Source organism: Bacillus paranthracis (assembly GCF_001883995.1).
GTDB lineage: Bacteria > Bacillota > Bacilli > Bacillales > Bacillaceae_G > Bacillus_A > Bacillus_A paranthracis.
The window spans coordinates 1-57,671 of sequence record NZ_MACE01000005.1; the positions used below are offsets into that span (position 1 = coordinate 1).

The window sequence follows — 57,671 nt, forward strand, 5'->3', positions numbered from 1 at the left end:
ACCATCCATTAACCCTATAAAATACTCCATTCCCCCGATCCCCTTCAAAAACTTCGGATCCACTCTAGAAGTGAACGTCACAAGATCAATCGGTTGCCCCTCATCTTCCATCTTTCGCATTAACTGAAATATAGACTTATGCACCGGCATAGAAAAATACTGCTCCGTCAAACGGCACTCCTTAATAAGCTCTCCATCAAGTAATAGAGAGCCTAACACCGTCTTTTCCGCCTCCACATTTTGAATACTCATGGACGCCACCCGCGCTCCGCTAAAAAGCGCTGCAACTCTTCCTCAGACGGCGTATTCTTCTCCCACTCCTCACACCTCGCCAAAAACTCCTCCGTCTCCCCCGTACTAACAGACGACCCCTTCTTCCGGAAATTCGCAGCATCCGCCTCAACCTCACACACTTTCGTAAACCCTTTCCCGTACCAACCACGCAAAATCCCCTTCACATAAGCCATCTTCCGATTTTTATTCTCATACGAAATTTGAAGAGCCTTCAGCACCAACTCCTCTGACAAATCATTCATCCATGCATTCAATTCCTCCACCGTAAAAGGAGACAAACTACCAAAATGTTGCTCATAAAACGTGAACACCTTACTTCCCGTCTCTTCCTGAACAACCTCTTCTTCCTCTTCTTCCTCTGCCTCCTCACAAGCCGGCTCTACATCATCCATAGCCAAATCACCAGGCATACCGAAATGCGCTAACAGCATCGGAACATTCAGCTCCTCCTCTACGCACTTCTGAAGAAACATATGTACAAACTCCTTATTCTTCACACCCTTCAGCTCACGAAGCACACACTTCTCCACATTCGTATTCGTCACCGGATTATAACGAAGCCAATTCAAAACGAATAACTCCCGCGTATCCGCATCATAAAGAATCTTTCCATAATCAACAAAGCGTTGCACAAGCTTATCAACAGTCTCCCGATTATAACCCGTCTCCATCTCAGCTAACCGCTTCGGAAAAGGAAAAATCCCGCATTGCGTCGTCTTCGAACAAGTTAATAAGTACACATAAAAATACCGCTCCTCCGGCGTCAAATCCAAAACAAAATCATCCTGCCAAAAATTCACCTGCACAGTACGATACACCGCCATCCTAATTCCTCCCGTCCTAATTCAAAAATGAAAATTTCCTCTTTGTACTATATATAGGAAGGAGGGCTGGGTTTTTGGCGTGTTATTTCAAAAATTTTTTCGACTCCTACTACGGTGTTTGTTGGTGTTTTTGTTTTGTTATGTTTTTTCTTAGTGATTTATTACTTGGTAGGGGCTTGTAAGGGGCTTAGGAGGGGCTAGTTATCGGTTACTTCGATTAGGAAGATTCGATCTGAGAAGCCGCCTCGTTCTTCTGCTTTCTTTTTACGGATGCGGTTGATTTCTTCTAGTGTTGTGCCTTCGTGTTCGGCTAGGGCGTTTAGTAGTTCTAGTAGGTCGGATAGTTCTTCGAGTTTATGTTCTTTTGTATCTGCTTCTAGATATTCGATTAGTTCCTCTTCTGTTTTGTTGCAGATTTCTTTTATGTATTCGTCTTGGGATAGGATTCTTGTTGTGGGTGTTTTTCCGTTAGCTTTTATGATTTGCGGGATTTTATTTCGGATTAGTTTGTTGTAGGTTGGCATGGGATTTTCCTCCGTTTGGTTTTTCTTCTATTATAATGGAAAAGCAGTTTAACTAGGTGTTAAACTGCTGGATTGCTTCTTTTATATAGTTCTCTTCTTCGGTTGTGAAGAGAGTTGGGAATTCGGATAGTGGGAGGTTTGATTTTTGGATTATATCCTCTATATCGCTTTGGGGTGTATCAAGATAATTCTTTACTTCTTCTATTACATTGAAAAATTCCTTCAAGGTAACTTGAACGTCTTGATGACCCGGATCTTTCTCTTCTACCTTATACTTTTTCAACTTCCCTATCACATCCATAAATCGCCGATCAAACTTTTCTTTTAATTCCTTATTACTATAAAACGCTTGAACACACTCATTTGAAAAATGTTCCTCTAACCATTCCTTATTTTCTTTCTCCCATATAAAAGTTTGCAAAAACGAAGAAAACAAGGCGACATCCACTCGTTCTTCCTTTTGAAACTTCTTCGTCATCTCATCCATATGCGAAAGTACCTTCGTAATTCTTTCTTGCTCCGCCAAAAGCAATTCCCTTTGAAAATGCATCTGTCTTAAAAAATCTTTAGTCTCTATATCACGCTGTAATATAATATTTTGAATTTCCCCAAGCGAAAAACCGAGATGCTTAAACGATTGAATTTGCTGTAGCACATACAAATCATCTTTCGTATATAACCGATGCCCACCTTCAGTATAATCGCTCGGCTTTAATAAGTTAATCTTGTCATAATAACGAAGCGTCCGCACCGTAACATCCCCAACACTTGCAAACTCACTAATCATCCACGCCATACCATCACCTACTCCGATAACTTCTCTTTCACATACTGAATCATATGAGAAAAACTCATCTCATTCTGCTGACAATAGTGAAGCAAACCTACAACAAGTAATAAAAAAGGAACATTCCCTCTATACCGATTTTCATACTCGCTAATACCATCATAAAAGTACTCATACTTTCTTTTTCGTAAAACAATATAAATAGCAATAAACAACACTGCAATCATAATAAAAATTCGCTTTCCCCTTATCTCCACTTCTTCTTTCATCACCTATTCTCCTTCCACCGCATACTTATCTTCTTTAAATAACGGTATTCGAATGAAATAGCGATATGGTTCATCGCGTATTACTTTCCACGCAACAATGATCACTTGAACGACCTCAAAAACAAATACGATCCAAAACAAAACATCACTAATACGCGAACTGATATTAAATAGAAGAAAAATTAACAAATGAAAGTTGAACGCCTTTCGGCAATGGTATTTGTACACCTCATTTTTACGTGCCAGCGTGATGTACATGAGTAATGGTGAAAAGATTCCTATTGCGGCTGAAAGTAATAGCATGATGATGGTGTTTCTTTTTTCTTTTGTGGTGGTTTTCATGAGTGGTTTGGTCCCCCCTTTTTGATTTGTCTTCTTTAGGTTAGGGGGTGACGTTGGGGGAGATTCAAGCACCATTAATGGAAAATATTAAATTTTATATAATCGAGTTACTATTCTTGCCGAACACTTGTATCTATTTTATAATAAAAAGTATAAATTACGTACGTAAAGAATGGAGATGTAATGAATGGATTATGGTTTTAGCTATAACTTCCCCGCTTTACGTGGAAAACAAGGTGGTAAAGAGTACTTTGTTGTAATGTGCCCTTTACGCTTAATCCCTAAAATTTTTCTATTTGACGAGGAAGAAATCCCAGCTGAACATCGAGCTCAAAGGATATTAAATAAAATTAGAATCCCAGAAATCACAAATTATATCATTGAAAATCAAAATGATTATGTTTTTTCATCGCTAACAGCATCTATAGATGGTGATATCGAATTCCAGCCATTTAGTTCTGATCAGTCGTTTCAAGATTTAGGACAACTTCGTATCTCACTGGATTCTAAGTTCCTGATTAATGATGGACAACACCGAAGAGCAGCTATCGAAGAGGCGATAAAGCTCTCACCAGAATTAGGACATGAAACGATTTCGGTTGTGTTCTATCATGATCAAGGTTTAAGAAATTCCCAACAAATTTTCTCAGATCTTAACCGCCATGCAGTTAATACAACTTCATCTATCGGTATTTTATATGATCATAGGGATAAGTTAGCATTAGTTACAAAAGAAATTGTCGAGGAAAATGAATTACTATCTCGATATACCGACAAAGAAAAAGTCAATTTATCTAAAAACTCACCGAAGATTCTCGCTTTAAATCACATATTTAATACAAACCTTCGATTACTAGGAAAGACAAAGGGTGACTTAATTACAGAAAAAGAAGAACAATTCTTAAAAGAATTTTGGAACATTCTTTGTGATACAATAGTCGAATGGAATTTAGTTTACAAAAAAGAACTAAACCCTCGTGAACTTCGAATGCATTATATTGTCGGGCATGGAGTATTCATTGAATCTGTTGGTTTAGTAGGAAAATATATTTTTGAAAATCATCCAAAAGATTGGAAAAAATACATTTCTCTTTTAGCAGACATCGACTACAGTCGTTCTAATTCTTCCGATTGGTTAGGACGAGCTTTCAATACAAATGGTCGCATACAAAAGACAAAAGAAACAGTCACTTTAACCGCAAACAAACTAAAAGAAAAATTAGGTCTTCCTTTGACAGAAGGAGAACAAAAGATAGAAGAGAAATTCCAGTTAGGAGCATGATAATGTTAAATAATCTCATTACTGATTTAATAAATAATAAAAATGACTTTGTCTCTGAAGCAAAGGAGCATATAAAAAAAGTTTATCGTGCTGACGACCGCCCTTGGGTCGTTGGTTATAGTGGTGGAAAAGATTCCACAGTTGTCGTTCAGCTTGTTTTTGAAGCTTTAAGTGAATTACCTACAGAGCAATTACACAAGAAAGTATATGTAATCTCATCAGATACACTTGTAGAAACACCGCTAATTATTCAATCTATCAATGTTACTTTACATCGAATCCAAGAAGAAGCTTTAAAACGTGATCTTCCTATTGAAACGCATAAAGTAAAACCAAAATACGAACAATCTTTTTGGGCTAATATTATCGGAAAAGGCTATCCATCACCAAACCAACAATTTCGCTGGTGTACAGATCGCTTAAAAATTGAACCAGCAAATGCGTTTGTAATGGACAAAGTTTCTACGTTCGGTGAAGTAATCATGGTCCTTGGTGTTCGTGAGAATGAAAGTGCTACTCGTGATAACGTTCTTAAATCCCATACCGTTGAAGGTAAAGATTTAATGCGCCATTCCACGTTAACAAATGCATATGTTTTTGCACCGATTAGACAGTTTAGTTTAAATAACGTTTGGGACTACTTACTGGAAAATCCATCTCCATGGGGCAACGATAACCATGAATTAAATAAGCTTTATCAAGATTCAAGTATTGGTGAATGCCCTCTTGTTGTAGATAAAACCATTAAAGAAAGTGCTGGTTCATGTGGAAACAGTCGCTTCGGTTGTTGGGTATGTACAGTAGTAAATGAAGATAAAGCATTAAACGGCTTCATTCTTAGTGGATCAGATTGGATGAAACCTTTATTAGAATTCAGAAATTGGTTAGCTGGGATTCGGGATGATAGAACATTTCGTATGAAATACCGTAAAGGTGGTCAAATTTACTTTAACCCGCTAAAAACTGAAGTAAAAGATGATATTGAATATGTAATCATTCCAAAAAAATCTAGTCGTCCAAAACAAATGATTAAATTAGAAGAATTTACAATTTTAGAAAGGGATGAACTAAAGTCTTATTTAGCATTAAACAATATTGATTTAAGTTCTCCTGAGGATCCAAAAATTTTAGTAAAGCTTGATAATAATCAAATCGGACAACTTGGTTTAGGTCCCTTTACACTGAACGCGCGAAAAGAGATTTTACGCAGACTTCTTATTGTCCAAAGAGATTTACAACATCCTGAAGAAGAGGATTTTGAATTAATTAAAGAAGAAGAATTACGTGTTATTCGTCGTTACTGGTTAGAAAATGGCGATTGGGAAGATGCTTTACCTAGCATTTTTAAAGAGGTAATGGGATATGACCTAAACTGGGAGTATGATGATCGTCCATTATTTGATAATGAACAAATTACAGATTTAGAATCATTATGTAGCAAACACAACGTAGACTTTAAAGCATTAAAAAAACTTATATCACTTGAAAAAGATTTTTCAGGTTATAAAGTTCGTCGTGGATTAATGAACGAAATTGAAAAAGTACTAAAGCAAGACTACTTACATTTGTAGGGTGAGGTTAAATTTATGTTAATTGAACAACTAGAATTAGAAAACATAGGAGCTTATACGGAAAGAAATACCTTCGATCTGTCTATCTCCTCCCCAAAAAAGAAAGTAATTTTAATAGGCGGAGAAAATGGTGCTGGGAAAACAACATTTTTAAATTCCATAAAACTAGGATTATTTGGTTGTTTCGGCTATGGATATAAGACAGAGAATAATGATTACTATAAGCGCGTCCATGGGTATTTAAATGCTTCTGCTCGTAAAGATGAGACAAATCCTTTTAGTATTACAATTACCTTTAGTGAAGTAGAAAATTACAAACGCCATGTTTATACATTCAAAAGATCTTGGAACATTTTAAACAGCGCTATAAAAGAAAAATTCACTGTAAAAAAAGATGGTCATTATTTAAATGATGCTGAAAAAGATATTTTCGAATCAAGACTACGAGAGAATTTCCCGCCTAAATTATTTGATCTATGCTTATTTGATGGCGAAGAAATTTCAAAAATAATAAATGAAAATAAATTATCCTCTTATTTAAAAGAATTATCTACTGTTATATTCAACTTAGATTTATTCCGAAATTTAGAAGGTGATTTGACCAACTATTTACAACAAGAAATTGATCAAGAACATCTTTCTTCTATAGAAAGCGAAATCCTTACCCTTCAGCGTCAAGAGAAAGAACAGTCTTTAAAAATTGAAGATCTTGAAGACACAATTAAAACAGCGCAGCAGCAAATAGAAGAATCAAAAGAATCTTATTCTTTATTGAAAAAGGATTTTGAAACACATGGTGGTTTAATTAAAGAAGAACGTGAAACATTAAATAGACAAGTATTAGAAATTGAAGCACATCGAAAAGCTAATTCTGAAAAAGTTCGAGAATTTATTCAAACGCTTTTACCTTTCTATCTAAACAAAAACTTATTACTATCTACTAAAAATCAATTACAAAATGAAGAAAAACTATCATTAGCAAACCAATTAACTTCAGAGTTAACTGAAGAACGCGCTCTTGAATTAGCTAAAAGTTTACCTGGAGTCTCAGCTCCTAATGATTTAGCAGCTGAATTGAGAAAACAAATTTTCAATATTATTAAGCCTAATGATACAGATGTTGAGTATATCCATAGAGTTTCACCAACACAACGCACACAATTCGAAGTAGTGGCACAACAAGTTGAAAGAGAATCTCATGACACATATATGCAATTACTTCAAGAAAATAGAGAAAACTTACTTCAAGCACAAGAACTAAGAAAGAAAATTTCTACTAATGATTCTACAAATGAGTTTGCACAAATGTTAGAAACTATGACTCAAACACAAGAAAAAATCTTTAAGTTAGAAAAAGAAGTAGAAGAAAACTTAAGTATTTTAGAAACTAGACAAGAGACTTTAGAAGCATTAAAAAATACAATCGACTCAAAACAGAATATTGTACAACAAAGTAACAAAACGAGAAATACATTCTTAATTGCCCAAAGCATTATGAAATTAAGTACAGAGTTTCAAATGTTACAACATCAAAAGAAATTACAACAAGTACAAATCGAAGCTACAAAAATGTTGAATAAATTAATGCGTAAACACCAATATATTTCTTCTTTACGCATTGATTCTAGCACGTTTGAAGTAACTTTATATGATAATAATCGTGACCATGTAGCAAAAGAAACATTATCAGCAGGTGAGAAAGAAATTCTCTTACTATCATTAATTTGGGCAATGTTCAAATGTTCTGGTCGTCGTGTTCCATTCATATTCGATACACTTTTAGGTCGCCTTGATCAAACACATAAACATAATATTTTAGTAGATTTCATCCCTGCATGTGGTGAGCAAGTCTTAATCTTGTCAACTAACTCTGAAGTTGATGAAAAACACTATAATTTACTGAAAAACTTTGTATCCCATGGATACTTATTAGAATTTGATACAGAACTACGAAAAGTGAATGTTACAGATCAATATTTCAACTTTAATAAGGAGCAAGCAAAATGAACTACCGTTTAAAGATTTCTAAAAGAGTATCAGATAAACTAAAAGAATTACAAGCTCCTACTAATTTAACACCAAATATTTTAGCTCGTTTAGCAGTTGGATTATCTTTAACTGATCCAACTTTTCCTGAGGTTTTAACAGATAAAGAAGCCGGTGGATTAGAAATCAATCGCCACACATTAACTGGAGAATATGATTTTATTTATAAATGCTTAATCACTCAGCATGCGGGACGTGAAGTATCTGATAATGAATACTTTCCTACCCTATTCAACGCTCACTTAGAACGCGGAATTAACTTATTAGACAGCGAATATAAACATGCTGGAAACAACGAGAAATTCACAATGAACTTGCTAAAATACGGTAAGGAGTGATCTCTATGCTTTATCTTGATAATAGTGCAACAACACAATTATTACCTGAAGTTAAAGAAGTAATGTTGCCATATTTACTTGAAGAATTCGGAAATCCTTCAAGTAAATATTACGGATTAGCCCAAAATGCTAAAGACGCTGTTGAAACAGCAAGAAAACATGTAGCTCAATTATTAGGCTGTAAAACTGATGAAGTAATCTTTACTAGTGGTGCTACAGAAAGTAACAACTTTATTTTGAAAGGCATCGCTCATTATCATAAAGATAAAGGCAATCACATTATTACTTCTAAAGTAGAACATCCTTCTATCATAGAAACTTGTAAATTTTTAGAAGCAAATGGCTATACGGTCACATATCTTGATGTAGATCAATATGGCAGAATCAATTTGGAAGAACTAACTAAAGCTATTCAACAAGAAAAAACTCTTCTCGTTTCAATTATGTGGGGCAACAACGAACTTGGTTCTCTAAACCAAATCAACGAGATCGCAAAAATCTGCAAAGAGAATGAAGTATTCTTCCATACAGATGCTACACAAGTAGTTGGAAAAATACAATTCTCTCTTTCAGATATAGAAGGTATAAACTTTTTATCCTGCTCTTCTCATAAGTTTCATGGTCCAAAAGGTATTGGGGTAACCATAATAGGTAAAGATAATTTAGGATTACCAATCCAAATTACTCCTCTACTTCACGGTGGCGGACAAGAACGTGATATACGCAGTGGCACACTACCCGTCCATAATATTGTTGGAATGGGAAAAGCTGCAGAAATCGCATATCTTAATTTGGAACAAAACATTTATAAATTAGAGCAACTAGAGAACAAATTAGCTGATATTCTAAAAACCAAATTTCAAAATCATATTGAGTTTAACAATGATATTCAAGATAAAATACCTGGAATATTAAGTGTTATATTTAAAGGTGTAAACAACGAAACTCTTGTGAGAACTCTTTCTCCAGTAGCTGCCGTGTCTACTGGATCGGCTTGTAGCTCAAGTAAACCAAGTCATGTATTACAAGCTATCGGATTATCTATGGATGATTTACGTTCTACTATTAGGTTCTCACTTTCTTCTACTACTAGTTTAGAAGAGTTGGATGTTTTTAATAATCTATAAAGAAAACAGAAAGGCATATCCCTTTCTGTTTTCTTTATTTCCTTGCTAACTACTAATCTAGTAATTTTATATCTACGTTAATAGCTCCTCCCTACTTAAAATCACAAATTTCTCTATTTTTAAACACCCATTAAAATATGGTAATATTATATATAAGATATCCCTATACTTCATGCTCATATTAAAGGTGGTAAAAATGAATAAATTAAAAGAACAAGAGCTAGAATTACTAGCAAAAATTTGTAAAGAAAATGAACTATCAACAAAACTAGCATATGACTTATTACGTTCTGCTGAAAAATTTTCATATGAAAACACGAGTGAAAATCATAGAAAAAAAGATTACCTAGATTTAATTGATTTTTATGCAAAATAAAGTAAAGGTGACTACATAATGTTATTTAAAAAACTTATTTTTGATAATTATAAAACGTATTATGGGCATCAAGAAGTTGACTTCTATATCCCAAAAGAGGTACGTGAAGAAGGCGAAAAAAATATTATCTTGTTAGGCGGCCTAAATGGAGCTGGAAAGACTACAATTTTAAAAGCAATTTTATATGTTTTATTCGGAAAAAGAGGATTCTCACCTGCTGAGCATAAACGTGTATTTTCTAATGTTATTAACAATACCTTCTTTGACGAAGGTGGGAGAGATTGTTCTGTAACTCTTGCTATTGAAACGGATAAAAATGAAGAATGGACTCTTAAAGTTAAATGGGGCTTTGATCACAACAAAAGGTTAATTAGTGAAAACCGGGATTTAACTGTGAAAAAGCCTGGTGCAATGATTGGTAAAACTGTACGTATTGATAATATAGATACATTTAATCGCTTTATGGATAAAATGATTCCATATCACGCTGCACCATTTTTCATTTTTGATGGCGAAGAAATTAAAGACATCATTTTGCGACAAAATAGTGAGGAAATGAAAGAAGCTATTCACAAAATTACTGGGATGGAAACCTATAAATTATTACTATCTGATCTCTCTTCTATTAAGACTGGCATAGAGAAGAATTTAGCCAAAGCGGTTGACCAAAATAAACTAAAAAGTTTAGATGCCAATTTAAAAGAATACGAAGAGCAAATCCAACATCTAGAAAAACGAAAAGAACTTATATCTTCTGAACGAAAGAAATTCGACGATCTAATCAATGAAGTGAAAAATGAACGTAATGAAAAAATTACAACTAACTCCAAATCAAGAGAGGTTATTGTAAAAAAACAATCAGGTCTAGCAACTGAGTTACGTCTAGCTAAAGAGCAATTTGAAAACTATTTCAACAATAACGCTATAAACATCATTCTAAAAGAAAAAACTAAAGTACTACAGACCAGATTAAAATTAGAGTATGATATTCGTCAAAAGAAAATGATACAAGACGCTTCTTTAATGCCTTATGAAAAATTTATGGATGAATTATTAAACCAACCATTCACTCCTCCCCTTTCAAATGAGCAATTAAATCAACTCAAGGAAATCGGAAGAGAGATTTGGGTTAAAGAAAATAATATCGAAAAAGATATAGCCGAAGATCACATAGATATTCACGATATTTCAAATAAAGACTATAACTACCTTGTAAATCTCCCTGCTAGAAATAATAGTTATGTTATAGATTTAATAAATAAAATTGAGAAGCTGAATCTTGAATTAGAGGCATTAGAAATTGAAATTAGAAATGCACCTGAAACGATTGATATTAGCGCAGAAAATGAACGTATTGATATCCTAACTAAAAAATTAGGAGAACTTAACTTAAAATATAAATCAATTATTGCAAAGTTAAATAAAATTAAAGAACAAAGAGCAGCCGTTGTAAACCAGCTAACCCGTCTTTCTGATCAAGGTGCAGATTATGATGCTCTAAATAAACGATTAATTTATGTCAAAAAGTTGATTCATACTATGAATTCATATGTACATGAAATGACAAAGTTAAAAGCAAGCTTTATTCGCGAAGAATTTTCTTCAATGTTAAGTCGATTATTCCGTAAACAAGATGAATTTGGAAAAATTGAATTCGATATTTCAACGTATACTGTTAGATTATACAACGATCGTAATCAAGAAATTAGTATTCAAGACCGATCTGCTGGTGAAATGCAAATGATTTCCTCGTCACTAATTTGGGCCCTAACAAAAGCCTCTGATTTAGCTCTTCCTATGGTAATCGATACACCACTAGGACGCTTAGACAGTTATCATCGAAATCATTTAATTAACCATTACTATAAAGAGCTTAGTGAACAAGTAATTATCTTATCTACAGATACAGAAATTACCCAAGACTATATTAATTTCATGCAAGAGCATTCATATAAGCAATACATGCTTGATTATGACCAATCAAAGAAATATACAGTTATCCGCGATGGATATTTTGATTTTATAAAGGTGTGATATTATGGCAAATAGAAGAATGAACCTCTCAGGAACAGGTAAAGAAACCCTTGACCTACTCTGTGAAGTACTTGAGATTGATCGACCACAGGGGATAAAAATTGCGTTAGCAAAAGGTATTGCTAACGCTACAGGAAAAATAAATGATGACTTTAAAGATGGAAAAAACAAATGGACAATCCCAGATAATATTATTAAAGATAAAGAGTTTTTACTCTTTAAACATTTAATTATTAACGAAATGCAAGTTGCTTTAAATGAAGATGAAATCACACAAAGCATACTTTTGTATATAGAATATGGGCTAAAGATCATCAAACAAGAAGTAGACAATTTATCTTCATTAGAAGATTATCGTATTATTGTATTAAACTAAAAGCAAAAGGAACCACCAAAGTGGTTCCTTTTTATATTCTCTCAGATAAAGATATAATATCAACCACCGTTACAGTTGGTTGAGACAATTCACCATTTACTTGTAACACAGGTCCATGTACAATGCATTGACCTTTTTTCAATGTTGAAAGTCTATTCTCCCATTCTTTTTTCTCTGAAGAATCGTTAGATAGACTAGTAGCAATTGTAGAAATCTCTTGTTCTGGCGGCGCAAAATAAACCTTCTGTGAAGCATTTTGTAGCCTTGCTAATTCATCAGTAGCCAATTGAGATTTTAAAAATTGAGTTGCATACCATGCAGACCATCCAAATTTACGTCCTTCTTGTAAAATTCGTGCAGAAGGTGATTTTTCCGTATGATCAAGATTTTGTGCTTCATCCATTATGACAGGCATTGGATTATTTTTATTTCCAAACCTTACGGAATAATTCCAAAGATCCCATAAAACAAATTCTGTAATTATTAATTGAACGTCTCGAGGATATCCAGTCAACTGAATAATAAAAATCTCACCATTACTATCTACAACATCTTTCCAATTTATTGTATTTTCATGGCTAAATGGATTACGATCGATAAGCGGTCTTATTTGAGATAAAGCCGTCTTAGCATAGCTAGAACCATCTTCTTCTAAACATTCTCTAAGCTTTATTAGGCTCATATCTTCTCCATACTTATCCAATCCATTAAGAGTACCTTCATAAATCGCATTTAATTGTTGCACACCTAATGTGCTATATACAGCAGCAAATACACTCTTAATTCTTTCAGCAACATCCGTATTAGATTCCGGAAGCGTAATGCCTCCAATATCCCTTTCATTCTTTTGAAACGGATTAATTGGAAGCTGCTCACTATATACAATCTTTTGTTTTAACTTTGTACCCATTGCTTGTACAAATTCATCTTCTAATTGGTTTGGTAAAAATCCTTCTGTATAGTCAATAACAATACTTGGGATACCTTGCTTCGATTTTTCTAACAATAAGCATTGCATGAAATATGTCTTACCTTGTCCGGATTTACCTGAGATCAACAAATGTCTATTCGCCAATCCTTTATTACCATACTCCCAATAAATCTTTCTATTCGAGTTCTCTGCCTTCCCAATTAGAATTCGAGATTCTTCTAATCCTTGTGGCTCTCTTTCTTTTGTCTCTTCAAGAACTTCTATTGTATTATCGATTTTCTCTTTAGTAACCTCATTAAAATCCATAATTTCAGGCTTTGCTTCTACCTCTACATCAGCCTCTAATTCATTTTTTTCTGAGCAAAATGATGATGCACTTTCTATTTTGCTACAGGCACCTGTATATTTATGAGAAAGTAATTCTTCCTTAATAAAATCGCCTTCTGTTTCTTGAATCCAATTCTTCATATCTTCCATTGGTTGTATAAGACCACTATATCCATCAAACTCTGGAAGGCTTAATAAGGTAATCCCTTCATCCAGTTTGGCACTTCTATGATAAGCGTCTCGCTGGAAGGATAAAATTGCTCCTTCACCAATAGATGATTCTATTCCGTTGGAAATTATAAATTGATCTTTCAACAGTTTTTCAACCACTTTATTATTCAATTCATAATTTTTCTCTTCCCAGAATCTACTTTTCAATATTTTATTAGCATTAGAAATATAAAGTTGAGCAAAGAAATTACGATAGAAACGGCTAGCAAAAGAATTAGTTGTTAATGCATCATTGATTAATTTCTTCGTATGTTTAACTTGTTTTCTCGCCTTTTCTAATACATCGTTTTTATTAGCTCCGATTTTTACTTCGACAGGATAAAAATGCATCATTACATCATTCTCTACTTGTTCCAAACCTATTAACAGTAAATCATCACTATGAACACCTTTTACTCCTAAGTTTTTAGCTGTAAATATGCCATCTGCTTTCTTTAAATTAACAGCACCTGCAACTCTTAAAACTTCTTCTAGAGAAATTGGCACCCATAAAATGTCGCGATGTTCAAAATATGCTAAAGAGAATTTTATAGCAGAAATAATACTTAACTTCTCTCTAGAATAATGGCCCTTACTACCAATAACACGAAGTAACCATTCACCATTAAAAGTATTAAATGCTTTAATAGTGCTTTCTACATTTTCTTTTTTACTCTCTACTTGTTTTTCCTTTAAAAATTCTTCAATAACAAAATGATATTGTTGCGATTTGTCCGTTACAGTAATCGCATCATATCTACTTGAAGATGAATATTGATCACTATAATGAATAACAACTAGATTTTGCTCGTAATCATTAAAGAACTCCAGGTCAAAACTTGGGTCTACAAATGTTACCCAATAAGAAGATTTGAAAATTTCTTCTAGAGTTTCTTCATCAGCACTCGTTGTTCTAGAGAAAATCGCTTCACCTTTTCGATACGTATTATTTCCACCATTATGAAGGTTTGCGCATAATTCATTAAAATAATACGCTGTTTGTGTTAAAAGATTCTCTTCCTCTACAGCATATGCTTTAACACCGAAACCACTCTTATAATTTTCATTACTCTTCATTGAAGGTACTGTAGTGTATAACCCATCAATTGCTAAACCTGATAACATTTCATCCATAGATTGTAATGCATATCGCTCTTGCGCTTGCATTTTATAGAAAGAAATATGAGCATACTTATATTCTTCGCCCATTTCTTTTTTATAATAAAATAGCTTTTCACGAATAAATCGCAATATATCCTGGGGTTCATGCTGCTGTTTTGCGCCTAAATTAATATTAAATTTTGTTTGAAACTCCTCTACCGATTCTATTCTTGAGAAATTATCAAATGCACTGTCCTGGCCTTCTTCTTTATAAAGTGTAACTTCAACAGCTTTTAAACCTTCAGGCCCTTTTGATCTAATTCTTTCAAGCATCCAATTTACGATACCTCTAAAGGTTTCATGATCGTTTTCAATATTGATTAAATTAATTTGCAACGGTGCCTTAGAGTACTCACTAAATAAATAACCAAAGTGTCCTTCAAACTGCTGAATTTTATCCTCAATTACTTTTGCTAAATATTGATTAGCATCCGATACTGAAACTTGATTAACTGGTTTAAAGTCCATCCACTCTAATGCTATATTCTGATTATCTGGTCTATATAATTGATCTCGCTCATTGTAAATATATGGAACTATCCCATCTGGTTTTAATCGCTGTAAAATACTATTATCTACTTCTTCATTTAAAAGTAAATTATTCAATTTTAATTGGAAAGCGACCATAACTGGATGGAATGGTGTAAATTTAATTACATTATTCCCCATAACTGTCCCTAACTTAAATAAATCTCGTCCACGTTTGCCGGCCTCATGCCCTTCTTCAAAACTTTTAATCTCTTGTATAAAAGCATTCAAATATTCTTCTGCCCTTTTAACTAACTCTTCACTGTAATAACATAAGCTTGGTATACCTTTTTTAATTTTAAAGTAAGTTAAAAATCTACTATAAGCTTCTCTTAATTCATCGCTAATGGACACCTCTTCAGGGACCAATGCATCGGACTCTACTACGGCACATCTAAGTCCATTTTCAATCCATTGGTACTCCCACTCGAATAAGTTTTTATATTCCGGGCTTAAATAAAATTCTCTATTTCCAAAACGCAATCGATTATTTATCCATTCAAAATCTCTTTGCTGCTCACGCTTTAATTTCCAAATTCGCGCGCCATTAATGGGGGTAGATTCCGGTAACTCATTTTTCAATATAAATGGAATGATTGTTCCATTCTCCGTCAAGCGAATGTTAACTCGCATCTCTTCTTCATCATTATACGCTTCTGGTTGAGGGAGAATAGTAAGTTCATCATCTACGCTACAATCAATAGTTGCATTTGCCTCATAGACTTCCATTGATTTTTTGTTATAGCCTTGTCCAAATGAAAGCTCATTATCTTCATGCTGAAGTTCAATCAGGCACTTATTAGGAGCTATCAAATATGTTGTTTTAAAAGCATCTAATACATATGGGTCAATTGGTAGTACCACAATAAATAGTTCTACACCTAAAGTTGATTTATCATCATGCTTATAAGACAACCTAACAAATGTAGGTTGATTACTCTCTGTTTTTATAACCGCACTAAGGTTTATTTTCCCTACCGATACTTCTACATTTTTCTTAAACTTCGGAGGTACTTTTACGTATTTATTGGATAAACTTTTAACATTTCCACCTTGAATTGAAAATGCCACATTTAAATGTACTTCTTCCTTACCTTCTGGATTAAATATAACTAAGTGTCTTTTTCTTTCTCCTGCTGCGGTTTCCTTTTGAGGTTTATCCCAAAAGTGCAATCCTTCTTTAACTGTCAACTCTTTTAAATTGATTGATGCCTTTTTATGAAGATCTAAATAATCTTGATGGAATCGATTAACATCAGCAAAATTAATTTCTTGCCAATCTTCACGTTTTAATTTACTAGCTCCCTCAGGGGTGAACTTTTTTTCTAATTCTTCTGCGCCTAAACCAAAGTCATGAATTTTCCTAACAAATTCATATAATTCTCTATTCGCACTTAAACGTTCTTTTTGTTTATTCCCTTTAAAAGTAGCTAATTCTTCGTCTTTAAAAACTGCAAATTTTTGATAGTCTTTATCTTCGATCGTACCTTTTGCAAGCGTAGAAAAGATTTCTTCAAACTCAAAGAAAGTAACTTGTTGGTGTGCTTGTTCTTGCTTAATCATCTCCATGTTTTCTATAAGAATAATTTGTGCAGTTTTATCCAACATACTGCTTTCAATTTCTTGTCTTAATCCCTTTACTATAGAATTAGGATGCAACGGCATTCCATCCTTTTGAAGATCACTACTTCCACCTTGAATTGAATCCAACTGCTCTGAAACTATACTCAATAAAGCTGTATCTTTCCATACACCTTTTTGTTCACCGACTTGATTTCGTAAAGTAACTAAGAAATCTGGTTTAACATTTTCATTTGTATAGGCAATAACAAGTTGAACATTTTGTATTTCAACTGAAAATGTTTTATACGGTTCACCTAATTCATGTTTATATACAAATTGTTTAACATTTTTCTGCTCTTGGAATGCTTCTACTAAATTCTCTACATCCTCTACTTTATCTAGCTGTAAATAAAATCTATCACCGGCTTTTATTGAACGATTTTTAAAATCCCCCAATAACAACTCACATATATAATTATAAAATTCGTTTGACATACTGTGCATCACCACTATCACTTTTTTTATCTAGAATATTATGAGAATCAAATAGCTCGATAATCATCTTTTTCGAATGACGATCAAAAGCTACTCCCCTTTTTGAAAATTCCTCAAACAAACGATTTAACGGCATTCTCTCTTCTTTTACACATACGGCTGTTAAGAGTAACAGCATTTCATGACTCATATTAAAAACAGCCCCTATGCTGCCTCGATTTTTCAGAAAAACATCTGCCCCTAAATCTTCAATGTTCTCTCCAAACTTTTTACATGCATCTGTATTCATTCCCTCTTTTAGACAACTAAACAATGTTTTAAAAACCTCAGATATATCTTCTGGTGCATCTTTAGGTGTTACTCGCTTTGCCCAAAGCTCACTATATTTATTAATCCATTGTTTACTATCTGTTAAAAATTGCTCTGAAACATCCAATCCTTTTTCAGTTATTAAATCTTTTAAGTATCTATAATTCATAAATTGAAAACTTTGCTTTTCATCCGCTTCTTCATCTTGAAGCTCGTTATAACTTAATTGAGACATCGTGTGTATATGCACAAATAAATTTGGTGCTTTATCTTTTATTCTTCTAAATCCTTCTAGGTCATCCGCAGCTTTTCTTCTCTTACTAATAGATTCCCATTCTAAAGCGAAATATAAAGGATTAGAATGCGTATAATCCGCTTCATCAAATTGTTCAAACTTCACAACTAATTGACAAACATACATAAAGCTATAAAAATGCGTAAGTAATGGGAAAGATTTCAAGAAGTAATCTTTATATTGACTTAAAAATAGCAAGTCTTCCTGGTAGAAATTCGCTAAAAATCCCATTAAAGGTTGATATTGTTTGACCGGATCTTTAGCTGGAATATCTAATTTATTTAATATGAGTTCTGTTAATATATCTTCACTTTCCTTATTCTTAAATATAGAACTAATACTTACTTCATCATGAACTAGCGCATCTTTTATAAATTGCCCATATTTCGGTAAATCTTTCTTCTCTTTAGGTGTAGCCATATAGTTAAATAAGTATGGATGGATAGGTTTAATTTTATTATCTTGACCAAATAAATATTGATTTAAAAATCGGTCTAAATCATATTCCGCTTCCTGCGTATACTCAATTTCTTCCATAATTTGATCTACAAAAGGGTTCCTAGAGGAAAACAAGTCCTCTTCTTCACTACTCTTCTTATCAACTAGGCGTAAACCACAAACATTTCGGACGTACTCACCTAAAACTTCATTAAAATTTCCACGTATTGATTTCGTTCTTTTTGTAACAAATGGTAAAATATCTACAACTTTACCAACATCATGCTTGTTATTCCCCAATAACTGTTCTAATTTATCTATTTTTAATAGTGTATTCATTAATCACTACTCCCTTTCAAACACAAACGCACCAAAATCATCTCGATTTAATTTATAGAAACGAGAATCATTAGGAAAATGTATCAATAACTCATTCTCTTTCTCTCCAAATTTCATGATTTTCTCTACAAACTCTGTAAATTTAATTGCATCTTCTTCATCTTTTTTATTTGGACAATATCCCTGACAAACTTTTACTAATAAATTGTATAGTTGATAATCAATATCCAATTCAATAATATTTTTTATATCTCCATCATGATACGCTAACACAAGCGATGATTTAAACGAGTCTAGTACATCATTTTGATTAAATTTCAAATGATCGATTGATGGCTTTAAATTAAGTTGTTGGGCTAATCTATACTTATCACTTGGCTTATTAAGATAAATATATCCTTTTTTCGGACTTCCCTTCCATTTAAATAACGCCTCTTTTATTTCTTCATAAAAGACTTTAATTTCTTTTTTATTACCCGAATTGAAATCAAACAATTTGTTTACATATTTATGATACGTCTCATCCTCAATCTTTTGAGAGAAGTCTTCATTCGTTAAATATGTAATTCGAATAACAGCTTCTGAGAAACCAATGAATGATGGGCCATCTACTTTCTCTTCACTAATAAAAGGATTTAACCACCCTCTACCTTGATCAGATGTTACACAATGATTTAATATAGTATCCCATTCATTTAAAGTACTTAAATCAATAATAATTTGATCGATGTGTGAGGATCTTCTATGAACTGGGTCTAATTCATGTAAAGTCTTTAGGATAGGAGAACGCTCTTTACGTTTAAACATAAGATTAGGAACCGCTTGCTCTAACACTTCAAATTCTGAGAGAACTTCAATTACTTCTAATTTATCTGGAATAATAATGTCAGCTACAAAATTTAAAAATGCACGAGCAGATATAACTAATTTATATTTCACTAACGTTTGAATAATTAAATTAACAATTTGTTTTCGCACGTAAGGTTCCTGGATAAATTTATAATTCTCATGAACCATCGTTCGAATATTGTTTTTTGTATCCTCTTGATAAGCCAAATAAAAAGGATTTCCCTCTTCTTTATTAAATATTTTATTTAATAAAGTTAAAAAGAAAGTTGATTGTGGCCCTTTTTCTGTTAGTTCATACGAGTGATAATCACCGAAACTAATTAGGTCAAAATGATCTTCGCTATAACAAGTTGTGATGCTTGAAGAAAATAGACCACTGCCGTCAACAAATCTATTTAAAGCTTTGTATGTATATTCTTCATGGTTTAACGTTATAAAGTTGTGAAGAACTCCCATATTGATTGCTAAAATAACTTTTTTATTTGATTGCCCAATCGATTGATCGGAGAAATCTTGAAGTATTTCTTCTAAAGTCTCCATTGCATTTTTGTTAGGAGAAAAACTTTCTGTAGCATCATTAAAAATTTGATACCCTTCTAATAGTTCTGGTTTATTCTCTTTTAAATACGCTAATAAATGGGATTTCCCATCTCCAACACTACCACAAAGGAGAATTAAGCTAGAGGAATTAAGTTCCTTATTTTTCACCAAAATACGCTCTAGGTCAGTTTGAATCTTTCTCTCTACGTGCATATATTTTTTAAATTGGCTAAATGCATTTGCGTTTTCAATAGCCTCTTGTGATGAATCTTGTAACCTTTTTAGCTCTCTCAATAAATAACTTTCTCCCTCAGGAAGGTCTTTACAAAGGATGCTCTCTTCCGCTACATCTTCAATAATAGGTTCTTCTTTTTTTATATTATCCTTATTAGTAGTACCTATTAGTTGCATGACTTGCGCTTTCACCATTTCTTGTATATCTGATTCATTGCTTTGTGTTGGTCTTGGATGCTCATATGCAGGTATTTTTAATTGTTCAGGTGAATATACTTCATATAACCAAACCGCAATATTATGCATGACTTTATGCAATTTAAAAGCTGCACTAATATCATTAAACGAGCCATCATGCGCTGCTTTATTACCGGTAAAACGAACTGTATCAAAGTCCCTCTGTACTTCCGCTGTTATATAACCTTCTTTTGCAAGATAGGAAATTTTATCATAAAGTGATGAAATATATGGTACCTTTATATCTTCTTGAGAGAATACCTCATTCAATATAGCCTCAGCAAATAACCTAGCCTTCACAATTGCACTTGCTGGGTCTTCATATATTAACTCTTCCATTTTTTTCGCATTAACCGCTGCAACTTGGTTAATATGCTCTATAAAACTTAAAAAATATTTTTCTTCAGACATATTTACTATCCCTCACGCCATCTCATTAGTATTTTAATAATATTTTATCATATTCTTTTATAACCGTATGCGAATTACATAAAATATCCAAATATACAACCATACTCCCAGTTACTATATATATTTTATAAGAAATTTGTAAATACATATATAAATTTTAATATATATTCATAGTAACATTAAAACCAGTACTTATAACGTCACTTTTAATTTTAATTCGTATATCCAATCCATTCATTTAAAATGAGCCATACATCTCCAACAACTTCCTCCCCTCCTCTACAACCTCTTCCCTCAAGCCACCAGGCTCCAACACCCTAACCGAAGCACCCATCCCCAAAATCCACTTCTTAATCGACTCTTTCCCGCTCATCGTCGCCCGAAAAAGAATGCTACCATCATCATTATGTTCTATCTTTTGATTCTCTCCCCAAATAGATTCTGGTACGGATACGGCGAATGGTGGATAGATGAGTAACTCTACTTCTAACGGTTCTTTCATGATGCCGAATTTCGGAAATTCTTCTCGAATATCAAAATCAGCGGATATTTTATACGTATCATACAAAGTTTTAATATCTTTTATTCGAGATAGTTTAAACATACGTTTTTCCTTTTTATCATTACACAGGGCTAGGCAATAAAAGAATTCGTTGTAGTGTACAAAGCCGTACGGATCAATAATTCGTTCTGATCTTTCACCAGACCGTTTCTCATACTGTATTTTCACCTTGCTTCTTGTAAATAACGCTTCTTGTAGTTGTACATATTTTTGGTTTTCATTCGAAAACGCATAATTCGGCTTCGATCTTTGCACAAAATAAATATGACGATCTTTATTCGTTTCCACTTTCCGAACGGCATTTAATTTATCTAGCGCTACTTGTGCGTCCTTTGCATAAATGTCATTACCTTTTGAAACTAGTTTTTGAATAGAAAACGTTAACGCATCTAGCTCTTGTTGGGACATATTTTTAATAGGAAATAACGATGTATTTGAAAGGGAGTAGCCACCATATCTGCCTTTCGTTGTCTCAATTTTAATACCTGCCATTTCAATATCATCACGATAAATGCGGACCATTCGCTCTTTTACTTCTAATAACTCTGCCAATTCACTAATTCTCATTTTCCCTCTCGCATGCAGGAGCTCAATCATATATAGACAGTTACTTAATTTACTCATATAATTCCTCGTTTCTATTCATCCATCCTCATTTAAGTATAAAAGAATAGAAGTATCTTTTATATTCTTTCTATATATTCTCTTATAATATTAATACACCACCCCAAAATGCACACTAGCACACCTCTGACATAAATCATCTTCAAAAAGATATTCCGGTAAAATCTTTTCACCACAAAACTTACACTGCTGATGCTGCCTCTTTCTAAAATCAGCAACCATAATAATACTCTCTTTGATTTCCACCGATTTCTCACTGTTACTTAGCTCATCTAGGTGTTCCCATAATAATATGTGATGCGTAACCCCTATCATATCTGGCATGACAGGACTATTCCATTCCAATCTATGAAATCCTATTTCTAATCCCATCTCTCCCGCGCGAATAAACATGTTCGGATCAAAATCCAGCCCTCGAACTGCGAATTCAACATCTAATTCTTTCAACTCAAAAAGCTCCAATTGTTTTAAAATAAATTGTTGTAACTGTGTTTTTGCTAATTTCATTAATGACTAATCTCCTTTATTTCATTAAAACAAATGCCAAGTACATTCCTCTGCACTTGGCATTGCTTTTAAATATGAACTTCCTCTTTAGCAATGTCTATTAACATTTGAATAACATTTTGACAGTCCTTATCATTAAATAACTCGTTCATAGCCTGTATAACAATATCTTCATCCGACCAATTACTTATATTACTTGTATTTGTGTAAACTCTTGTATACGACGCTTCTGGCCTTTTCGCTGCTACGTTTATTTTTCTCCCCTTAATTTCAAGACTTTTTAATAGCGCTAATCTCTTTTGTGGTTCTAGTGGTCCAATTTCTAGCGTCAGCTTCAATCTATTATCTTTCAAACGTTCGAACCACATAATCGCACAGTTATTTAACCACCAATTCCATTTCGGTGTTCCAAATTGTTCTTCTAGTTTGCGAAACTCCGGCATAATAAATGATGGTAGTCGGTGATGAATATTGTAAAAACCTTCTTGGAACCTTTGTTCATGGACGAATAATTGAAAAGCATTAGCTAAAGTATCCACGGCTGTTTGGCTACTCTCTACCGCAACAATTTCAGAAGAGGAATCTTCTTCTCCGTATACAAGCCCTTTTATAGTATCGCCTATAGCTGCAACTACTTGATTAAAATCAGCATTGTTATACATCTCATTCATCACACGGAGAATTTCATCTTGATCTGCCCAATCACTTATATTTTCATATCCAGCATAAATTCTTGTATACATAGATCCAGCTTCTTTTGATTTTTCTTTAATAGCAATTCCATTTTCCTCTAACTTGCATAATAACTTTAATCTCTGTTTGTATTCCAACGGCCCAACTTCAACAATAAGCTTCATACGCCCATCTACTTTTCTTTCGAACCAAGTTATAAGAGCATTGTTTAGCCACCACTCATGATTAGGAACACCAACAATCTCATCAAGCTGTTTCCATTCTTCGAAAATGAAAGATGGAATGCGAATATGTTCATGGTAACAATCTTCTGGCATTTGATTTTTCTCTACAAATTGTAAAAATGCCTCTCTCATAACGCTATTTCCAGCTCCATGTATAAAGTGAAGCGTTTCAGCATACTTCTTATAAATTTTGCGAAGATCTTCCTTTTCTTCAGCGTTCAACTTCTTCACAGCACTTAACAACTCTTTATTCACAAACTTTCCAACTACTTTTCCGTTACCATTTAAGCATAAAAAATCAACAGCGGCCTTATGGCTCTTATACACTGTTAATGCTAGTTCAATATCTTCCTCATCACGAACTAGTTCCCCCTCTAATATATCAATATAGTAGGAAAGGAAATCTTTTATCGTACTAGACGTATACTCACTATAAATCTCCAATTGCCCTTTTAGAATATTTAATATATCTCCATAATCTAAAGTAAGATACGCTTTATGACTTGGAGCGCTACCATCTAAACTCAAAAAAATTGGAATGATCGTATATCCTTCATATTTCTCACTAACAAAGTTTATGTAATTTTGTAATTGTCCATCTGACTCAGATGACTTATATTTATTTTCAATCAAAATAGCAACCTTTTGCGCCTCTGATATTGCCAAAATATCAATTCGTTTATTATTTTTCGTTTGTACTTCGCGGAACACTTCCAAATCTTGAAGAGACTGCTTATGTAATTTAATAAAATTATATTGCCCAATTAACTCCTCATTCTCCACTTTTACAAACGTCCTAGAAAGGACCTTATTTACAAACATAGAACCTAAGTGATGATTTTCCATAGGATCAAGTAGCCAAGCAATCATATTAGAATGTCTAATCTCAAACTTATCTACCTTCAATATTTTAAAAGGGTTAAAACGATTAAACTTACTATGCAGCTTCTCAAACTCAATTGAATTATCTAACAATGATAAAATCTCAAAATTATAATCCATTCCCCACACCACCGTTTATAAATTTGTGAATCAATTCTCTTGAATAATCATTTTAATAAATTTTTATAAATAAATTATAACTTATAATGTGGCATTATTTATGTCACATATCCTATTTCTTACAAATGAACATTCATCAATCACCAAATTTCACTATCCCCCCATACCACCCACTACTCTCCTCCAAAAACCCCCTACTCTCCCCACTATCCTTATAAAAACCCTCCCAACCCCGCTCCCTCAAAACCCCCTTCCAACTATCACTCTCCACCATCTTCTTAATCACATCATCCCAATAAGCAACCTCTTCATCCGTCATATCTTTCGGGCCCATAATTCCTTTCCAGTGCTGGAAGATGACGTTGATTCCTTGTTCTTTCCATGTTGGGATTTCCGGTAGTCGGTCTAGTCGTTTTGGTGCGGATACGGCTAGTATTTTTATTTTGCCGGCTTTGTATTGTTTTTCGGCTTCGGATAGGGTCATGGTTGCGACGCCTATTTGTTTGTTCGTTAGGGCGTTTATGATTTTTTCTTTGTTTTCGTAGACGAAGAATTGTAGTTCGGCTGGGTTTATGCCGAAGGCTTTGCTTACTTGTACGAATGATAGGTGATCGTCGTTTCCTAAGCCTGGGGCAACTCCGATGTTGAAGTTTTTCTTGTTTTGTTTTAGTTGTTCCATTAGTTCGTTTGCGTTATCTATGGTGCTGTCTTTTGATACGACAACGACTTCCCAGTCCGATGCTAATGTTGCGAGCGGTGTGAAGTCTTTATATGTTAGTTTACTGTGGCCTAGTAGGTTGTTCGTTATGAGTAAGCTTGAGTTAATCGCCAGTACGTGACCGCCTTTTTGTTTCGTATATTTCCATCCGACGTCACCACTGCCACCTACTTTGTTTGTGACTGCGATTGGTTTTGTGAAGATTTTTTCTTCTGCGAGCGTTTTTTGCATCGCCCGCGCTGTTAAGTCCCAGCCTGCCCCTTGAACGTTCGGCGCAACGATTTCTAATTTGTCGATGTTCACTTTATTCGTATGGGATTTCCCCGAGGAACAACCCGCTATTACTCCTGTCATGATCCATATACATAGTAATAATCGTTTTTTCATAGTCCTCGTCCTATTCGGTACTTTCGTTCTGGTCGTCCGATAATGCCGTATGTGTATTCTACTGTGCATTCATTTGTCGCTACTAAGTATTCTAAATATCTTCTTGCGGTTGTTCTGGAGGCACCCATTTGTTCACCCATTTCTTCTATTGTAATGCCCTCGTCGAACCCTTTTATAATGCCTTTCACCTTTTGCAGTGTTAACGGATCTACACCTGTCGGTAAGTTTTTCATTTCTTGTGTTTGTGAAGTACCGAAAAAGTTATCGATTAGCGCTTGATTTACTTCATTGCTACTATGTAATAGTTGCTTCTTTCTTTTATAGTCTTCAATTGTGCGAACGAACTTTTCTAATGTGACCGGTTTTATAAGGTAGTTGCTTACGCCGTTTCGAATTGCTTTTTCTAGCATATGGTTTTCATTCGCCGCAGTAACCATAATGACATCAACGTTTGGAAAGTCAGCATGGATTTTCGGCAATAAGTCTGTTCCAATTCCATCTGGTAAATAATTATCTAATAGAAGCAAATCGATTTCTTCCCTTTGTAGTAGTTCCATCGTTTCTTTTGCGTTCAATGCTTTTCCGATCACTTTTACGTCCTTTATTTTTAATAAAAACTCTTCCTGAATTTGCGCGACGCGGAAATCATCTTCTGCAATTGCAACCTTCAACATATGTCCATCCCCCTGTTTGTTATGTACTTTCTCTCAATGTTTTTGGAAGGTAAATTGTAAAAATAGCTCCCCCATTTTTCTCGTTTTGAATTTCAATTGTTCCCTCTAGTAGATCTACCATTTCTTTCACGTTTGCTAGTCCGTAACCACGATTGTTTCCTTTCGTTGAAAATCCTTTTTGAAAAATGGCCGTGATTTTTTCAGCTGGTATTCCTACTCCGCTATCTATCACTTCAAACACAATATCGTGTCCAATATCGGTAACAAAGAAGGAAACACTCTTTTCCTCTCGTTCATTCACCGCATCAAATGCATTGTCGATTATGTTTCCAAGGATCGTAATAAGGTGTGAAACTTTTATATGGTCTGGTAACGGATGAAGCGCACTATCTCCTTCAATATGAAAATCAATTTTCTTCTCAGACGCTGTTCCGATTTTTCCTAATAAAATAGCTTGTACTTTCGCATCGTGAATTTGATGGAACAAAATATGGTTTTGGCTTTGATGAATGTTAGATTCTTGTTGGATAAATTCAATCGCTTCTCTGTAGTGCCCTAACTGAAGTAATCCCGATAAGACGAAAAGCTTATTTGTAAATTCATGTGTTTGAGCGCGTAAGTCCTCGGAATACTTTCTTACTTCAGATATTGTGTTCACAAGGTTTTGCAGTTCTGTTTTATCTCTAAAACTACATACAACACCTACCGTACTGTTATTTTCGAGTATCGGCGTCATGTTTAAAATAAAAACTTTATCTTGAAACGCGATTTCTTGATCGGTTTCTAGCACTCTTTCCATATTAAAATCAGGTAAAACTTTTGAAATGTGTTGCTGCATATAATCATCATTTACATGTAGCATCTCTTCTGCCGACGTGTTCATCATCGTAATAAAACCATTTTGATCAATGGCGATAATTCCTTCTTTTATAGATAGCAGTATTGCGCTGCGTTCCCGGTATAGCGCTGCAATTTCATTCGGCTCTAAACCGAGTGTATCTTTCCGAATGCTACGCGCTAAAAGAATGCCGCCAACAATGCCTGCTACTAATACAGCTAAGGAAAAGAGTATAATTTCTTTCGTTCTGCTCAATATGTTAGATTCAATGCCTTTTATTAAAAACTCCACTGTCACAACACCTACTACTTGATCATAGTCTCCGTTATGAACAATAATCGGTGCTTTCGCCATTAAAGCCGGACCACTTACACCATTTCCTTCGAGCGTATAATAACCGCCAAAAGTAAGTGCTTCATAGTTATATGGATTGTTACTCTTTGTTCCAATCAACTCAGAATTAGAATGTGAATACATAACCCCAGAGCGATCTTCTACAATGACAGTATCTGCACCAGCTTGCTCACGAACTTGTTCCGCAATAGATTGAATCGTACTTTTATGCTCGTTATTTTGAAAAACATCTTTTATAGCAGGCATAAAAGAAAGCGACTTCGCTGTTTGCAGTGCTAGTTGCTCCACTTGGCGCTTCGTATCAACGGACTGAATGTAAACAAATATTCCCGCTAACAGGAGAACGACAAATAAAATTAACGTAATAATTAAGCTTACTATTTTCGTTTGTAATGACACTTTGCGTGATTTCTTCATACTTCATATCCTTTGATAAAATATTCAAAACTATCAATCTCCTTTTTCTATTATTATGACAAAACGAATAATGAAGCAACTATTAAAACTCTCCATGTACATAAAGTACAAAAAGAATAAAATTGTCATAATATTGAGATTTCATTCTACAAACAGTACAATCCAACTATAATGAACACGCTTTCATAATTATCATTTTATTTATAAGCACGAGGAGGAATTAGTATGGCTCAAGTAAAATCAAACCGAGTCGCCGGCAATATTTTCAAAGGTTCTGTCGGTAATTTAATTGAATGGTACGACTGGTACGTTTACTCTGCTTTCGCTGTTTATTTTTCAGCGGAGTTCTTTCCTAAAGGAGATCCAACGAGTCAATTATTGAACACAGCGGCTATTTTCGCAGTTGGATTTTTAATGCGCCCTATCGGAAGTTTATTAATGGGACGTTATGCGGATCGGCACGGACGCCGGGCAGCATTAACACTTTCGATTACAGTTATGGCCGGTGGTTCTTTCATTATCGCCTGTACACCTAGTTACGAAAGTATCGGTATTATGGCACCAATTATTTTAGTTCTTGCCCGTTTACTACAAGGATTATCACTTGGCGGAGAGTACGGAACATCTGCCACATATTTATCTGAAATGGCTAGTAGTGGTCGCCGTGGCTTTTATTCAAGCTTCCAATATGTAACGCTCGTTGCTGGACAGATGGTTGCGTTAGGCGTTCAAATTGTTCTTCAGCAATTACTAAGCGAACCAGATATGAAAGCTTGGGGATGGCGTATTCCATTCATTATTGGAGCGATGGGCGCAGTAGCTGTATTATGGCTTCGCCGCACGATGGATGAATCAGAGCAATTCGCAAACATTAAATCACAAAAACGCGAAAGCGCAGGAACTGTTCGCGCTCTTATGAAACACCCGAAAGCAGTATTAACAGTAGTCGGTCTAACACTCGGAGGCACTGTCGCATTCTATACGTACACAACATATTTACAAAAATTCATGGTAAACACAGTCGGTCTTCCGAAAGAAGTTGTAAGCTGGATTAACTTTGTCGCACTACTTATATTCGTCGTACTTCAACCGATTGCAGGGCTACTATCCGATAAAATCGGACGCCGTCCACTATTAATGGCATTCGGTATTCTCGGAACATTACTAACAGCACCGATCTTCTTCTTTATGGAAAAAACGACAGAACCAATCGTAGCATTTTTACTTATGATGGTCGGCCTTATTATCGTTACTGGTTACACATCGATTAACGCAATTGTAAAAGCAGAACTCTTCCCAACTGAAATTCGCGCACTTGGCGTAGGTTTACCATATGCACTAACCGTTGCAATATTCGGCGGAACAGCCGAGTTCATCGCACTATGGCTAAAGAGTATTGGCATGGAATCACTATTCTACTTCTACGTAGCTGGATGTATTGCGATCAGCTTTATCACATATTGGCGTATGGATGAGTCATCAAAGACTTCGCAGATTGAGGCGGAGCTTGGTGGTGGGGATAGTTTAAAGAATGGTACTAGTTTAAAATAATAAAGTATAGAAGATCACCTTGAACAAGATGACCTCTTTATATAACACCCCCCAAAAAGATTTTTTCTCTTTAAGGGGTGTTATTTTTCAATTTTCACTTGGTGTAGATTTATAATCTTTCTTCCGAACAAACCCTATGTTTCACTTTTCCTTTTAATTCTTCATATACCGATTGTGATGAGTTTGACGACCTTTTTTTACTTTAAAATATTTTTTGAACGGGCAATCAGAACAATCTTTACACTATTACTCTTCCTCAAAATATGAATCTGCCTTTACTGACCCTTCTGGTTTCTCCTCTACACCATTATCTTCCTCAAAATACGAATCTGCCTTTACCGATCCTTCTGGTTTTTCTTCTACACCATTATCTTCCTCAAAATACGAATCCGCTTTTACCGATCCCTCTGGCTTTTCCTCCACTCCCTTATCTTCTTCAAAGTATGAATCTGCCTTTACCGATCCTTCCGGTTTTTCTTCCACTCCCTTATCTTCTTCAAAGTATGAATCTGCCTTTACCGATCCTTCTGGTTTTTCTTCCTTTGCTTTATTGTTATTACTTTGATTTTCCTTTTCTTGATTATCTCCATCATAAATTGACTGCAACATAGTGGCTGTTATAAGTTCATTTTGCGCTATATCATTTAAAGCCATTGCCTTTAATTTAAATGTTTGATCCTCTTTATTTAAAACAAATTGAATTTTAGCTTTTACTTCTTGTTCTTGATATACACAATTCCCTGTAAACTCGACAATTTCTTCATGATCTTCCGAAACAAAGTATTTCCATTTCGGATTCTTGAAAAATTTATGAAAAGCTTCTTCTATCGGCATCTTTTCATAACCTGGTAATTTAGCAGTTTTTATTTGCTGTACATGTTCATGATCTTTTGTAGTAGCTACTGCAACTTCTTCTTTTACTTTTTTATCTGCTTTATTTACAGCTTCATCCACATCATCTTTACTACAACCTGCTGCTAGTAAAATAGCACTTAGTAATATACTTCCCATAATTTTTTTCATTTTATTTCCTCCATACATATCGAATTTGAATTAAGCGACTTGCCAAAACTCAGCTTTAAAATAATATATCTTCGCTTATTTTCTATATCGAATTATACTGAATTGAGGTGGACAGATTTTGTCCGTTTTTTTGTTTTATATTGAATTTTCCCCATAAAAAAATTAGTTTCTAATTCTGTAATTAGAAACTAATTTTAAAAAGTATTTAACTATTAAAAATTCACTTCAATGATTATGCTCGCGCTTTTAATCTCTCAAACTGCTCTGCTAATTTTTTTTGAACTCCTAACGCTCTCTCTCTTTCATGATGCTTAGAATCTGCTAATTGATCTACTGTTTCAGACAATTGTAAAACTAGATTTTTCAACACTTCCATACGTTCGCTAATGTCTAATTCTATATTATCACGATATTTTCGAATATCTTCTGAAACCCCGTTCAACTCACCTTGATACTTAACCATTGTTTCATGGAACTCATCTTGTGCATCATTTCCATTTTCTATTTCTTCAATGACGTGCTTAACCTGTCTATTGATTTGTCCTTCAAGGTCTTGAATGGTATCAATTAATTTATTAACACCTTGCGTTAAATTATCAGTAAGGTTAATAGAGGCTTCATTCCCTTTCTCAATTGTTAACGAAACGTGTTCTAATGATTTTTGCTGGGATTGAATCATAGTATCATTAATCTTAATTTGTCTTTCTGCAATAACCTGTAGTGATTTCATTTCCTCTATAACATCATTTAATTGTTGATTTATCAACTCATATTCTTTGTTGTGATTTGTGTTTAATGTAACTTGAACACCTTTCATGCCTTCATCTATAGACTTTGTGATTTCATTCATTTTTGCATCATTTGATTGCATGAATTCTTCAATAACCTCTTTTTGTTGCTTTGACATTCCCTTTAAAACCTCTACTATTTCATTTTTCTCTGCACTTATGCGCTTTTCTTTAAAATAAACACCTAATGCCGTAAGCACACTAGCCGCGCAAATAATAACCAATTTTATCCATGCCGTATTTTCAAAAAATGTAGTAAATAAAGTTCCTGTTAAAATAATGGCACCGGCAAATAAAATACTCTCTTTATATTTCAAAATCACTCAACCTCTTTCCTAACAAAACTGATCCAACTATCTATCGTTTCTTCAAAAATGTTTAATACTTGAACATCCTTAACTTTATTCTCTTTAACAAGTATTTCTTTTACATTTTTCCATTTTAATTTTTCATCCACAGTTGCCAATTCTTCAAACAATAATTCACATAATTGACCAAATTGTAATGTTTTCTCCGCAATTGGTAATGGCCGAATTAATTCAAGCCATCTTTCTACATCCGGTACTAGTTTAGGCGCACTTCCTTCAATATACTCTATTAATTCATTCTCTAAATAAAGCCAATTCGATTCAAGACTAGTAAGCATCTATATTCTCCTTCTTTTCAACCATGTATCAAAAAAACATTCTACTTGATTAATACATACTTCTTGCGGAGGGATATCGCAAGCAAAATAGTGATAATTATGCACCTTTTCAACTAATACTGGCACAAACTTTTGTATAGAAAAACCATTTAACAACCAATATTCATCTAACATTTGCATAGCAACTTGATCAATGGTTTGCTTCCACATCTGTTCTTTAATCCCTATATTTTCTTCCTTCAATATACGCTGTAAACCTAGTTTCAAACCTTTTGGTAACTTCGGAACACTGTGCACTAAACTTTTCATTTGGCTAGAAGTATTAGAAGTATTTCTCAATAGAAGTTCATATGAAAATTCTTGATAAGAGACAGACCAATCCAGTTCCCAATCATCCTCGATTCTATGATTCCATCCAACAATTCCTGCTACTTTCTTTTGCTTTAATAGACTTCGCATCCATATTTCAGGTTTTCCTATTGAAAAAATAATACATTTTTTCAAATTCTCTTGATAAAACTTAATTATTTTAGGTGGAACATAACAAATAGTAATATACTTCAATAATGGATCTGGACATTCCCATATAGCATCGATTTCTGAAAAATGATTAGACTCGCCAAAAGTTAAAAATATAACATCTTTCGGCTCCTTTATATATTGAAATGGTCCTTTTCTTTTCTGGATTTCATCGATTCTTCCCGTTACATATACAACTAACGGTGCAACATTCTTAGGTCGAAGTGGTAGTTTACGATCAAAACCTTTGCCAATTTGGCCAAGCTCATACAATTCACTCCAAAGAGAAATAGTAGTACTATTACTATTTCTCTCTAATTCTATACAATTCGAAATCCATTCAATAACGGGAACCATTTTATTATCCATGGTAAATCTCCTGTTTTATATCGTTACAAATAGTAAGCTCATTATGCAGAATATCGAAACGTTCATTTATATCCTCCATATTTACTTGAGCTGATTCCTCAACAGATACTAATTGGGCAATGCCTCGAGACATTTCCTCTTCATAATACGACGGTAGCATTTTTTCCAACATTAAATACACTCTACCAGTCTCAAGTTTTATCCAACTTTTATATTTCTCTTGCTCATTAGTACCCAGCATACTTAATTGCTCATACATACTTTCTTCAAACTTCAGCTTATTAAACTGTACTTGGTTATTACGCATTGCTTTTTCTGCCCTTTGTATTTCTTCATTTTTCTCTTGCTCTATTCGTTCAATTTTCATTTCGACACTTCGCGCAATAGTAGCATTTGACTTTTGTTGTTCCTTTAGCTGATTTAACTCATCTTTCTTCCTTTGAAATTGACTTTCAATATGTTGCTGTTTCATAAAGAATTTTTGTCTATGATTAATATCCAATGTCTTATCTGCTTTCCTATTTTCATCAATAGCTGTACCAATTGCCGTTGCCGCTGTTTCAAACGGACTCGCTATTTTTCCAATTACTCTTAGTGATTTTAATCCTGCTTTTTTAAACATTTCTTTTCCAGTTGTTTTTGCAGTTTGCTCAACAACCTTTTTACTCACTTCTTTTGCAACTTGTTTACTAGCTTCCTTCGTAGCCTGTTTAGCCAATTGACTAGTAGCTCCTGCTGCTTTTCCAGCTACTTGAGCTCCAGCAGAAACTCCTGCTGTGACATAAGCTGCAGCAATAGAAACAACTACATCCCCAGCAAGTCCAATAGACTTCATTATTTTTTTCGCTTTATCCGGATCAAAATTTTGATCTATGATATATTGTGGCACATACTCCTCTTGTACTTTCTCTTCTAATTCACTGATCTCTAATCGTAATTTTTCTATTTCCGCAGGGGATACATCCTCATTCGTGCTACTTAATATATCATTCAAACGTTGTCCTTTATTATCGTATCGAGTAGTGATTTCCTGTAAACGTTCTTCGTATTTTTTTTGTAACTCTTCAAAGCTAGGCTCTTGAAATTGAATACTCAAACCTGATCCTTCTAGCTCAGATAATTTATAATGATTTTTATCCTTCAATATAGGATTTAGTTTCTCTTCAAACCTTTGATATATTTTATTTCTAGCTGTTAATAAATGGTTTTCGATAATTTGTTGTAATTCTTCTCCATTGTTTCTTTTCTCGTACATTTCATTTACTCGCGTCTTAATTTCTTTAATTACTTCACCTAATGTCGCTTCGATAAAGCTATCCGCATCTACTTGTAAATGTTTGAGTGCTTCTTTTAGAAGAGATAGCTCTTTCTTTACATGATCATCCAGTCTAGTTTGTTCCATTTCAATTTTTCGTTTCTGATCTTGAACCGCTTGTTTATCTTGTAAAGTTGTAAGCTTTAACGCCTGTATTTCATTTTGAATCGAAAGTATGTGCTTTTCGATTAATTCACCAATAGCATGTGTAAAACGAGATTGCTTTAGTTCCTTAATATTACTTGTTATTTGCGGAATAAGCTCTTCTTTAAATTTTGAAAAATTGAATCCTGTTTTGGCAGATATAGCATACACCGGATATCTCTTTCCTAACTGTTCAGCTAAGTTCTCTTCAACTTGCTTTCGAACTTCTTCAATCGTTTGCCCCTGTTCCTCATCAATACGATCCACTTTATTTAAAATAAAGTACAAGTTAGGCTGATAGATCATTAAATCTTTCAAATAAATAATATCCTCTACTATTAAGCCTTGCCATGGTAAAACATATATAGCAGCATCTGCATCGATAATCGCTTTGTTCGAAGCTTCAACGTGAGCAGCAAACTTCGTATTTCTTCCTGGAGTATCAATAAACTCGACGTGTCTTAGCCATTCTGGTTCTGAAAGTGAAACATTAATCTTTTCAATTCCACTAACATTTCCTCCTGCAACTAATTCATGGAAACTTTCCATAGAAACATTCTCTACACTGCCATCGATGTACATCAATTCGATTTTCTCTTCATCTCCGAAATGGATTGAAGTCACAATTGCAGTAGTTTCATTTGTATGTGTCGGTAAAAATTTATCTCTGCCAATTATTTTATTTAACAACTCAGATTTCCCAACGCTAAACGATCCAAACACTCCCACAACAGCATGATCTAATTCTGATTGTGAAATAAGCTGATTGAATGTTGCTCTATTTTCAGGTGATAACTTTAACTGTTCTATACCACTTTTTAACTCTTTCATAATTTCCTCCTGCTCAATATGCTTCTACTAATAAATTCACTACATTTTCTTTTTCTTGTTCAGCTTTCGTACGCACTACTTCTAAATTTTGTCTATATACTTCTTGTTTTTGAGTATTTTCTTGTAACAATTTTTCTTTTGAATCAAGATCTTTTAATTTAATATTCAGCTCTATATCTTTATTTTGAATATATCCTTCAATCTCTTGCCTTGCTAAAGCTAATGCATCAAGACCTCTTAATAACGATCGGTATTCACGACGCAAGCCTTCAAAAACATCTTCAATTTCACGTATTACTTTCTTCTTCTCTCTCGATAAGCGACGTTCTTCTAATTTTGTCCTTTCTCCTAATCTCTTTATCCTTTCCTCTTCTTTTCTTTTTTTAAGCTCTTTCCTTGCCTCAAAATAGTCTTGAGTCGTTTCGAACTCTGATTCGTTTAATGCTAGCTCAATTTCTAATTGGCTTTCACTAGCCAAAATCTTCCTTTCTTCATCGCGATTTTTATTCATTAATTCTTCTTTCTCTTTTAGCCTTCTTGCGTACTCTTCATTAGGTACGTCAACCATACCTTTCTTATCCCACAAAAATCTTCTTCTCTTAATTACTCCATACTCTTGTCTAGTAGCATCCGTACTTTGCAGTAAGGTATTAAAAAAATCCTCCCTTCTTTGATACTGACTTTTCATCAGCTTCTCCTTAGATTTCAAACCATCTAATTCACACTCTAATTTTTGTTTCTGTTTCAATAGTTCTCTTTGCTCCTCTAAAGCCGCAGCTTCTTCAGAAAACTGATCATTTACAAATTTAATATCTGTTTGAGAATTCTCTGTTTCTAAATTTGTCTCAACCTTAATTTCTGCACTCGTTAAAGATTCTATTTTATGATTTGAATACTCTTCAATAGATACTTCAAAATCTATAATTTCTCTCCTCATTTGCATCTCTAGTTGATTAGATAGATCATTTAGTCCTTGATCAACTAGCCTTTGAAATGATTTATTTAAATTATTCATTATATTAGGCGCTTCATCTTCTAAGTCTTCAATGAGTTCCATCTCACTAATTTGTTCAACAAAAAACTGTTTCTCACGCTCTTTACGCTCATTGAAATCTTTCTCATGCTCGTATACAACATCTTGGAATAAATTTTTAAGATTACGCTCTTGGTCTTGTAATTGTAATTTTCTTAACTCCACTTCTTCTGCTAATCTTTCTTTTTCTTTTTGTAACACCTCTATACCTATTTCACCTGAAATGAGTACTTCAATTTGATTCATTTTATTTTGGAGTTGTTCATAGAAATTACTCAATGCACTATACGGTGCACGAATTACATCTTTAGCCTTTTCACCATGGAATAAATACTCTTCTAGACGAGATTCAAATTCTGCAAAACGAGAAGATTCAATCAATGCTTCACTTGACCATCCCTGCCATCTCTTAGTAATTGTATTTTCATCCCTTCCTTTAAGCGCTTGCAATGCACTGATCGGGAATACTTTTGCATACTCTTCAGGAATACTTTGATAATTATTGTCTTTTAATGAAGATTCTAATGCAGTGACTACATCGGAAATTTCATTGTCTGGGACACCATCCATTCTGTTTCCAACAAAGAATATTCTATCGATTGAATCAGATAAGTCTTGCAAAAACATAAATTCTGATCGCTTACCTGGCTGTTCCATGTTAAATAATAAAACACTCGCATTTGATTTTTTTATTTGCTTCTTCGTAATTCTTTCATGCTCAGGATGTAAAGCTTGTAGCCCTGGTGTATCAACGATAACAACACCTTCTGTTAAGTATTTTGAATCAACGAAAATATCCACATGCGAGATTTCTTCCACAACATTATGCTCTTCACTCATCTCCGTTACATACTTTTCAAGTTGATCAAAAGATGATTCAATTTTACTTCCATTAAAAAAATTAATTACCGCCTTTTCTGTTCCATCTCCCTGTTCAACATGCCTAATAAAATTTATAGTCGCTGTTGTCGGAGTTACTTTACTTGGTAAAACATTTTTTCGTAACAGTGCATTTATAAATGTTGATTTTCCTGTTGAAAATTCCCCAACAACCACTATTTCAAATCGATTATCTTTCCAATTCTTTAATTGAGTGTTCAATACCGCTCGATCTTCATCTAGCATTACATAGTCACCAAAATATTCTTCAGTTTCTTTTGTAAGAGCTAACGCTTTCTCAAAACTACGGTTAAGATTTTCTACATGCTCATTCCATTCATTTCTTGTATTCATGTAACCATTCCTTTTTTATCGAATTAATTGCAACTCTTCCTGTAAAGCCTTCTCAACAAAACGAATAAATCGCTTTTCAATATTCGTAGTATGATAATTAAACTGCTGCATCATATTGTTTTCTTGTATCTTCCATAATGCCATTATTTCATCTTCTAACTGTCTATAAAAATTTTGTGCTGCTTTTTGCTGATTATCAATAACATCCATTAAATCATCGAACAATGTGTCTTCTAGATTCTCTAGTTCCATTATTAATTGATCAATTTCGTCTAACACATTTTGTTTTATTGCCTTTATTTCACGTCGGATAGTATCAAACTCACTTAATTTCTCTTCTACAGTTCGCTCATAATTTTCAGTTAAAGCTTCCTTATTTTTTTCCCAACGATCAGATGCCGTATAATCGTAACCAACAACTACTTCTTTTTTCCAAAAGAGTATTCCTTTTGTGGCCCTTTGTTCTTTAGGCCCAGGCCTTTGTCCCATATTTTGAACGTTTCTATTATAGTCTTCTTTCAAATCCTTTAAAATTTCCTGATTTTCTTTCTCTAAGCTCTTTTCATCAAGTGTTATTTGTACTAATTTCTTTTGATTCTTGCTACGTTCTTCTTCTATCGCTTTTCTCTCTTGTTCATAATTTATAAAAAGGCTATCATCATCTTCTATATTTTGTTTTCCAAATATAACCTCCTGAATCTCCTGTATAAATTCCGGCCAATTCAATTCAACACTCCATTTACCAGCCTCTAAATTTTCAATAAACAACGAATCTTCTTCTTCAATCGTTTTTGCAACACGCTCATACAATTTCGTAGTAATTTCCTTGAAGCTGCCTAATATATCTTCATATCTTCTATTCATTTTTTCATTGTACTGCGTATACTCTCTTTTCAAATCATCACTAGATGAGAGATTCATACGTATATCTTGCATAAGCCTTTTTCTTAAATCTCTAAACGAATGTATAACCTCTTTTTTATATTCTTGATTATTCTGAGTTACTTCGAGTCTTAGGTCTTCTATCACCTGTAAAACACTTTTCTCACGATATCCTAATAATTCTAGGCCGTATTCCCTTACAAGGTCATATTCACAATTTAATAACAACCGCTTTCTTTGTACACGTAATTGTCTCTGACGCTCTATTTCTACCTTTTCTTCCAGCTCATCTTCTTCAGCTTCCAAAATATTTGCTTCAAGTACTTCTAAATCGTAATGGATAGACTCAATTTCTGAAGCAAGATACTCCTGATTGTTCACATACTTCATTAAAGCTTCTTCTAACTCTTGTATATTTGATCTTTCTAATAAACTTGAATCCCCTGTCTGTTTTGCTTGAAGTGCTTCAGTTGAGGATACTGGATATATTTTTATAGACTTAGAATCATCTATTTCTTGTTCCAATTTATCCTGCACACTACAAATGACAGATTCCAATTCTCCTTCAGTTAATCCATCAACATGAGTTGCTACTATAAAAACTTTTTTTCTTCGATTCATTAAATCCTTTAGTAAAGACAAATCCGTTTGATCGATCCCTTTTTGTCCATTAAATAAATAGAGAACCGAAGAAGCTTTCTCAAGCTCTTTTTCCGTCACAATAAACGCATCTTCAGTTAAAGAGTTAGCACCAGGTGTGTCGACCAAAAGAAGCTGATTGTCTAAAAACTGTAACGGCCAATAAACATCAACAAACTCTAACGCTTCTTCCTCTCCACTTCCTTGAAACGTTGTATATTGGTCTAAAATACTTATATCTGTGATAGCTAATTCTTTCTTTTCTCCATTTTTATAGTGTAGAACGATTTTCCTCATTTCATCATCCATACACTTATGAATCCCAGTCGTCACTTTTGTCGATTCCATCCGTCTTGACGCTAAAAGTTTTTCGCCTAATAAAGCATTTAACAACTCTGATTTACCGACACTAAATTGTCCAACCGCCACGATGCTACTCGTTATACTATTAATTCGATTATGTAAGACCTGTATTTCTTCTCCAAAAAACAAATCATCCTCATATTTGTTTAATAATAAGGATATTCGTTCGCTTAATTCCGACTTATTCATTGGATTTACCATCCTCATTCTTATAATGTTTATGTAAATTTAATCCCGATAGATTTCCAACATCTCCCCCAAACTCTCCCTCATCTCATCCCGAAACTCCACCGGCTTCAACACCTCAACAAAAGGTCCTTGGCTGAGTAACCACATTTTTATTCCCTTACCAAATACTTTTGCTTCAATGATGGCACCATCGTCATCTTGGGATACGACGCGTGCAGTCGGAAGACGATCTAATACTGCTTGTAGTGATGCACCTGAAAAACGGAATGTAAGATCCATCAATGGCCCTGATTGCATAAATTGAATTTTCTTTCGAAATTCTCCTTCTTCAAAACGATCTGTATAGTTAACTTTAAAATGTTCCTTTTGGATCTCATAGTTTGCGATTCGATCCATCCTATAAATCGTTGGGAATTCAAAGTCACGTTCTACCGGAAAAGCCGCTAAGTAAAAGTAATACTCCGAAAATAGGATCCCTACTGGTTTTACTTTCCTTTTAGTCCCTTCCGCTGCTGTTTCTTTTTTATATTCAATTTCCAATAATCTCTTCGTTCTAACCACATCACTAATGTCCCATATCATTTGAAGTAAAGAACTTTGATGTTGTAATGGTTCATAGTGATGACGTTCATTTCTCATAACATCTTTAATAAAATCACGATCTTTTGGTGCTGATTGATGTATAATTTTATCAAGTAACGTATTCATTTCATCCTTAGAAAAAGCTCTTGTTTCTAGCAAAACTTTTCCTAATGATAGAATTTCTTCTTTTGTAAGCCATAAGTCACTACTACGTGATAAATGGACTTGCCGTTTTTTATCATCCTGTTCTAATTGTAATGAATTACCCGCATTCATATCTAAATACAACTGTATTTCTGCTAAATCCCTTTTAATTGTTTTTGGATGAACTCCAAAATTTTCTATTTCTTCTTTCTTAATTAACACGTTCCCCTTACATAGACGATCATATAAAGATAAAATCCTTATTGTTTTTTTCTCACGTTCATTCAAATTTCCCACCATCCCTTATAAAAAACGTAATATAGAACTATTCAAAACTAGATATTTCAGCTACAGAATCTATCCTTATTCTTCCACTAAGTTATACGATTACTTTACCATAAGAAGGTGGACAACTTTTGTCCGTTTCTCATATTTTATTTAACATTTCACGACATTTTTTTCATAATAATTCCAGCAATATGATTATACTCTTTTTCTAGATAAAACAATATAGTTAATCTGGAATATTCTTAAAATGCCAATCAATACAACACACCCCCAAAATATATCAACGATTATCCAATTATATCGATCGTAACTTCGAATATATCGACGATTCGACACAACATATCGACTTACCGACAAATTTCGCGAAAACTACGACCAAAACTAGCAACCAATCCCAAAGCATCTGCGCTAAAGGTCTATGACAAGCAAATTTAGCAAGCCTGCCCGTGTAAAAAACAAAAAAGAATCGCTCATTTCATCTAATTAAGTCACCACAACAAAATTAAAAAGAAAAGAACGATTCTCTTATATAGAAAATAAAAACTTTTTACATTTTACGATGCTTTCTAATGCCCTTTTAAGACACCATCACTACTATCCCCTCCGATAAATACTCTCCCGTCCATTCACCTTCATCCGTAACCGGTCTTCCGTCAATATTAACTCTACGTTTTTATACTCACCTGAGTTTTGCTTTACTGCGATGATGTATGTATTGTCTCCACTCTTTGGTTCAGAGCTTATATAAAATTTATGCTGCGGGAGTCTTCCACCACCTGGCTGTTCCTGTGCAACAATTAACTCACCACTTCTGTCGCCTTCTTCTAATATGAAAGCAATGTCATCTCCACCGCTTATGTTAACCCAGTCACCTTCTATCTGTGTGAATGGTATTTTTGTTTTTGTATTGTTTGATTGCCCGTTTTTACCTGTATATGTTTCTCTTTTATCAACAGGCTCATAGTTGTTCATAAATTCTTCTTCCGTTATTTGTGTAAGTGAGAGGGTTGCTGCTCCATACCCCTGTCTTATGAACTCAATGTTCTCGTCATCTATTACATTTACACGAACATTAAAGGGTGTGAATGCTTCTAAGTTAGATTTCGCTTCATAGATGCGTAAACTAATCTTCTTCTCATCACTATCTTGTTCTTTAAATAAGTATGTAACGTTTTCTTCACCGTTATAGAGTGTTATTTCGCCTTTTTTATCTTCAGCTACACGAATTTCGACATAACTATCCTTACTTTTTTCCACCCAATAACCATCTATATCTAATAATGTTACATCGTTTAGTTGTTCGTCTTCTACTTCACTAGTTTCTACCGAAGTTGCTACTTGATTGTCCTCTGAGAAAAATGAATCTTTCATCATAAGTAGCGCAATAATTACAATAATCACTCCCACAATACTGAATAGAATAAAGTTCCCTTTTCTTCTACTATCCATTTGTTCTGGAGCTTGCTCATCATTTATAAGACTACCTCCACATGCGACACAAAATCGTTCTCTTCCAGACCTTTCCTTACCACAATGTCCGCAAAAACGATTTCGTCCTTTCTCTGTCTCAACACGTTTTAACAGTTTATCTATCGTCCCTTGTCCAATTAATGCTCCATTAAATACATTCAAAGCGGTTTCTTTCTGTTCTGGAGTCATGCTCCCCCACTGTGAAGAGTCTTTAACTTTAGCCGTATCTCCATCTAAACTAGTTTTTACATAATCGTGCGCCTCTACATTTACCGGCTTCGCATCCGGGCCATGATACGATAAGTTATTCGTTACATCTCCATCCGGCGCCGTTCTTACATGACCTTTCACTGCTACCATTTCTGTATTCACCGGCTTCGCATCCGGGCCATGATACGATAAATTATTCGTTACATCTCCATCTGGCGCCGTTCTTACATATGATTGTACATGTTGTACATTCGTTCCCTTAGCTATATGCGCCTCTGAAGAATGTACAACTGTTTCTCCTGTAACAGCGTGACCATCAACCACTCCTGGTTCTGCAACATAAACATCTCCACCAACATGCATTTTTAAAAATGGCAAAATAAAAGAAATGATAATAAGAGGTACACTTCCCATAATTCCAAGCGCTGCATAACTACTATAATTATGTCCATACAACCAAATTAACGTTGCTCTTATACCAATAAACCCTAATACCGAAACGACAATAGACTCAATTAATTTACTAGGTGAAGAATCATAGACTAAAGAATCAATAGTAGGATCGAAACTCATTCTTGCTAATAAAATAGCCGCAATTCCATATACAAGCAATCCAGCTAAAAAAGGCCTCCAATTTTTTAGCACAAACTGAATTCTCATAAAAAAGAGAACGAGCATAACAATAAAAATAATTGGTGCTAAAAAAGGAAGAATTACCGATATTATGCCTAATATGAGCATAAAAAATAACATTTTCTTCAATAACTTAAATGATGTAATAATAAAAAATAAAAATAGTCCACAACCAAACAATCCTGGATGGATATATCCTAAAAATAGACTGATAGGAAACAATGTTATCGCTATTTTATGATGGTTGGTTTCTTTCTGACTTGCAATCCATTTCTCCATACTATATTCCTTTCTTAATCATTTCATAAACCGTTTTTATCCTTATAAATTATATAACGCCTTTTATAATTTATATATATATTTAAAATAAAATAAATATGTAATTCGACCACAATGAATACCACACCCCAAAAAAATATATCAACGATTATCCAATTATATCGACCGCAACTCCGAATATATCGACGATTCGACACAACATATCGACTTACCGACAAATTTCGCAAAAGTCAGCACCAAAACCACCAATCAATCCCACACTCCTTCCCGCGCAAAAGAAAAAGCACCTTCAATTAGCTGTAAAATCAATAGATTCTTTATAAAATAAAAAGCGTGAGCTATTGGGCTCACGCTTAAGAATAATTTCAATTTTTTAGTTGTTATTTTTATACTTGTCCCCAAACCTCAATTAAATTTCTAAGTTTATTGATTAAAAGATTGTAACCCCTACTATAAGAAATACTATTATTACCAAAGGAAGAATGATAATCATAAAGGACACTATTATTGTTAATAATGCTTTCCATGCTGAAAATTGGTGTGCTTCTCCTAAACATTTTAAGGAAATAATGATTGTCCAAATTCCAATAACTACATCAATTATGGCAAAAATAAGAAACAAAATCGTTAAAGTTATGCTACTATCCATTTCCGGTGTCTCACTCGTAAAGTTTTCTATCCCAAACAAGAAAAATGAAGGCACCCAAACTAATATAAGAGAATAAACGTAAGGGATATAAGAATAGGCAACTGAGTAACGTGTTTTTTCAAAGGTACCTTGTCCACCAAGTTTTTTTGCCACCCAATTAAATAACGCTGGTAGCAAAAAATAATAAATTAAGAAAGCAACGAAGGTACCGAATATAACCATTGAGATTAATGAAACTGGACTACTTATTGAATCCGCCACATTTTTAGAAGATGCTCGATCTAAAGTCTGTACGAATGAGCCTAATAAAATGAGTAAAAACACATTCTTAGGTTTGGATATAAAAATTTCTTTCATTGTATCACGTGGTTTTGTCCAAATGGAGAGCCAAGGATTAAGTACACGTTTAAATTGATTTTCTGGAGTTTCCATAAAAAAACATTCCCCTTTCTTACAACATATTAAATATAAATTCCTAATTATCCCGGTTACGTACATATAAATATTCAATCATTTAATTTCATCTGAAACTTAGGGGAGTGCTTCTTAGCAATTACCTCTATATTGTCTTGCATTTTTAACTATGGGCTGAGTAGTTACTTTCATTTTTGAGTACCTCACATTCTTTAATACATTGGATAAACCTTTATAATCTTATCATTAATAAGAACAAACCTAATTTCCATTCCTTCAGATGTTTTACTAGAATATAATCTTCCACTTATACATCTTTTATTGCTATAAGTCTCGTAAATGGCTTCCATAAGAAGAATGCAATTATACACTTGAAATTCAACAAATCCTCTTTAAAATCCTATACGTATTTTCCCTCCATCTTCTATATGCTTCCGTAAATAATAGTACTTATGGAGTTCTATAATCATATAAAACAAACCAAACGAAAACACTGTGCATGCACACATAAATACAATTGCCCCCATCTGTTGTGTTGCAATGCTAAGAATTATATTAGCAATTAACTGCCCCGATCCAGCTGCAATAGCTGCTACTTTTACACCACCAGTTCCTTTCGACGACTTTGATTTTTTTCTTGGTTCCTGAAGTTTTTCAATATGATTTTTATAAAAATAATACAAAGCAACACCATACAAACCAACTGAAAAAATAAAATAGATAGGAGTTTGTAATTGTAACACTTCATAGGCATATTTTTGAGTTATAACCAATAATCCGACTGAACATATGGTGCCATATACTCCCCGAAATAGAGTGTATTGTAATTGTCGTTTCCGAGGATTGATAGCAATCCATATCGCCCACAAATTTAAAAAAATAACTGGAGGAGTTACTATATATACATAGAGTAATTGAAAAGGATTCGCGAATGCAGGCAAAAGAACAAACACGTCTGCCCCCAAAAGGACAAGAACAATTACGTGGACTCTTATTTCATTTACAGGATAAAGAGCCATATAATTTGCAAAAGCTTTCTTATTAAAATCTATACTTTTTTTCATATTAATTAAACCACCCCGCTACGGTTGACCAAGATTTTTTCGCACCCGTTTTCACCATATCCTTAATACTATCATCTTCACCATCACCATCTAAATCAGCATCCCATTTTACACCTTCTGTGAAATATTATTCCCCTCTCGAAAAGAAGATCAACCCATTAATAAGATCTAGGCTTATCAAAAAATTCAAAAAGCCGGAGATTTTGCCGGTATCGAATCTATCGGGATTCACACCATGCATAAAACCTCCAGCTATTGGTTCTATAAACAAACTAAGGATGCGGCTATGTTGCAAGAAATTTCAAATCACAGCACACCACAAATTACACTGAAATATATTTGGCGTTAAAATGTTAACGTAATTCCTCATTTATCGTTCTCGCCATCATAGTCGCAAATTGTTCTCGTATTAACGGATCCCCTGGTCCGAACATTCCATTGCCATATCCAACCGCAATACCATTTTTGGCTAATGATTGAATGTACGAATGTGCCCAATAATTCTTTGGAACATCTGAGAATTCTTCGCTGTGTGTCCCATTTAAATTATAGTTACGAGTTAAAATAGTTGCCATTTCAGCACGGGTTAACACGCCATTTGGATCGAAATATTTTTGGCCGCTGTCGTTTACTTTGCCTGTAACAATACCTAATTCAACTGCTTTTGCAATTTCTTTGTACCCATAAGTACTAGGATTTACGTCGATAAAATTAGGATTGGATACATTAGATAAATCTTTAATACCTTTTTCGTTCAAAATCATAAAAATAGCTTGTAAACGAGTGAGTCTGTCTTCTGGTTTGAATGTCCCGTCTGGGAAACCTGAAATAATTTTCTTTTCAGCTAGAAAATTAATATAAGTCAAAGCCCAGTGGTTAGTAGATACATCTTTAAATTGCGGTTTTGGTTCAGGTTTTGGTTCAGGCGTAGAAGCCGGAACTAGGTCACTTTCGTTATGAAGGCGGTCTACTGCTGAAACTGCGTATGTGTAGTCACTACTATTCGTTACTGCCTTGTCTACATATGATAGTACCTCTGAACCGTTGTTACGAATTGTTGTGACAATCACAGATGAGTTGTTTCCGTCGATTAGTTGTCCTCTGTTAAAACGATAGATAACGAAATAGGCCGCGTCATTACCAGCATTGTTATTCCATGAGATTGTTGCACCGTTAGGACCGTCTGTCACAGAATGTATAGAAGGCTTACTTGGCGCAGAGTTATCTAACCAAGGCATAGTTGGAATTAATGCTGGGTATTTGTACGCATTTGCTCGTAATTGATCTTTGATACCTAATATATTTGTCTTTAAATTGCGGTAACTAAAGAACATACTTCCTTTTATATTTTGAAGTGTTGAGTTAAGAGCCAATTGATTGTTTATCTCAGTCGGGTTCTCCCAGGCCTTGTCCGAATCGTTATTAATCTTGTAAGCAGCTTGTCCAATGTATAGGTGTATGTTCTTTCCTTGTGCTTCGTTGTTCCACCATTTTGTTATTACGTCATAGTTTGCGGCATTATGGCCAATGCTCCAATAAACTTGAGGTGTTAAATAGTCCACCCATTCTTTATGCACCCATAATCTTGAGTCAGCATAGATGTTGTCGTAAGCGGATAAGCCATTTGTCTCGGAACCTTGTGTGTCATTATGTTTGTTTCTCCAAATACCGAATGGGCTAATTCCGAATTTCACGTGAGATTTTGTTTGTTTAATACTTGTTGATAAATCGCGAACAAGTGTGTTGACATTCTCACGTCTCCAATCGTCTTTATTTTCACCTTTCCCGTATGTTTCGTAAGTTGTTTCATCCTGGAAATTTTCCGCATCTGCGTATGGATAGAAATAATCATCCATATGAATCGCGTCTACATCATAGTTTTGGACAATTTCGAGAGTGCTATTTTTAATATAGTCTCGAACAGCTGGGATGCCAGGGTTATAGAGCAGTTGCTTGCCATGTTTAACAACCCAATCAGGATGTTGTTTAGCTGGGTGATTTACAGCTAGTTTATTTACATCTTGGTGACTTGTTGTAATGCGATATGGGTTCAACCATGCGTGGAATTCTAGGTTGCGCTTATGCGCTTCTTCTACCATAAATGCTAGTGGATCATAGCCTGGGTCTTTTCCTTGTGTACCTGTTAAATACTCTGACCATGGGCTATGTTTTGATGGGTAAAATGCATCACCAGTTGGCCTTACTTGTACAACAACAGCATTCATCCCCATTGATTTAACATCATCTAAGATGTTAATAAACTGTTTCTTTTGTTCGTCAGCGCTTGCACCTTTCACTGGCCAATCGATATTGAACACAGTTGAAATCCAAACGGCACGTAGTTCACGTTTTTTATTTATGGCTTGTTGTTCTGATGCTTCTACGCTAGAAGCAGATATGATAAGTGCCAGAAACAAAATGGGAATGAGTAGACTCTGAACGAGCCCCCTACTTATTACTTTTTTTATAAACATATTTATTTCCTTTCTCTCTTTGCGATATAACAACTAGTAGATTTTTTGTTTCCTAGAATCAAAAGGTTATATATTCCAAATGATATTATAACATTTTATATGTTTTCCGTCACAATTCCCTCATTTGGTACCTCTACTAAGCCAGGAGAAAACCTTTCTAAATTTCCATCCCCCTATTAATTCATCATCTTCAAATACAAAATATTTCACACTTACCACTCCTTGATAGATAAAATATAATTTGATTTACACAAACAAATAAACCTATTGCAGATACAATCATCAAAAATCCAGCCTCTTTACATGCCCATCAAGCTAAGAAAAGCAAATACACCAAAAGGCAGTCCCTCATAACGAAATTCTGTGTTAACTTGTAACAAAAAAAGAGGAGCCCTCTCCTCTTCATAAATAAACACTATTTAATTTGTTCCTTATACTCATTGTTAACAACTACATACCATTTTCCTGTATCAAATTTTTCTTTATTAATCACATAAACTTTATTTTGTCTCTTTACTTCCCCTGGTTTTAATTCCTTAGTAATAGTAGAGGTCTCACCTTTTTCAACATCATAACTACTAGCTGCCCACACATCACTTTGGTAAGCATTATCATTTTCATCCACTAAATCCACTGATGGTAAAAAGGCTAATTTCATCGGTTCGCTTGTGATATTTTTCCCTTCTGCTTCTACAACAATAAAGCCATGTCCATCTTCAGGTTTTTGGAATCCTATACTTTCTTTACCAACCTTATCTCTTTCTACAACTCTTTTTACAGTTACATCAAATTTAGGTGTATGAAAATCCTTGTTTACAGCATACTCTTTTTCTTTTATTTTTGATTTCTCTTTTGTTTGCTCTGTATTTTTCTGCTTTGTATACTCTTTCGTTTTCGCCTCATCAGTTGTTTGCACTTTCTTTTCTTCTTGTTTAGAATTGGTTTCTTTAGATTCTGAAGAAGTTTTGTCGGATGTATTGCCGCAACCAGATAAATTGAATACTAAAGCGCAACCTAAAATACATGTAGTAAATTTTTTCAACATCTCTTTTTATCCCCCAATAACACGATATGTAAATTCCTTACTTATCATAGCAAAAAATACAATCTTAAATTGTTGCATCTTGTCGAATGATTAAGAATAATCAAGTTACTCCACGTCCTCTTTTATTATAAAGGTAAATATAACGTCTATAAAACCTGCTATAATAAGTTTTTACACCCTTAGCATACAATTTTTCACTTTCGGTAATGTGCCCCCTATTTGAAAGGTAATTGAAATATTAAGACCAACTGATAGAGGTGTTCGTGTGGAATTATTTGAGTATTATAAAAAAAAGGGGAAGTTCAAGTGTTTAATTGGAACTGGGCTTTTTCTTTATGGAGTAATTGGTATGTATAATACTTGGGGTAATATTAATTGGGGACCAGTAATCTTAATTATTATAGCTTCTCTTGTATTTTTTAGTATTGGATTTTGGCAATTAAGAAAAGGAAATTTACTAGAAAAAAATATAGTTAAAAATGATTTAACATTTTGGGATATTGATACTTATGTTTTGTTAGAATTACCCAGCAATAATAAACATTTAGGTTTATATACTCCTGATGGAAGATATATAGCAGGAACAAAGATGATTTCTTCAACATTACCTATTTTAAAAAACAAAGAAGTTTTTGGATTGGAAGCAAGTGATGGAGAAATTCTTGCATATTTTCAAAGTGAAGTTGAAAATTATGATTGGGCTATTTATGATTCGAATTATAATTGTGTAGGTATGTTTAAAGAAAATATGATACAAGGATTTGGAATGGTACGTGGTTCTTTGATGAATGAAAAAGAGATAAAAATTTCTGAGATAGAAGTGGAATTTAATTTTTTCGAAACGTCTTTTCATACAATGGATGATCGTATATTAATAAACTGCAAGAGGGGATATATGCCTTTAGAATGGAGTGAAAGATTTGGCTTAAATGTACCGATTATTAAATTAGGTAATAATATTTCTAATGGTGAAAAAATATTTGGTTTAGGTATTCTTCTTTATATTTTAGAAACAATTAAAGTAAGAAAAAGTAGGATTTTTAATGATTAGAATTAAATATTTATATTATAAAATTTATTGGATCTTTTATTAGAGATTACATCGCCGAAAGTGAAATATTGTATATTTTAGAATTACTTTACGTTTACTTCTTAAAATTGATGAGCATTTGTTATGCCAGAACCAACTGGAAATGGAAACGGCAAGCGATTATACTCCGCTTGCCGTTTTTCATAGCTTCGTATGTATTTGAATCCCTTTCGCTTTCTCTTCTTCACCCTTCACGCGTACAATTAAATCATATGACCCGGGTTTTGGCGCTTCAAAAGAAAGCAAATCTTCTTTTTGAGAAGTGACTTCTTCTTCATAAATGACCTTATCATCTTTTGTGACTTGCAATAAAATCGTACCTTCTTCAACTGCTGCCTCATAAGGAATTTCCACATTTCCTTTTTCAGCTTTAAGCGTTTGTACATCGTAATACCCTTGCAAAGAACCAATTGTTAAAGTCGTTTCGCCATTTTTTTGAACCTTTGTGACTTTTGTTGCTGTATTACATGCGCTTAACAATACAACAAGAGTCAAAATGAGAAATGAACGAAGTAATTTCATAGAGAGTCCCCCTTCCATTAAATATATTAAGGATAAAATATACAATCTAACATATCATTACAATTATAGTTGAAAAATAAGGAAAATTATATAACAGGAAATGCAGCTATAAACAATCACTGACCATTAGTCTACAACCATTCCCACACCCCAACACAAAAGAAAAAAGCACCAGGTCCCCCCAGTGCTTCCCCACTCTAAAACAAATGACAAGCCACCTCATGCCCCTTCGCAATCTCGACCATCTTCGGTACTTCCTGTGCGCATTTTTCAGTGGCGAATTTGCAGCGCGTTCTGAATTTGCAGCCGGATGGTGAGTTTAGCGGGCTTGGTACTTCTCCCTCTAGAATGATCCGATCTTTCCCTGTTTTTGTTGGATCTGGTTCTGGCATGGATGAGAGTAGTGCTTGTGTATATGGATGTGCCGGTTTTGTGTATAGGTCTTCGCTATCGGCAATTTCTACTATGTTTCCTAAGTACATGACTCCGATTCGGTCCGATATGTGTCTTACCATAGATAGGTCATGCGCGATGAATAAGTATGTGACGCCTGTTTCTTCTTGTATGTCTTGCAACATGTTTACGACTTGCGCTTGGACTGAGACATCTAGTGCTGAGATCGGTTCGTCACATAGGATGAAATCTGGTTTTACAGATAGTGCGCGCGCGATGCTGATGCGCTGGCGCTGGCCTCCGCTAAATTCGTGCGGATAGCGATATAGATGTTCTTCTTTTAGGCCTACCTTTTTGAGCAGGTCTAATATGATTTCTTTTTGTTCTTCTTTTTCATAAGATCCGTGAATGTTCATTGGCTCGCTAATAATTTGGAATACATTCATTGACGGATTTAATGATGCGTATGGATCTTGGAAAATGATTTGCATTCGTTTTCGATATTCTTTTAGTTCACTTTCCTTTAAACTTGCGATGTCTTTTCCGTCGAATAAAACGTTACCTGAAGTAACGTCGTGTAAACGGATGATGCTTCTTCCTGTCGTTGATTTTCCGCAGCCTGATTCGCCTACTAGTCCGAATGTTTCACCTTTTTTAATTGTGAAGCTTAAGTCATCGACTGCTTTTAATTGCTCTGTTTTTCTGCCGAATAGTCCTTTTTTAATAGGAAAATACTTTTTTAAGTTCCGAACTTCAATTAAATTTTCTTCATGCATGGAAATCACCTACCGCCCTATCATTTAACCAACACATAGAACGCCTTTCGTCCCCAATTTCAAAATATGGTGGCCGTTCTTTTTCACAAATGTCCATCGCATGCGGGCAACGCTCTGCGAATGGGCAACCTTGTGGCGGGTGTAATAAATTTGGCGTTACACCTTGAATTGGCGCAAGTCTTTCTTTTACGCCGTTCGATATTTTCGGTAAAGAGTTTAATAGCCCTTTCGTATATGGATGATTCGGTGATTGGAAAATATCAAGTACAGGTCCTTCTTCCATAATAAGCCCGCCATACATAACGATAACGCGTGTACAGTTTTGTGCGACTATTCCTAAGTCATGCGTAATAAGAAGTAACGCCATGTTCGTTTCGTTTTTTAAGTTTTTCATTAAATCTAGTATTTGTGCTTGTATCGTTACATCAAGTGCTGTTGTCGGTTCGTCCGCAATGAGAAGGTCTGGATTACAAGACATTGCCATCGCAATCATAACCCGCTGCTTCATACCACCGCTTAGTTCGTGCGGATATTGTTTTACCCTTTCTTCTGGCGACGAAAGACCGACTTGTTTTAGTAAGTTAACCGCAATCTGCTCTGCTTCTTTCTTTTTTACTTTTTGATGCCGTATAATTACTTCTGTCATTTGCTTCCCAATTTTCACAACTGGATTTAGCGCCGACATTGGATCTTGGGAAATCAATGAAATTTGATTTCCTCTAATAGAACGTAATTCTTTTTCAGATTTAGAAAGGATGTTTTCATTATGAAAAAGAATCTCTCCTTCTTTCACTTTCCCTGGTGACGTAACGAGAGACATAACGGACTTCGCCATTACACTCTTTCCGCTTCCAGACTCCCCAACGATACCAACTACTTCTCCTTTATGTAAACGAAATGTAACGCCGCGAACAGCTTCCACTTCTCCACTTTCTATGAAAAAAGAAGTCTTTAAATTTTTCACTTCTAGTAGTTTTTCAGACACGCTTCTCACTCCTTTCACTTAACACTTTAGTTTTCATTTCCAGCTCCTTTTGGTGCGAAAGCTTTCTTCAACGCTTCACCAATTACGTTAAAACTAAGTACCGTTAAAAGAATAAGGAATCCTGGGAAGAGTGTTAAATACCAAGCTTCGCCAATATATCCTTGCGCATTGTTTAGCATGCTGCCCCAAGAAGAATCTGGTTCTCTAATACCTAAACCTAAGAAACTAAGTGATGATTCCATTAAAATTGATGTCGCAATCGTTAATGTCGCGGCGATAATAATGGTTGATAAAATGTTAGGAATGATATGTCTTACAATAATCGTGAGTGATTTTTGTCCTGACACTTTTGCATATAAAACGTACTCACGCTCTTTTACAGATAAAGTCTCTGCCCTTACGATACGAGCGGTGTCCATCCATGTTAGTAATCCGATAATAAGAACTAACGTTGTAATTCCTGGTTTTAAATAAGCATTTAATAGTAACATTAAGAAGAATGATGGAATTGACATAAGCACTTCAACAACTCGCATTAAGAAGTTGTCTAACTTTCCGCCAAAATATCCGCTAATTGTTCCAACTGCGGTACCGATTGTAATAGAAACAACCATCGCTAGAAAACCGACCGCAAGTGAAACTCTTCCACCATATAACGCCCTAGTTAAGTAATCTCTTCCGTAATCATCCGTTCCGAAAGGATGACTCACACTTGGTTCTTGTAAGCGATCTGGAATTGACATTTTACTAGGATCGTAAGGCGATACAAATGCGAATATCGATGCAATCGTTAAAACCGCCAGTATAATAACTCCCATTAGTACAAACTTATTTTTCGTAAAACTACTTTTTATCGTTTGAAATCTCCTATTATTCATTCCAAATCACCCCCTCATTCGAATGCGCGGATCTACTACGCCATATAAAATATCAGCAATTAAGTTACCGAGAATTAACATGAAGGATGATAGTAATGTAATTGCCATAATAATTGGATAATCAAATCTAAAAATAGCATTTACCCCAAGTGAACCAAGACCTGGCCATGAAAATACTGTTTCCGTAATAAACGCTCCGCCAACTAAACTTGGAATAGATAATCCGAAAATTGTAATGATCGGTATTAATACATTTCGAAGTACGTGGTTAAATAAAACTGTTTTCTTCGAAGCACCGTACGCATATTGAATTTGTACATAGTCTTCTTCTAACTGTTGAATTGTACTGGAACGAATATATCTCATATAAACAGAAACGTTTTGGAACGCAAGCACCATACAAGGTAAAATACCGTGCTGCACAATATCCAAGAAGGAATCTTGCCCGACTGTACGCATACCCATACTTGGAAGAAAATTCAACTTTAAAGAGAACAAGTAGATTAATAGTAACGCGAACCAAAAGACTGGCATTGAGATTCCCACATAAGAAATAAAGTTTACAATGCGATCAAAGATAGAATTCTTTTTCACACCTGTAAGTAGTCCAAGCGGGATTGCAATTACAAATGAGACGAGTAAAGACGATCCCATTAAGCCGATTGTCGCAGGTAACCTTTCTACAATAAGATCTAAAACAGGACGGTGATTTTGCAGTGAGTAACCAAAGTTCCCTGTTAAAATATTTTTCAGCCATAAAATATACTGCATATAAATTGGTTGATCGAGCCCTAAACTTTTGCGAATACGCTCAACATCAATCGGACTCATATTCGGTGTGACAAAGTTTCGAACAGGATCACCTGGCGCTAGTTTTATTAATAGAAAAGAAATAATAGAAATAACAAATAAAAGCGGAATTGCATTTAAAAGCCTCTTTGCAATTACTTTATACACAAACTTCCCCCCTCAAGCTAAAGAAGCTGATTTCCACCAGCTTCTTTACTGTTTGTTTCTTATTTCACTTCATAAATCTTAGATACATCTTCAAACATTGTGACAGGAATTGCTTTTGCTTCTTTCAATCCATCAAACTTTTTATCTACTGCAATAACTGCTTTCGGATACGCAATTGGTAGATAAGGTAAATCTTCTCTAGCTGTTTCTTGAATTTTATGATATAGTTCTGCGCGTTTTGTTTTATCTGTTTCAACTGCAGCTTCTTCCCATAACTTATCGAAATCAGCGTTTTTATAACGTGCATAGTTGTATTCAGCATTACTTAAGAATAAGCTCTTATATGAATCTGGCTCAGGTCCCATTATGTAACCACCGAATGTAATATCGAATTCTTTATTCTCTTTATCTAAGCTTTTGTCACTTGCTGCACTAGCATCTAATGCATTCAGTTCAACTTCTAAGCCAACTTCTTGTAATTTTTGCTGTGTATAAAGTGCTAAGCTTTCCATAATTTTATTATTCGTTACATACATAACGCGTACTTTTTCTTTATCTTTCACGCCAGCTTTCGCTAATAAATCTTTTGCTTCTTTTTTATCATACTTATAATCTTTAATGTCTTTTGCATAATACATAGCGTCTGGCGTTAAAATTGAATTTGCCGGTTCTGCAAATTGACTAGAAACGAATGCTGAGTTAATCATTTCTTTCTTATCTAATGCATGCGCAATTGCTTGGCGCACTTCTTTTTTCTTCATCAGATCTGTATTCATGTTATAAGATAAGTAGAATAATCTACCTTCTGGGAATGTCACCATTGAGAAGTTCCCAGTGCTATCTAATTTCTTAAAGTCTTGTGGCTCAATCATCTTCATGTTGATTTGACCATTTTGTAGTGAAACATTTGCTGTATTACGATCTTTTACAACGCGGTATACGATAGAATCTAATTTAGCTTTACCACCTACATAATCATCAAATCGATCTAATGCAACGTACTCATCAGACTTATACTCTTTAAACTTAAACGGACCTGATCCGACAGGTTGTAAGTTTTTCTTACTCTTTGCTAAATCTGCTTCCCCTTCAAATACATGTTTCGGAATTGGGAAGAAATCATTCATCACACCTTCAAAAGATGCACTTACTTGTGGTAAAACGAATTGAGTTGTTAACTCATCTACCTTTTTCACCTCAAGCGGTTTTCCTTTAAAAACAAAGTTTTCACGACTTGAGCTATTTTGCTTCTCATCTAAAATAGATTGGAATGTAAATGCTATGTCGTCTGATGTAATTTTCTTACCATCATGCCATTTCAAATTATCTTTTAATTTTAACGTCCACGTTAATTGATCTTCTGAAGGCGTAAAGCTTTCAGCAAGAACAAACTTCTTCTTACCGTCTTCCATATGATACAGCGGTGCATATAAAGCTTGCTGCACCGTTAACGACACACGATCATTCGCATAAAGCGGATTCATCGTCTCTGGGTTATCGCTAACGCCAATCGTTAACGTCCCCCCGTCTTTCGGAGTCCCTGATTTACTAGTGCCCGCTTGCTTCGAAGAATCTTTTCCTCCAGAACAAGCCGCTAATGCAATAAGTAGTATTAGGACAAATGGTAATGCAAATAATTTCCGTTTCATCTTTCGGCCCCCTCAAACTAGTTATACCCATAAGAAAACTCGGAATTAATCCCGAGTTTTCTTATAAGTTTTAAATTACCACTACCTCTATATAAAGTCAAACTTTTTTGTAAAACTAGAAGGTTTGAAATCTATTCATGCATTCTTGCGATAAACTATATTGATGCGAAGAGCAAAATAAGTTAAAAAACTAGTAGCCTAAAAAATTTCTCTTAAATGATTGTTATATATGATTGAAAATGTAGAATGAGATTAAAGATAAAAAACACATTTAGGAGGTTATCATGACATTTGATGAATTGAAAAAGAACAAACCAACAACCTCATGGGTTGAGTATGATGAAGATGGGGAATTTTTCACTGAAGAAAATATAAGTGCAACAAATAAGATTCTTGACACTTACATTAACAATTTACAGCAATTAGGTGAGAATCCAACCGAGGTCGAAGTAATGCGAGTTGTTAAAGGGGTCGTTATTAAATTAAATGAACTAAATATCGAACATAACCATTTTATCGAAACAATGGAAAGAGAAGATCTCTATGAATTTATCGATGCAGCAGCACAAATAGCTGGCTTAGAATCCGAAGAAGATATAACAGAAGAATGGCGGGAATGGTAAACAAGGCAGAATAAAATTTGAACTGCCCCTCTAATTATATATAGAATAATTCAAAGGGGGATTCCTCCCCCCTTTGAAAATACGTTTTTTATCTAATTTGGTAGCCTTGGAAAATCATCATCATCCGAGGGATTTCCCCACTGGGATAATTGCCTTTCAATTTTCGACTGAAACTGATTTATTAATAACTTCTTATAGTTCATCATGTCCAGCATATGCTCCCACTGAAGCTCTATATCATAAAGTTCATTAAAGCTAGTGGAATTTAACAACCATTTTATTTTCTCCAACTTATCATGCGTTAACCTCTCTGAGCCCCTCTTATTTAACACCGCTTTTTCATAAAGACGATACTTTAAGTTATACGTAACATGTAAACGTCTGACTTTATCCACAAGTGGTATACATTGTAAATCGTAAGCTTTATTTGCTATTTCAGGTGGAATTTCCGAATGAATCAAATATCTCTCTAAATCTTGTTTTTTCACCCCTACTCGTCTTGCAATCTTATCTATATCTAATCCCTTTTCTAATAGTTGAAAAATCAAAATAGATTTATCCATCCAATTAACTCCGGCTACTTGAAACATGCTTTGTAATAATAAAACTGTTTGCTCAGTTTCATTAGACAGTGCGCTGACAATGCAATCAATATACTGTTTCCCCACACTCTTATAAGCCTCATATGCTATATATCCCGATATTAAATAATACTTTTTTCCATCGAGGGATTTCTCTACTTTAGGAAGAATAGATACCCCTTCTCCATTTTTTATACAATTCATCATCCTACCCTTAACTGTTTCAGAAACACTTTCTACATAAATAGGTACAATTTCCTTAATATTAACAGCTCTAATTACACCTTTCATATTCCTTCTCCTCTCAATACTTTTCCTTTAGTTTATGAGAGAAAAAATTTGTCTTATTACCTCACAGATTAGCGAGACAACCTTCACTTAAA

At 34.3% G+C, this 57,671-nt stretch carries 46 protein-coding genes and 1 pseudogene; 12 read left to right on the forward strand and 35 right to left on the reverse strand.

The features are described from left to right. The 6 genes from BAQ46_RS00555 to BAQ46_RS00580 all read right to left on the reverse strand — a co-directional run. On the reverse strand, positions 1-252 hold a 252-nt coding region (locus BAQ46_RS00555), incomplete at its 3' end, for a DnaB-like helicase N-terminal domain-containing protein (protein WP_282957093.1). Continuing rightward, on the reverse strand, positions 249-1,118 hold the full coding sequence (locus tag BAQ46_RS00560; RefSeq protein WP_071741464.1) for a DnaD domain-containing protein: 870 nt from the start codon (positions 1,116-1,118) through the stop codon (positions 249-251). The genes BAQ46_RS00560 and BAQ46_RS00555, both read right to left, overlap by 4 nt. 197 nt (positions 1,119-1,315) lie before the next feature. Then, positions 1,316-1,642, reverse strand: a complete 327-nt coding sequence (locus tag BAQ46_RS00565) for a nucleoside triphosphate pyrophosphohydrolase (protein ID WP_071741465.1) — start codon at positions 1,640-1,642, stop codon at positions 1,316-1,318. Between the two features lie 52 nt (positions 1,643-1,694). Continuing rightward, positions 1,695-2,438 carry a MerR family transcriptional regulator gene (locus BAQ46_RS00570; protein ID WP_071741466.1) on the reverse strand — a complete coding sequence of 248 codons (744 nt, stop codon included), beginning with the start codon at positions 2,436-2,438 and terminating at the stop codon, positions 1,695-1,697. Between the two features lie 8 nt (positions 2,439-2,446). Continuing rightward, on the reverse strand, positions 2,447-2,698 hold the full coding sequence (locus BAQ46_RS00575; protein WP_071741467.1) for a hypothetical protein: 252 nt from the start codon (positions 2,696-2,698) through the stop codon (positions 2,447-2,449). 3 nt (positions 2,699-2,701) lie between these two features. After that, on the reverse strand, positions 2,702-3,040 hold the full coding sequence (locus tag BAQ46_RS00580) for a DUF4870 domain-containing protein (protein WP_071741468.1): 339 nt from the start codon (positions 3,038-3,040) through the stop codon (positions 2,702-2,704). A 187-nt stretch (positions 3,041-3,227) separates the two neighbouring features. On the opposite strand from BAQ46_RS00580, the gene dndB reads away from it, so the two are divergent. From dndB to BAQ46_RS00620, 8 genes are all read left to right on the forward strand, one after another. Beyond that, on the forward strand, positions 3,228-4,322 hold the full coding sequence (gene dndB / locus BAQ46_RS00585) for a DNA sulfur modification protein DndB (RefSeq protein WP_071741469.1): 1,095 nt from the start codon (positions 3,228-3,230) through the stop codon (positions 4,320-4,322). A gap of 2 nt (positions 4,323-4,324) precedes the next feature. Continuing rightward, positions 4,325-5,893 (forward strand): DNA phosphorothioation system sulfurtransferase DndC, encoded by a 1,569-nt coding sequence (gene dndC, locus BAQ46_RS00590; RefSeq protein ID WP_071741470.1) that lies wholly within the window; start codon positions 4,325-4,327, stop codon positions 5,891-5,893. Positions 5,894-5,908: 15 nt separating this feature from the next. Then, a complete protein-coding gene (dndD, locus tag BAQ46_RS00595; protein ID WP_071741471.1) occupies positions 5,909-7,900 on the forward strand; it encodes a DNA sulfur modification protein DndD in 1,992 nt (663 codons plus the stop codon). Beyond that, the gene (gene dndE / locus BAQ46_RS00600) at positions 7,897-8,277 is read left to right on the forward strand and encodes a DNA sulfur modification protein DndE (RefSeq protein WP_001109533.1); all 381 of its coding nucleotides are present in this window, start codon (positions 7,897-7,899) and stop codon (positions 8,275-8,277) included. The genes dndD (BAQ46_RS00595) and dndE overlap by 4 nt, the downstream gene beginning before the upstream one ends. Before the next feature lie 5 nt (positions 8,278-8,282). Next, the gene (gene dndA / locus BAQ46_RS00605) at positions 8,283-9,404 is read left to right on the forward strand and encodes a cysteine desulfurase DndA (protein ID WP_071741472.1); all 1,122 of its coding nucleotides are present in this window, start codon (positions 8,283-8,285) and stop codon (positions 9,402-9,404) included. Positions 9,405-9,600: 196 nt separating this feature from the next. Further along, positions 9,601-9,780, forward strand: coding sequence for a DNA modification system-associated small protein (locus BAQ46_RS00610; RefSeq protein WP_001037504.1), 180 nt, complete (start codon positions 9,601-9,603; stop codon positions 9,778-9,780). Positions 9,781-9,798: 18 nt separating this feature from the next. Beyond that, the gene (gene dndD / locus BAQ46_RS00615; RefSeq protein ID WP_000897701.1) at positions 9,799-11,814 is read left to right on the forward strand and encodes a DNA sulfur modification protein DndD; all 2,016 of its coding nucleotides are present in this window, start codon (positions 9,799-9,801) and stop codon (positions 11,812-11,814) included. 4 nt (positions 11,815-11,818) lie between these two features. Beyond that, entirely contained in the window at positions 11,819-12,190 is a 372-nt protein-coding gene (locus BAQ46_RS00620) for a hypothetical protein (RefSeq protein WP_000013616.1), read from the forward strand. 31 nt (positions 12,191-12,221) lie between these two features. Here the strand turns inward: BAQ46_RS00620 and dptH are convergent, their stop codons facing one another. From dptH to BAQ46_RS00665, 9 genes are all read right to left on the reverse strand, one after another. Then, positions 12,222-17,405 (reverse strand): DNA phosphorothioation-dependent restriction protein DptH, encoded by a 5,184-nt coding sequence (dptH, locus tag BAQ46_RS00625; RefSeq protein ID WP_071741473.1) that lies wholly within the window; start codon positions 17,403-17,405, stop codon positions 12,222-12,224. Continuing rightward, complete coding sequence (dptG, locus tag BAQ46_RS00630; RefSeq protein WP_071741474.1) at positions 17,386-18,786, reverse strand: DNA phosphorothioation-dependent restriction protein DptG; 1,401 nt, start codon at positions 18,784-18,786, stop codon at positions 17,386-17,388. The genes dptH and dptG overlap by 20 nt, the downstream gene beginning before the upstream one ends. Positions 18,787-18,792: 6 nt before the next feature. Beyond that, entirely contained in the window at positions 18,793-21,057 is a 2,265-nt protein-coding gene (dptF, locus tag BAQ46_RS00635) for a DNA phosphorothioation-dependent restriction protein DptF (protein ID WP_071741475.1), read from the reverse strand. Between the two features lie 238 nt (positions 21,058-21,295). Beyond that, a complete protein-coding gene (locus BAQ46_RS00640; protein WP_071741476.1) occupies positions 21,296-22,243 on the reverse strand; it encodes a helix-turn-helix transcriptional regulator in 948 nt (315 codons plus the stop codon). Positions 22,244-22,333: 90 nt separating this feature from the next. Then, on the reverse strand, positions 22,334-22,750 hold the full coding sequence (locus BAQ46_RS00645; RefSeq protein ID WP_071741477.1) for a hypothetical protein: 417 nt from the start codon (positions 22,748-22,750) through the stop codon (positions 22,334-22,336). A 68-nt stretch (positions 22,751-22,818) separates the two neighbouring features. Then, positions 22,819-24,669, reverse strand: a complete 1,851-nt coding sequence (locus BAQ46_RS00650; protein WP_071741478.1) for a PDDEXK-like family protein — start codon at positions 24,667-24,669, stop codon at positions 22,819-22,821. Positions 24,670-24,805: 136 nt separating this feature from the next. Beyond that, positions 24,806-25,774, reverse strand: coding sequence for a tripartite tricarboxylate transporter substrate binding protein (locus BAQ46_RS00655; RefSeq protein ID WP_071741479.1), 969 nt, complete (start codon positions 25,772-25,774; stop codon positions 24,806-24,808). Continuing rightward, complete coding sequence (locus BAQ46_RS00660; RefSeq protein ID WP_071741480.1) at positions 25,771-26,448, reverse strand: response regulator; 678 nt, start codon at positions 26,446-26,448, stop codon at positions 25,771-25,773. Before BAQ46_RS00660 ends, BAQ46_RS00655 begins: the two co-directional genes overlap by 4 nt. A gap of 19 nt (positions 26,449-26,467) precedes the next feature. After that, positions 26,468-28,057: an ATP-binding protein gene (locus BAQ46_RS00665; protein WP_071741481.1), complete on the reverse strand. Its 1,590-nt coding sequence runs from the start codon at positions 28,055-28,057 to the stop codon at positions 26,468-26,470. A 225-nt stretch (positions 28,058-28,282) separates the two neighbouring features. Between BAQ46_RS00665 and BAQ46_RS00670 the strand changes: the two genes are divergently transcribed. Continuing rightward, positions 28,283-29,608 carry an MFS transporter gene (locus BAQ46_RS00670; protein ID WP_071741482.1) on the forward strand — a complete coding sequence of 442 codons (1,326 nt, stop codon included), beginning with the start codon at positions 28,283-28,285 and terminating at the stop codon, positions 29,606-29,608. A 246-nt stretch (positions 29,609-29,854) separates the two neighbouring features. Here BAQ46_RS00670 and BAQ46_RS00675 read toward each other — a convergent pair whose 3' ends face one another. The 11 genes from BAQ46_RS00675 to BAQ46_RS00725 form a co-directional block, all read right to left on the reverse strand. Then, the gene (locus tag BAQ46_RS00675) at positions 29,855-30,631 is read right to left on the reverse strand and encodes a hypothetical protein (RefSeq protein WP_088015537.1); all 777 of its coding nucleotides are present in this window, start codon (positions 30,629-30,631) and stop codon (positions 29,855-29,857) included. A 232-nt stretch (positions 30,632-30,863) separates the two neighbouring features. Beyond that, positions 30,864-31,736 (reverse strand): hypothetical protein, encoded by an 873-nt coding sequence (locus tag BAQ46_RS00680; protein ID WP_071741483.1) that lies wholly within the window; start codon positions 31,734-31,736, stop codon positions 30,864-30,866. A 2-nt stretch (positions 31,737-31,738) separates the two neighbouring features. After that, complete coding sequence (locus BAQ46_RS00685; RefSeq protein ID WP_070171212.1) at positions 31,739-32,065, reverse strand: hypothetical protein; 327 nt, start codon at positions 32,063-32,065, stop codon at positions 31,739-31,741. Beyond that, positions 32,066-32,953 carry a hypothetical protein gene (locus BAQ46_RS00690; RefSeq protein WP_240814329.1) on the reverse strand — a complete coding sequence of 296 codons (888 nt, stop codon included), beginning with the start codon at positions 32,951-32,953 and terminating at the stop codon, positions 32,066-32,068. Then, on the reverse strand, positions 32,946-35,243 hold the full coding sequence (locus BAQ46_RS00695; RefSeq protein ID WP_071741484.1) for a dynamin family protein: 2,298 nt from the start codon (positions 35,241-35,243) through the stop codon (positions 32,946-32,948). The genes BAQ46_RS00690 and BAQ46_RS00695 overlap by 8 nt, the downstream gene beginning before the upstream one ends. A gap of 13 nt (positions 35,244-35,256) precedes the next feature. Then, positions 35,257-37,509: a dynamin family protein gene (locus tag BAQ46_RS00700; protein ID WP_071741485.1), complete on the reverse strand. Its 2,253-nt coding sequence runs from the start codon at positions 37,507-37,509 to the stop codon at positions 35,257-35,259. Positions 37,510-37,524: 15 nt separating this feature from the next. Then, the gene (locus tag BAQ46_RS00705; RefSeq protein WP_249024537.1) at positions 37,525-39,582 is read right to left on the reverse strand and encodes a dynamin family protein; all 2,058 of its coding nucleotides are present in this window, start codon (positions 39,580-39,582) and stop codon (positions 37,525-37,527) included. Between the two features lie 39 nt (positions 39,583-39,621). Next, entirely contained in the window at positions 39,622-40,608 is a 987-nt protein-coding gene (locus BAQ46_RS00710) for a helix-turn-helix transcriptional regulator (protein ID WP_076867918.1), read from the reverse strand. Positions 40,609-41,190: 582 nt separating this feature from the next. After that, positions 41,191-43,188 (reverse strand): AdipoR/hemolysin III family protein, encoded by a 1,998-nt coding sequence (locus BAQ46_RS00715; protein WP_071741487.1) that lies wholly within the window; start codon positions 43,186-43,188, stop codon positions 41,191-41,193. Between the two features lie 430 nt (positions 43,189-43,618). Beyond that, entirely contained in the window at positions 43,619-44,269 is a 651-nt protein-coding gene (locus tag BAQ46_RS00720) for a Yip1 family protein (protein ID WP_071741488.1), read from the reverse strand. 374 nt (positions 44,270-44,643) lie between these two features. After that, complete coding sequence (locus BAQ46_RS00725; protein ID WP_061131416.1) at positions 44,644-45,315, reverse strand: hypothetical protein; 672 nt, start codon at positions 45,313-45,315, stop codon at positions 44,644-44,646. Between the two features lie 127 nt (positions 45,316-45,442). Here BAQ46_RS00725 and BAQ46_RS30975 point away from each other — a divergent pair. After that, a pseudogene (locus BAQ46_RS30975) lies at positions 45,443-45,664 on the forward strand (tyrosine-type recombinase/integrase); the annotation flags it as partial. Positions 45,665-45,668: 4 nt separating this feature from the next. On the opposite strand, the gene BAQ46_RS00735 reads toward BAQ46_RS30975, so the two are convergent. Further along, the gene (locus BAQ46_RS00735; RefSeq protein WP_042515097.1) at positions 45,669-47,789 is read right to left on the reverse strand and encodes a family 10 glycosylhydrolase; all 2,121 of its coding nucleotides are present in this window, start codon (positions 47,787-47,789) and stop codon (positions 45,669-45,671) included. A 415-nt stretch (positions 47,790-48,204) separates the two neighbouring features. Then, positions 48,205-48,834 carry a hypothetical protein gene (locus BAQ46_RS00740; protein ID WP_071741489.1) on the reverse strand — a complete coding sequence of 210 codons (630 nt, stop codon included), beginning with the start codon at positions 48,832-48,834 and terminating at the stop codon, positions 48,205-48,207. Between the two features lie 265 nt (positions 48,835-49,099). Here BAQ46_RS00740 and BAQ46_RS00745 point away from each other — a divergent pair, with 265 nt between their 5' ends. Further along, positions 49,100-49,885: an ABC transporter ATP-binding protein gene (locus BAQ46_RS00745; RefSeq protein ID WP_071741490.1), complete on the forward strand. Its 786-nt coding sequence runs from the start codon at positions 49,100-49,102 to the stop codon at positions 49,883-49,885. A gap of 180 nt (positions 49,886-50,065) precedes the next feature. On the opposite strand, the gene BAQ46_RS00750 is transcribed toward BAQ46_RS00745, so the two are convergent. From BAQ46_RS00750 to BAQ46_RS00775, 6 genes are all read right to left on the reverse strand, one after another. Continuing rightward, on the reverse strand, positions 50,066-50,446 hold the full coding sequence (locus BAQ46_RS00750; protein ID WP_071741491.1) for a BA_1872 family lipoprotein: 381 nt from the start codon (positions 50,444-50,446) through the stop codon (positions 50,066-50,068). Between the two features lie 197 nt (positions 50,447-50,643). Beyond that, entirely contained in the window at positions 50,644-51,615 is a 972-nt protein-coding gene (locus BAQ46_RS00755) for an ABC transporter ATP-binding protein (protein WP_000544145.1), read from the reverse strand. Next, on the reverse strand, positions 51,608-52,600 hold the full coding sequence (locus BAQ46_RS00760; protein WP_071741492.1) for an ABC transporter ATP-binding protein: 993 nt from the start codon (positions 52,598-52,600) through the stop codon (positions 51,608-51,610). Before BAQ46_RS00760 ends, BAQ46_RS00755 begins: the two co-directional genes overlap by 8 nt. A gap of 26 nt (positions 52,601-52,626) precedes the next feature. Then, entirely contained in the window at positions 52,627-53,478 is an 852-nt protein-coding gene (locus BAQ46_RS00765; RefSeq protein WP_071741493.1) for an ABC transporter permease, read from the reverse strand. Positions 53,479-53,484: 6 nt separating this feature from the next. Next, on the reverse strand, positions 53,485-54,435 hold the full coding sequence (locus tag BAQ46_RS00770; RefSeq protein WP_000278764.1) for an ABC transporter permease: 951 nt from the start codon (positions 54,433-54,435) through the stop codon (positions 53,485-53,487). Between the two features lie 59 nt (positions 54,436-54,494). Next, positions 54,495-56,084: an ABC transporter substrate-binding protein gene (locus BAQ46_RS00775; protein WP_000823586.1), complete on the reverse strand. Its 1,590-nt coding sequence runs from the start codon at positions 56,082-56,084 to the stop codon at positions 54,495-54,497. A 284-nt stretch (positions 56,085-56,368) separates the two neighbouring features. Here BAQ46_RS00775 and BAQ46_RS00780 point away from each other — a divergent pair, with 284 nt between their 5' ends. Beyond that, positions 56,369-56,707, forward strand: coding sequence for a hypothetical protein (locus BAQ46_RS00780; RefSeq protein WP_000141770.1), 339 nt, complete (start codon positions 56,369-56,371; stop codon positions 56,705-56,707). A 92-nt stretch (positions 56,708-56,799) separates the two neighbouring features. On the opposite strand, the gene BAQ46_RS00785 is transcribed toward BAQ46_RS00780, so the two are convergent. Next, positions 56,800-57,579, reverse strand: coding sequence for a ParB/RepB/Spo0J family partition protein (locus BAQ46_RS00785; RefSeq protein WP_000679347.1), 780 nt, complete (start codon positions 57,577-57,579; stop codon positions 56,800-56,802). Positions 57,580-57,671: the final 92 nt, after the last annotated feature.

What these genes read in the sequence shown, in the direction of transcription:
- BAQ46_RS00715 (WP_071741487.1), bottom strand. Translation starts at nt 43,188, where the DNA reads ATGGAGAAATGGATTGCAAGTCAGAAAGAAACCAACCATCATAAAATA.
- BAQ46_RS00735 (WP_042515097.1), bottom strand. Translation starts at nt 47,789, where the DNA reads ATGTTTATAAAAAAAGTAATAAGTAGGGGGCTCGTTCAGAGTCTACTC.
- BAQ46_RS00775 (WP_000823586.1), bottom strand. Translation starts at nt 56,084, where the DNA reads ATGAAACGGAAATTATTTGCATTACCATTTGTCCTAATACTACTTATT.
- dndD (WP_071741471.1), top strand. Translation starts at nt 5,909, where the DNA reads ATGTTAATTGAACAACTAGAATTAGAAAACATAGGAGCTTATACGGAA.
- BAQ46_RS00670 (WP_071741482.1), top strand. Translation starts at nt 28,283, where the DNA reads ATGGCTCAAGTAAAATCAAACCGAGTCGCCGGCAATATTTTCAAAGGT.
- dptG (WP_071741474.1), bottom strand. Translation starts at nt 18,786, where the DNA reads ATGAATACACTATTAAAAATAGATAAATTAGAACAGTTATTGGGGAAT.
- BAQ46_RS00720 (WP_071741488.1), bottom strand. Translation starts at nt 44,269, where the DNA reads ATGGAAACTCCAGAAAATCAATTTAAACGTGTACTTAATCCTTGGCTC.
- BAQ46_RS00610 (WP_001037504.1), top strand. Translation starts at nt 9,601, where the DNA reads ATGAATAAATTAAAAGAACAAGAGCTAGAATTACTAGCAAAAATTTGT.
- BAQ46_RS00750 (WP_071741491.1), bottom strand. Translation starts at nt 50,446, where the DNA reads ATGAAATTACTTCGTTCATTTCTCATTTTGACTCTTGTTGTATTGTTA.
- dndA (WP_071741472.1), top strand. Translation starts at nt 8,283, where the DNA reads ATGCTTTATCTTGATAATAGTGCAACAACACAATTATTACCTGAAGTT.
- BAQ46_RS00660 (WP_071741480.1), bottom strand. Translation starts at nt 26,448, where the DNA reads ATGTTGAAGGTTGCAATTGCAGAAGATGATTTCCGCGTCGCGCAAATT.
- BAQ46_RS00640 (WP_071741476.1), bottom strand. Translation starts at nt 22,243, where the DNA reads ATGAGTAAATTAAGTAACTGTCTATATATGATTGAGCTCCTGCATGCG.
- BAQ46_RS00710 (WP_076867918.1), bottom strand. Translation starts at nt 40,608, where the DNA reads ATGGTGGGAAATTTGAATGAACGTGAGAAAAAAACAATAAGGATTTTA.
- BAQ46_RS00580 (WP_071741468.1), bottom strand. Translation starts at nt 3,040, where the DNA reads ATGAAAACCACCACAAAAGAAAAAAGAAACACCATCATCATGCTATTA.
- dndB (WP_071741469.1), top strand. Translation starts at nt 3,228, where the DNA reads ATGGATTATGGTTTTAGCTATAACTTCCCCGCTTTACGTGGAAAACAA.
- BAQ46_RS00575 (WP_071741467.1), bottom strand. Translation starts at nt 2,698, where the DNA reads ATGAAAGAAGAAGTGGAGATAAGGGGAAAGCGAATTTTTATTATGATT.
- BAQ46_RS00740 (WP_071741489.1), bottom strand. Translation starts at nt 48,834, where the DNA reads ATGTTGAAAAAATTTACTACATGTATTTTAGGTTGCGCTTTAGTATTC.
- BAQ46_RS00665 (WP_071741481.1), bottom strand. Translation starts at nt 28,057, where the DNA reads ATGAAGAAATCACGCAAAGTGTCATTACAAACGAAAATAGTAAGCTTA.
- dptH (WP_071741473.1), bottom strand. Translation starts at nt 17,405, where the DNA reads ATGTCAAACGAATTTTATAATTATATATGTGAGTTGTTATTGGGGGAT.
- BAQ46_RS00765 (WP_071741493.1), bottom strand. Translation starts at nt 53,478, where the DNA reads ATGAATAATAGGAGATTTCAAACGATAAAAAGTAGTTTTACGAAAAAT.
- BAQ46_RS00690 (WP_240814329.1), bottom strand. Translation starts at nt 32,953, where the DNA reads ATGGATAATAAAATGGTTCCCGTTATTGAATGGATTTCGAATTGTATA.
- BAQ46_RS00755 (WP_000544145.1), bottom strand. Translation starts at nt 51,615, where the DNA reads ATGCATGAAGAAAATTTAATTGAAGTTCGGAACTTAAAAAAGTATTTT.
- dndD (WP_000897701.1), top strand. Translation starts at nt 9,799, where the DNA reads ATGTTATTTAAAAAACTTATTTTTGATAATTATAAAACGTATTATGGG.
- BAQ46_RS00645 (WP_071741477.1), bottom strand. Translation starts at nt 22,750, where the DNA reads ATGAAATTAGCAAAAACACAGTTACAACAATTTATTTTAAAACAATTG.
- BAQ46_RS00650 (WP_071741478.1), bottom strand. Translation starts at nt 24,669, where the DNA reads ATGGATTATAATTTTGAGATTTTATCATTGTTAGATAATTCAATTGAG.
- BAQ46_RS00705 (WP_249024537.1), bottom strand. Translation starts at nt 39,582, where the DNA reads ATGAATAAGTCGGAATTAAGCGAACGAATATCCTTATTATTAAACAAA.
- BAQ46_RS00655 (WP_071741479.1), bottom strand. Translation starts at nt 25,774, where the DNA reads ATGAAAAAACGATTATTACTATGTATATGGATCATGACAGGAGTAATA.
- dndC (WP_071741470.1), top strand. Translation starts at nt 4,325, where the DNA reads ATGTTAAATAATCTCATTACTGATTTAATAAATAATAAAAATGACTTT.
- BAQ46_RS00780 (WP_000141770.1), top strand. Translation starts at nt 56,369, where the DNA reads ATGACATTTGATGAATTGAAAAAGAACAAACCAACAACCTCATGGGTT.
- BAQ46_RS00695 (WP_071741484.1), bottom strand. Translation starts at nt 35,243, where the DNA reads ATGAAAGAGTTAAAAAGTGGTATAGAACAGTTAAAGTTATCACCTGAA.
- dptF (WP_071741475.1), bottom strand. Translation starts at nt 21,057, where the DNA reads ATGTCTGAAGAAAAATATTTTTTAAGTTTTATAGAGCATATTAACCAA.
- BAQ46_RS00785 (WP_000679347.1), bottom strand. Translation starts at nt 57,579, where the DNA reads ATGAAAGGTGTAATTAGAGCTGTTAATATTAAGGAAATTGTACCTATT.
- BAQ46_RS00565 (WP_071741465.1), bottom strand. Translation starts at nt 1,642, where the DNA reads ATGCCAACCTACAACAAACTAATCCGAAATAAAATCCCGCAAATCATA.
- BAQ46_RS00570 (WP_071741466.1), bottom strand. Translation starts at nt 2,438, where the DNA reads ATGGCGTGGATGATTAGTGAGTTTGCAAGTGTTGGGGATGTTACGGTG.
- BAQ46_RS00620 (WP_000013616.1), top strand. Translation starts at nt 11,819, where the DNA reads ATGGCAAATAGAAGAATGAACCTCTCAGGAACAGGTAAAGAAACCCTT.
- BAQ46_RS00685 (WP_070171212.1), bottom strand. Translation starts at nt 32,065, where the DNA reads ATGCTTACTAGTCTTGAATCGAATTGGCTTTATTTAGAGAATGAATTA.
- BAQ46_RS00675 (WP_088015537.1), bottom strand. Translation starts at nt 30,631, where the DNA reads ATGAAAAAAATTATGGGAAGTATATTACTAAGTGCTATTTTACTAGCA.
- BAQ46_RS00700 (WP_071741485.1), bottom strand. Translation starts at nt 37,509, where the DNA reads ATGAATACAAGAAATGAATGGAATGAGCATGTAGAAAATCTTAACCGT.
- BAQ46_RS00560 (WP_071741464.1), bottom strand. Translation starts at nt 1,118, where the DNA reads ATGGCGGTGTATCGTACTGTGCAGGTGAATTTTTGGCAGGATGATTTT.
- BAQ46_RS00725 (WP_061131416.1), bottom strand. Translation starts at nt 45,315, where the DNA reads ATGAAAAAAAGTATAGATTTTAATAAGAAAGCTTTTGCAAATTATATG.
- dndE (WP_001109533.1), top strand. Translation starts at nt 7,897, where the DNA reads ATGAACTACCGTTTAAAGATTTCTAAAAGAGTATCAGATAAACTAAAA.